Raw genomic sequence first — 57,671 nt, 5'->3', positions numbered from 1 at the left:
GATTTCATTTGTCTGCCCCGGACGCTGGCGGGATTTCAGCTTGTTCTGCACAATGTCAAAGCTCATGCGGTCAATCAGCGGTTCATGCTGTCCCTCCACCACAATCCAGTCCTCCGACTTCTTTTCCCCAATCGTTCCGATTTTGAAACGGTAGTCTTTTTTCTGGGAAGCAATCGCCCCGGTGTAGACGGGATTCATCAAAAGATCTTTGATAACGGAGAAGTCCCACATATACCGCCCGTTTTCCGGGTCTTTCTTTTCCCATTTGGTGCGGGTATTGCGAAACCCCCGTTCCCGGTTCCACCATGTAGGGCAGGGGATTTTTTCTTCCTCCAGCCGTCTGCGGATATAGTTCGGACCATGACCGTTCAGGGCATATCCGAAAATCAGCCGCACAATCGGGGCTGTTTCCTCGTCAATGAGCAGATGGTTCTTGTCCTCCGGGTCTTTCCGATACCCAAACGGGGCAAGACACCCGGTAAACTGTCCTTTCTGCGCTTTCAGAAGATAAGATGAATGGACTTTCTTGGAAATATCCTTGCTGTACATCTCGTTCAGGATATTCTTGAACGGGGCAATATCGTTGTTATCCCGCAGAGTGTCGATACCGTCATTCATGGCGATATAGCGGACACCGTTTCTTGGGAAAAAGTCCTCAATCAAATGCCCGCTTTGCAGATAATTACGCCCCAGTCGGCTGAGGTCTTTCGTGATGACAAGGTTGATCTGTTTCCGCTCAATGGCTTTTAACATCCTCTGTAAGTCAGGACGCTCCATGTTAAGACCTGTAAAGCCATCGTCCTGATAGACTGCCACAACCTCCCATCCCTGCTTTTCGCAGTATTTTTCCAGCATATCACGCTGGTTTGCGATACTGGCACTTTCGCCTTGCAGGTCATCGTCCTTTGACAGCCTGCAATAGACCGCTGCACGATAGCCCCCGGCAAGTGCCTTTCCGATTGTTCTGTATTCCATTTCGTTCATCATAGCCATTTACCCACACAATCCAGACGGTATCTGGCTCTTTTGAACCTCATCTTCATTATAGCTTATATCTTTCTTTTTAGCAAGATATTCTTTTGTATTTGTCTTTCCGTATTTCTGGGAAATCAGGCTGACGAACACATCAGTGGCGTCCAGTTCCCCGTCAAACACCGTTGTAACATGAATCTCTGTTTTGTTTTTTGCCATAGGCAGTTATCCTCCATACATGAAAATAGCCAGACAGAGGATGTCGGCAACGAAGTCCGGCAACGGGCTTCAAAAGACCTTGCAAACAATCTCAATCTGGCGATGGTTACTATTTATACTTTTCTTTTATTTTTCTGTTGTTTTGGTTGTTATAAGGGAGAAAAGCCCGGAAATAAGGGGTTTTCCCCGGCAACCGGCTCGGCAACGGGATAGCAACAGGGGGTGCAACGGGCGGTCATTTTCAGAATGGAAGCTCCATCTGTTCTGTGACCTCCACAAAACCATCCATCGTTTTTTCAGACGGGTTGCCGGAGTCCGTTGCCGGGTTTTCACGCTCCCAGCCCTTTTGTCTGCCATATTCGGAAAACATTCTTGGGTTCGGGAAATACCGCCAGCCGGAAATGCACTGGTTCATTATCTCGTTGATTTCCCGGATTTCCCATTGCTTCGGCTCGTCAAAGGCATGGTTTAAGGCTTCTTTGTAGAGCTGCTTGGAGCAGACCATGCTCCCGGTGTACTTATCAAGATACGCCTGTATCATTCCGGCTTTGGTGTCCTCCGGCATAAAATCCCGCTGGTGTTCTTTGAGATACCGCTGCATGGCGGGGCTGAAAGCCAACTTGAACCTGCCGCTTCGGTAAATCTCCATCGCTTCCGCCCACATCTGTTCGATATAGGCTCTGGAAGCAGCTTCGTCCTCCAAAATGTGAACCTCGGCTTGCTCCGGGTACACCATGACGGGGATAAAGCGGCGGTTGCCGGAACGGTCAAGGGGCAGGAAGTCAAGGGCATTGGAAGTGCCGCCAAACACGCACTGACGGGGGCGGTCTGCCGGGTGGGTTTCATAGGGTATCTTGTAGACCTCTTTCTGCCGGCTTAAAAACGACTTGATTTCTTCGATGCTCTTGGCATTGGCGGTTGCCATCATTTCCGACATTTCGATAATCCAGTGACCTTGCAGCTTGCGGTACACATTGTCATCGTCCAACTTCCGCAAATCATCGGAGAACCACTCGTCCCGGACTGCCAGCAGGCGGAAGAAGGTGGACTTGCCAGCCCCCTGACCGCCTACCAGACAGAGCATGATTTCAAATTTGCACCCTGGCTGAAAGGCTCGTGAGATTGCACCCAACAGGAACAGCTTCAATGCTTCATAGGTGTAATCGTCTGCGTCAGCCCCCAGAAAGTGCCGCAGACAGAAACGGATTCGTTCTGTCCCGTCCCACACAAGGGCAATTAGGTAGTCCCGTATGGGATGGTACTTGTTTTCATTCGCCACAATCCCGATGGCGTTATCAATCTTTTTCTCATTGGTAAGCCCGTAGGTTTCTTCCAGATAGAGAAGCAGATACTTCATGTCCGTATCGTTCAGGGCGGTGCTTTCTCTGTGGAAGCCGATGGGCTTTATGATGTCCTTGCGGTCAGTCAGGATGTTGTATGCGATAGCCCCGGAAAGCAACGGGTCACGCTGAAATACGGTCAGGCAGTTCCGTATGCTCTGACGGACACCGCCTTTCTCGGTAGTTTCCAGCCCCGCCTTGATTTTCTCAATGCTCTGGGGCGGCTGCATGGCGTTCATAGTGTTTTTTAGTTCTTGCTGCGTCTGCGGCTGCAAGCTCTGCCATTCGCTGTTCAAGCTGTATCACATCCTTTCCGTAGTCCGTAATCAAAGCCGCTTTTTTCTCTGTCTCCCCGAACAGCAGCACATCCAGCAGATATTCCACTTGGTCTTGCTTCTGTAAGGCTTCCACAAACCGGGGATGAAAGGCTTCCTCCGGGGAGTGTGGGGCGTAGTCCGTTCTCCATGCCATCAGCAGATGGAGATAATCGGCAAGAATACGGAAACATCGGTTCTTTGCTTCCTGAAACTGTTCCTCCGGCGATTTCTGCCGGGGCTTGGACTTTTTCGCCTTTCCCGGCGGTTTCCAGTCCTCATAGGAAAGCCCGAAGTCCTGTGCCAGTTGTACGGCGGCTTCTTTCTTTCCCAGCCCATACAGGGCGGCGGCAAAATCAATCACATCCCCATCCGCACCGCAGCCGAAGCAGTGGTAACGCCGATCCAGCTTCATGCTTGGGGTTTTATCGTGATGAAACGGGCAGCAAGCCATCCCGTTCCGCCCTGCATGGATTCCATAATGCTCCGCAGCCTGTCTTGTTGTGACGGACTGCTTCACAGCTTCAAATACATTCAAATCTATCCCTCCTTGAAAATAAGAAAAGCACCTGACATTCTCTGATTGAAAATGGCAAGTGCCTGTTAAAGTTCCATATCCTGTTGTCTGTGTTTCGCCTGTGCCGGGGCGGTTCTTTGTGCTTTTTTCTCGTCTGCCTTATCCTGCAAGACTTCCTTGATGGGCTGCTTCTTGGGCGGCTCTTTGCTTTCCTCTGTGCCGGGTGTGGCTTTCCGTACCCAGTAGCGGATGTCCCGCAGCTTCTTCAAATCCTCCTGTACCTCGGTCAGCGGTACTTTCAGTTCTGCGATTTCGCTGAGAAGCGTTTCCTGCTCCTCTTGCAGCTCCTTTTGGGTACTGTCCTTATCGTCCGGGTGCTTGGCAAGGTAGGCGGCGGCTTTCGCATACCGGGCAACCTCCGTGTGTTCCTGTTTGAATTTCTCCTTTGTTTTCTTAAAAAATATCTTCTGGTACTTCTCATAGACAGCCTTACATTCTTTGCAGTCTGTCCGGCTGGCAAGAATCCCGTCAATCACTTTGCTGCGGGCTTCCTTTGGCTTCATCTGATTGCGGTAATCGGCGGCTGATTTCCCGGACGCTTCCAGAAACGCTTCTAAGTCCTCCACAGTGGAAAGTCCCTTTTGCCGGAGATAGGACAATGCTTCGCTGACTGCCTTTAAGTCCTGTGAAGTCCCCCGGTTCTGTCCAGCCCTTGTCCAGTCCTTCCGTTCTTCCTTTCGTATCTCCATATACTTCATCAGCAGATTGGGAAGAAGTGTCGCTTCCTCCGCCGCTTTTTGTGCAAGCAGCTCTTTCCGTTTTTCGCCCAGCTCGGTAATCCAGCCTTTGAGGTTTTGGATAAGCTGCCGGATGGACTTCATCAGGCGGTTGGCGGCTCTGATTTCCCGGTTCAGGTTGCCGATATTCGTCTGGATACCACGCTTTTCCATCTGGCGGACAGCAGCCCCCTCATGGACAGTGGGGACTATATCAAGCCCCTGTCTGGCATAGGAACGCAAGTCCACACGCTCCGGGCGGTCATTGGCTTCCAGATAACGGTTCTGGATGACCTCCCATTCATGCCGCCAGATTTCACAATACTTCTGGTCGTTCCAGTCCACCGTATCCTCCTTGTGGCTTTTCCACCTGCCGGATGGAAGTTTTATCCGTTCCCCGTTTTCGTCAAGGTCATAAACCTTGCGGCTCTTGGGAAGCCATTTTCCATGTTCGTCCATTGCCCTCATAGTGAGCATGATATGGGCGTGGGGATTGTGTCCCGGCGGATGGGGGTCATGGATTGCAAAATCAGCAATCATGCCTTTGGAAACAAACTGCTGCTCACAAAACTCCCGTACAAGGACAGCGTACTGGTCAGGCGGTATCTCTCTGGGGATGGTAAGCACCCACCGCCTTGCAAGCTGGGAGTTCCATTGCTTCTCCACCGCTTCGGCGGCGTTCCATAGGGTATTGCGGTCTGCATATTTCTGTGGGGCATTTGCCGGGAGCAGGATTTCATTGTGGACGATACCACGCTTTTCCGGATAGTGCTTCACTTGCTGGTCGTATTCACAGAACAGTTTTTCGCCACTCTGGTAAGCAGCGGCGGCAATCGCAGACTGCTGTTGGCTGCGCTGCACAATAGAAATTTCGTTGTGCGGACAGGGCATTTCGTGTCACTCCTTTCTGTGATTGGCGGATGGGGTGGCGTTTTGCCACCTCATTTTGGGCAGAAAAAAAGCAGGCAACCTTTTTCAGATTTCCTGCTTGGTGTGCCGCTTTGTGGGCGGCGGGTATTTAGTTGTAAGAGTTTGGGGTTACTTTTTGACTTCCTTTATGATTTCAGTTGTCTCTAACTGTACCCGATAAGTGCTTTCTTCTCCGTTCAAATTGGTTGTTTTCAATTCAAACCACAAATTATCAGTCAACTTATCAGCGTCACTATCTCTGAGAATGTCACCAGAAATTTGTCCAACATTTCCAGAAACATCTATTGTCTCACCTGTCTGATCATCAACACCATTAGAAAGCAGAGTTTCTTTTTCGCTTCCATTGATATAAATGGTCGTTGAGTATGTGGTAATATTAGCAAAATCGTCTGACATCACTTTCAAATCACCACCATAGCAAATTTCATCTTTGCCATCTAAAATAATTACACCATTCGACACAGAAATATATTCATTTTCTCCGCTAAATGAATATACCTTTAAGGACTGTTCTTCATTGCTTTCGGAGGAAGTGTTGCACCCTGCAAGCAGAACCGTACAAGCAAGCAACGATAGCATAACTGCCATTATCTTTTTCATAATATCACCATCCCATCAAATTTCAATTTTTCAGTTCTACAAGTTGGAAGTTGTCGCTATGAAATTTCTTTTTCATCATCTCTTGGTGATCGGACATAACATAACATTTCTTTTTCACAAGCACCAAATTTTGAGAAATTGAATTTCGCTTCTTTTAGTGTTATTCCATGATTAGAGTCGCTTGGTTCGTTATCAGAAGCAATAAACGGGTCATTCTCCCAAAAACAAACGGGGCAAATATACCCACAATCTTTATTTGCCGGAACATTATAGGTAAAATATCCGCAGCAAGGACATTGGTATTTTTTCATATAAACCTCCCGTTTAATCCTTGACCTCAAATTCCTGATTTATTGCTGACTTCATTATACTTTATTGCCTATCGAAAAGATAGCATATTTTATGAAACTTGTCGGCTGGGAACAGCTTGCAGCGCAAGGTGTCCCCAGATGGCAAGTCCACAAAAGGGTAGCTGGCGGCAGCCAGCGCAGGGGAAGCGTAGCGTCCCCTGTTTGATTTGGAGCAGACCATGACTGCGGAAAATCACAGCCCTCCGGCGAGGAGCCTTCGGAGAACGCAATGCACCAACTTCTGGGTGGTGTATAATTGCGCCCTTAGTAAACTAAGGGGGTTCCGGCATCTCCCGTTCCAGCAGTTTTTTCAATAGTTCCTGCGTGTCCTGTCTGTGAAAAATGAGTTTCAACAACAGCATGACATCATCATCTGTCAGGCGTTCCGGCTCTTGCAGAAAACTTTCCAGCATACCGCCACGGGTACAGAGCCGGTGCGTCCGTTCCTTTCGGGTAAGCTGTTTCAACTGGTGCTGCAATGCCTTTTCATCATTGATGGCTTTCCGCAGTTTCTTTTCGCTTTTTTCCAACTCCCGATTGAGTTTTTCCAGCTTTGAGGTATCAGGCAAGGGCAGCGTCCTCCTTTCCCGGTATCAGCACATAAATCCGGTTTGGTTCTCCAATGCCCTGACGCACCCGCATGATAAGTCCGGCAGTTTCCAGTTCATTCAGAGAACGCTTGACCGTCATGGAGCTGCGGGACAGGACTGCGGCAATGGCTGTGACAGGGAAGCAGACAAAGAGGATTCCGTTCTCGTCCTCCTGCCCTTTGGAGAGCATAGCGTCCAGCATCCGGCAGTACATGACCTTTGCGGTGCTGCTGACTGGAAATCCTGTCAACGCTCTGGGAAAAGGCATACAGGGCGGCAATGGTGTGTCTATCGTCATAAATTCAAAATTCATTCTGTGTGTTCCTCCTTTTTCTTTGCTCGTTTGGATAAATAACAGGGGCAGTCAATCACAACCGCCCGGAAGCTCTGCCTGCACCCATGCTGGCATTTCCGGCATAATTCGTTGTAAGTGACACGCCCCCGGTCATTGAGGTAAAAGGAAAGCTCATGCTTTCTCTTTTTGCTCATTCTCGGCATATTGCGCTTCCTCCCGTTTTAGTGTATGGTTTCGGGGCGATTTTCGGTAAAATTACAGCCATAGAGCCGCTTAAAATCTCCCGAAGTATCAGCGATAGGGTAGACTGTCCCCCTATCAGATTGTTGTGTTTCGGTATCATTTCGGTGTCAGTTCGCCAGTTCTCCCCGGTGTCGTTCCTCCCCTGAATCTCACAGCGGCGTATCGCTCCCTTTGGTACGCTCGTTTTGGTCAGGGTTCCTCCATATCCCTGCCAAAATTCATGGCGCTACATCGCCGGGGAAGCATATCCCACACAGGCTGGTCATTCGATTGGAATAATCCATCGATGAACTACCTGTATCATAGAACATTTTTGTGCCCTGTGCCGTATGTCCACAAAGTAGGAATTAAGGGTAAAAATCAGAAATTTCCACGATTACGGAAAGTGTGATATAATCCAGATAAGCGGCAGCAATGAAACCGTTGGAAAGGAGCGTGTGCCCATGAAAGGAGCAACAAGCATACAGGAACGCCTTTGGGAACTCCGCAAGGACAAAGGCTTAAATCTGGAAGAACTATCAAAACTAACGGGTATTTCTAAATCAGCCCTTGGCAGTTATGAAAAAGAAGATTTTAAGGAAATCAATCATGGCAACCTTATCACGCTGGCAGACTTCTATGGGGTTTCCGTCGATTATCTGCTGTGCCGGACAGAGAACAGGGAGCAGATCAACACGCCACTGACGGAGCTGCATTTGAACGATGAAATGGTTGCACTTCTGAAAAGCGGTCGGATCAACAACCGTCTGCTCTGCGAACTTGCCACCCATAAGGACTTTATCAAGTTTCTTGCGGACATTGAGATTTATGTGGATGGGATTGCCACCATGCAGATTCAAAACCTCAACACCCTTGTCGATACTGTCCGACATGAAATCATAGAACGGTATCGCCCTGGCGAAGATGACCCACATTTGAAAGTGCTGCAAGCCGCCCATATCAGTGATGATGAATATTTCAGCCACATGGTTCTGGATGACCTAAACCTGATTATCCGGGATATTCGGGAAACCCATAAAAAGGATAGTGAGAGTGCGCCCCAGACCACTGTTGCCAATGAACTGAAAGAAAATCTGGAAGCGGTCGAAAATTTCAAGGGCAGCCGTTTGGAAAAACTGGCAGTGCTTTACTGCAAGCAGCTCGGTATCAACTATAAAAATCTGTCAGATGAAGAATTTCGCTGGCTTATTCGGATTCTCCAAAAATCAAAGAAAACGGGAACGCCTATCAACCAGAGGAAAAAACGGTAAAGGAAAACCGCTGTTGCATGGTTTGTTGGATTCCATGTAGCAGCGGTTTGTGCTGTGGTTATTACTTCATTCGTTTTCTTAATATTCGGCGATAATTTGTTTCTCCCTTTGGTGCGTCCTGTATAATTTCCAACACACCATCTTCAAGCATTTTATCAATGCGATTGGAAATCCATACATCACTAATTCCAAGTTGATATTTTCCTAAAACATTACCTATGACAATAGCCATTTTGAATTGCTCTGGCTGTTCCGCAATTTCACGAAGAATGAAACTATCATATATATCTTCTGAAACGCTTTGCAATTTACCATTTAACATTGCACGCAAAGGTGCATTTTCATTTTGAAGTTGATTCCATTTCATAGCACAAGCTGAAAGAAATACAGGATTAGCTTTCTCTTGTAGAGTTATATAGTTTCCCCATTCGCCAGGAGAGACCTCGCCCCATGCTATTTTGGATGTCATAGTATTTTCTTTTCCATATTCCCATGTAGGTAACTTAACCAAATAAATTGTTGTCTGGCAGTTTAAGGGTTGAAGTTGTTTCATAAGCCAATACATACCACAAAGCTCATCTGGATTATAGCTATACCAAATGCGAATTTCTTCCCCAGCTACATATCGTTCAATCACTGAGGTCAATGTAGTTTTAATTTTCTGTATTTTTTCTTCAACCTGATAATCTAAATCCTCTACAAAGCAGACAGACAGCATTTTCTTGAAAACATTTTTCCGCTGTTCGCCAATTCCATTATCAGAAATATCTCCCACACTAAGAGCCATATCAAAACAATAAACATCACAGCTCTTGCCTCCCAATGGAATAGCATTCTCCCAAGCAATGCGTTCTTGTTCCTGTGCTTGAAGCTGTGCTTTTTTCATTTCATCTGAAGATGGAACACTCCCGTCTTCATGCCTCATAAATATTGAAACAGCACTTCCTCTATACTTTCCCTTGCCGTAAGTTTGGGCAATTTTCAAACTTCCACAGGCACTTTCACCAAATACAATTTCAATCATCTTATATACCTCCGATTTAATTGCTCCCGTTATGAATAAATCATCTCATGCAAAACAATTTCTTCTGCCCGGTTATGAATGTTATTGCAACGCTGCACCCATTCCATTTGGTGGGTACGCTTCAATTCCTCGGTTACGCCCTCGGCAGTTTTCATCTGCTCCATGATGGTGTCTAACCGTTCCTGTGCCTGTTCGTTCAGGTCTGCAAGATATGTCCACAATTCCCCGGTCAGTATCAATGTATTCAATCTGGCTGGGTGGACTTCCCTTAAATATTCCCGGTGCATCCGTCCGTACTTTCCGATAGGGCGGTGTTCCTCCGGCAGTTTCAAGTCCGGGATGTAATAATCTCCGACAAGGATATAATCAATTCCGTTTTCCGTTATTCTTGGTTTCAGTTCGCTCATGTTCCTTACCTCCTGTGGAAGCAGGCTCGTCTGGTACTAACTCAATCACATCGGTAATCTCACAATTCAGCGTTTCGCAGATACGGGCTAATGTATCCATGCTGATGTGCTTTCCCTCTTTGCTCATGTTGGCAATCATATTCGTTGTCATACCAGCAGCAAGCCTTAAATCTTCTTTTCTCATATCACGCTCTAACAGTGTATGCCAGAGTGGTTTATAGCTGATGTGCATATTGCTTTCCCGCCTTCCTATCCATACCACCGGGGCGGCTGCCCCGGCAGGAACTTTTCTCTTATTATAGCACCAATCTTGTGTAATCACAATTTATTCTTGTAGACTGCCGCTGATACCGTCTGGATTGTGCTTTTCCTTTCTTTTTGTTCCCTTTAATTAGCCATGAACTGCTTCATGCCCTGAGATTTTGCGCCAGATAGCGATAGGTAATCCTTTGATATAATCTCCAGATTTTCCCCCGCTCCACACCGTGCATGTAACTTTCACCGCACACGGCGTTCCATCGAATTCAACAGCCAGGGTTTTTCATATACGATTTACACACTTTGTAACAGCATAATTATCAAAGAATGATTACAGGCATTTCAGCCATGGTTCGATGTTTGCTAAGTTTTGCAAGTTTAGAATCATCTAATTGCAGTTAGTTCAGATGCTGAACGAGCTTCTATAAACCTCTATTGCCTTATCTACAAACAGGTATTCTTCAAAAATTTCAATTACCATCTCAAAGGTCATCATTTATGCTCAACCTCTTTATCACACTTATTTTTTCTGCCTCCATTATCCAGTATTACCACCAAGAAAACAATGATACCTCTAAAAAGAAAAAGCGGAGGAAGGTGCTCAAATTCTCTGTCCCGTATTGCTGTATCTTTTGATGGATCAGCTCCAGTTCTTCTGCGGACACCCAAAACAAAACCGGAATATCCCGCTTGCGCTTTGCCATGGTTATCGCTCCGGCTCCCGTTTCTTCGGAGCGGCAGGCTTATGGGCAGGCAGCTCCTGTTTGAGCTTATCCCGTACTAAGGGACGGGACGGTTCCAGTTTTTCTCTCTGGGGCACCCTTGACCGGCTAAGGCACTTCGCCCTTAACCCGAACGGAGTTTTTTCTTGCACCTTGCGTAAGGCTCTTCCTTTTCGATCCGACAAACTGGAATTTAACATTTTCTCGCTAATTGTAAATCAATAGTATCATGGATTTTTATTATACCACCATGGTTGTTAATTGCTTCTTTAATTTTAGCAAAGAACTCTGTTCTTATACTTTCTTCAATTGCAATATGGTTTGAATATGTTCCAAGAAGTTCAATATACTCATTTGCGGAAAATACTCGTTCTCGATAAAATAACTCATATCTAATATCTGAAAAACCATATTTGCTTGCAATCATTGCTATCGCTTTTGCCTGCTGTTCCGTATATTCAGATATTGTTTCACGTTCTTTATTGTAATACTTATTGTAATACAGGTCATAAATCTTATCTATTTCTTGTGAAAGCTCTATATTTTCTCTATCACGATACGGATGGTTCGCAAAACGTGCAAAAGCACCACCATTTTTCAGCATAGAAAATACTTTTTCATATCCGATTTTCTCTGGTACCCAATGAAAGGCCGTTGCAGAAAATACTAAATCAAACGTATTGTCCTCAAACACTGTATCTTCAAATTTACCTGTAACGACTGAAAATTTTTGATACTCATTAAATTTATCTTTTAACAATTCAGAGAATCGTTTTCCACATTCTACTGCTGTCAATTGACATCCAGTTGCTAAAATTGGAGCCGTTGCTTGGCCTCCACCACTTCCCACCTCAACCACATTGCTATTTTCGTTAATAGGAATATAGTCAAGCAATGTTTGATACAATTCTTTTACATAACCAGGACGTGACTTCTCATATGTAGACGAAACTGTATCAAACGTCCATTCTAATCCTTTCAAAGCTGGCATTGCAACACACCTCCAAATCCAGATTTATATCGCTGTTCTTACTATTTCTATCAGATATTACCTACAGATTCCATAGCTTCATAGCTCAAAACCGTTCATCCGCAAACTGTTTAGCTATGTAAAGTGACGGTCCTTCCTGATGCCGGAATCTTTTCCCACCATGACAAAAATCACCCTCAAAAATACCCCCGAAATTGCTCTCTGGTTGTCCTATTTTTTAACCACTAAGGCCGTTTTTTGACCCCATTTTTGCCGGTTGTCCTATATTTAACCACTAAAACTCCAGTGAAAATGGCTCTCGTTTGGTCAAATGAGGTCAAACTATATCAGCCCGTTTAGGTATAAGAAAACCCCGGAAAACCTTGATTTTCCGGGGTTTTGTAAACCTTTTGATATAGTCTGAGCAGTCGATTATCTCTTGCTGAACTGCGGAGCGCGACGAGCTGCTTTGAGACCGTATTTCTTTCTTTCTTTCATACGCGGATCTCTTGTTAAGAAACCAGCTTTCTTTAATACCGGACGGTACTCGATGTCTGCGTGAAGCAGAGCTCTGGAGATACCATGACGGATAGCGCCTGCCTGTCCGGAAACTCCGCCGCCGCGAACATTAACGATAACGTCGAACTTATCAGCTGTCTCTGTTGCTGCTAACGGCTGACGAACGATGAGCTTTAATGTCTCAAGACCAAGATACTCATCGATATCTCTCTTGTTGATTGTGATCTTACCTGTTCCCGGTACAAGATATACTCTTGCGATAGATTTTTTTCTTCTGCCTGTTCCGTAATATTTTGTGCTAGCCATTATGAATTTCCTCCTTTCAGACCTCTAATTAAAATTTGATTTCTAAAACTTCCGGCTTCTGTGCTGCCTGCTCGTGATCCGGGCCAGCGTAAACGTGAAGTTTTGTGATCATGCTTCTTCCTAAAGGTCCCTTCGGGAGCATTCCCTTAACTGCTAACTCGATAACCTTCTCCGGCTTCTTCTCGAGCATTTCTCTTAAAGTTGTCTCTTTCATTCCGCCTACATAGTCGGAGTGGCTGTAGTAGATCTTCTGGTCTAACTTCTTACCTGTAACTTTGATCTTGGAAGCGTTTGTTACGATCACGTAATCGCCGCAGTCGATGTGCGGAGTGTAGATCGGTTTGTTCTTTCCTCTTAAGATCTTTGCTACTTCTGATGTCAGACGACCTAATGTATATCCTGTAGCGTCAACTACGTACCATTTTCTCTCAATTGTTGCTGGACTAGCCATAAAGCTCTTCATGGGTTGACCTCCTGTTTGTACTAAATCAATCAATGTTCCTTTATCGTAAAATACTGTCTCCGGGGCTTTGGCTACAGCATTTTCAACCGATGTCACAGTTATACATTATATTATACATGGTCGGGTGTGTCAACCATTTTTCTTCAAAATTTCGATTAAATTTTGCCGAAAAACCTATATTTTATCGTGGTTTTGGCATGGTCCGCTTAATCGTTCCCCGATACACGATCTCAGCCACAACTGCTGCCGCAAACTCCGTGATCCAGAACGCGTTCCAGACCGCGCCGCCGCCGAACAGATGACAGAGAATAAAGGCGGACGGAAGGATGACTACGATATAGCGGAGCAGGGAGATCACAAGGGACTGGACACCCATGCCGATTCCCTCCAGGGCACCAGACGCTGTTACGGAGACCGTTGAGACGATGAATCCGGCGCTGATGATCCGGAGGGCCGCGCCGCCTGCTGCGATGGTCTCCGCGTTGTCGGTAAAGGCACCGATCAGCGTGTTGGAGATCGTAAGGCAGAGCACCGTTCCTGCTGCCATGATTACGCCGGCCATAGCTAATGTTATCTTATAGATCTTCCCGACTCTCTCACGCTCTCCGGCGCCGAAATTGTAACCGATCACCGGCCGCATCCCCTGGATGATGCCGCTGGCCGGGAAATAGAGGAAGGTCTGCAGTTTATAGTAGATTCCAAGAATAACCACATAGCTTCTGGAATACTGCGCCAGCAGACCGTTTAACACAAAGATCATGACGGAGGGCAGCGCCAGATTGAGGATCGCCGGGATCCCGATCCCGTAGAGCTTCTTCATCGTATTTCCACCGGGAATCTTATACCTTGCTTCCAGCTTTACCGGAACCGGACCTCGGAAATAAAAGGCAAGGTAGACTGCGAGCGAGATAAGCTGCCCCACACCTGTGGCAATTGCCGCGCCGGAGATTCCCATTTTGGGAAAGAATGCCAGTCCAAAGATTAAAATCGGATCCAGGATAATGTTTGTGATGCAGCCGCCAAGCAGGGCAATCATGGACACCTTCATCCGCCCCACTGCCTGAAAGATCTTTTCGAAAGCCAGTCCTGCCATGATGATCGGTGAAAACAGGAATGCGACGGATGCGTAGCGCACACCGTACCGGATGACCTCCTGATCGCCTGTGAACCTCCCAAGGAATCCTGGCATGATGACGATGCAGATCACAGAGAGGATGATCCCGTGGATCACAGACAGGACAACACCCTGAGTCGCTGCCCGGCGCGCTTCATTCTCTTTTCCGGCACCTCTCGCTGTGGCGATCAGAACGTTGATCCCCACTCCGAAACCGATGGCCATGGCATTGATGAAATTCTGGATCGGAAATACCAGAGACAGCGCTTCCATGGCATTCTCGCTGATCCGGGCAACAAAATAACTGTCTACTATATTATAGAGGGAATTCACCAGCATGGACAGGACCATGGGCATTCCCATTCCGAGGAGAAGAGGAAAGATCGGCTTCTCCTTCATGAAAGTTTCATTCATGATTCTAATCTCCCATATAATTTTTAAAGTAACGGTTCCATATGTAAAACTTCGTTGATATAAGCAATAAAAAGAATGTACCTCGACACATCATTGGCACGTAGTTCCTTTTTGTTTAGCGGGAAGTTCTATCGGAATTTTCTGTTAAACAAAAAACGCCACACAACCACCCATAAAGCTTTTAGGTGATTGTGTGGCGAAAAAAGTTCTTCTCTAAAAATCCACACGAGTTTTAACGTCTGGTAGAATAACATAGATTTCGGATTCTGTCAACTATCCGGAGCCCGAAGACTCGGTGACCCGAACCTCTCACTCTCTAAGGCCCGAACATCTCACTTCCGCATCTGTCCGGCAAAATCTGCCATGTCCGATGCTGGCAGCTGATCACACATCTGCGATGCTGCGATTTCTTCTGTTTCACAGCGATTTCGTACCTTGCTTCTTTTTCTCCAGATAATCATTTAACTCCGCGTTCTTCACATTTGTGATAAACATATGACCCGGGGCATGGGTGATGACGATCGGCGGCTTCGCCCGCTCGATGGCTGCCTGTGGGGTCACGCCGCAGGCCCAGAATACCGGGATCTCGCCCTCGCGGATCTCCACTGGATCTCCATAGTCCGGATGGTCGATATCCTTGATGCCGATTTTTTCCGGATCGCCCATGTGGACAGGACCACCGTGAACATTCGGGAACTTTTCTGTGATCTCCGCCGCTTTCTTTGCGTTCTCCGGCGTCATCGGGCGCATGCTGCATACCAACGGCCCCTCGAAGACTCCTGCTTTTTCGCACTCGATATTCGTCTTGTACATCGGCACGTTTCTTCCCATGGAGATATGACGCACATCAATTCCTGCCTGTAAGAGCGCCTCCTCGAAGGAAAAGCTGCAGCCGATAAGAAAACCAACGAAATCATCCTGCCAATATCCAGAAGCATCTGTCACTTCATCGACCTTCACGCCGTTTTTATAGATAAAGTACCGCGGAATATCGGTAACGATATTCGCTCCCTCGCCCATATCATGAACCAGCGGGGAGCCGTCCATGATCTCAAGGATCGGACACGGTTTCGGGTTGCGCTCCGCGAACTTTTTAAAATCCTCCGCATATTTTTTCGGCAGAATCACAAGGTTTGCCTGTGCGTATCCCCCGCACATTCCGGCTGTCGGTTCTGTGATCTCACCGTCACGGATCTTTTTCCAGATCTCTTCCGGTCTTGTCGTTCTGTAATCTCCCATTTTTCACTACCCCTTTCTCCTATGCCGTTCTTTTCGTTTCCGGCATCTTAAGGTCCCTGTTCCCCACGACCCATTCTGCTGAAACGCTTCGCCGATCAGGTCATTTTCCGGTCTGCATCCCCATATTTTTTTACCGGAATCTCACAACCTCTTTTTCAAGCTCCACAAGAAACTCTTTTCCATTTACGGAGATCTTATAGGTTCCCGCCTTTACCCATGCGGTCTTGTTCGCCTCGGATGCCGCTGCGATCGCCACCGCCTGCTCATCATCCGCCGGTTCCACCGGGGTATTCAGTCTCTTCGCAAGCGCGTCAAACTCTTCTTTTTCCTTACAATAGAGAGCCTGCGCCTCATCCACCGTGACTTTCTCAAAATGGATCTTCATTCCCGGCATGCACTGGGCAAGCACCGGAAGGTCCACAGAGATCACATTGGCGATCTTTGTGTAGCCGCCTGTGGTCTGATGGTCCGCCATCATGACGATAGGATTTCCGTGGGACGGAACCTGGACAGCGCCGAAGCTGATGCCGTCAGTGATGATGTCGCCGCCGTTTTTATGCTCGATCACATCGCCTTCCATGCGGCAGCCCATGCGGTCATACTCGTTGGAGATCGTGTAGGTGCTGTTTAAGAAGGTGTTGATTCCCTTATCTGTAAAACAGTCGTCCTGCGGGCCCATAACGACTCTGAGGGTCCATTCCTTTGCACCGTAAGACGGAAGTCCGTATACACGCTCGGCCATATGCGGGAGCCAGGATGCAGGAGCGCGGAAAGCGATCTCATCGCCGGTTCCTAATTTTCTTCCCTCGTATCCGCCGACTTTTGATTTCAGGTTCGTGGATCTGCTTCCCATAACAACCGGGATATCAAGTCCGCCCGCAAAAGCGATATACGCACGGCTTCCGCCGTACATGCCCATGAAGCTCAACGTCTGGCCCGCTTTTACCAGGACCGCACGGTATCTCTCCACCGGTTTTCCGTCGATCTTTGCCCCGAGGTCGCCGCCTGTCACCGCGATGATCTCATCTTCTGTAAATTTCATGGTCGGGCCCATCATCGTGATCTCGATGACCGCCTCGTTCGTATCATTTCCAACAAGGATATTGGCGAGTGACGCTGCCCTGGTATCCATGACACCAGATACGGACATTCCAGTCTCCTGATATCCGTAACGTCCCATATCCTGAATCGTTGTCAGGAATCCGCCGTTTATGATCTGAATGCCCATCACTCCGCCTCCTTATCATATACTACATACTGATATGTATCGTTCTCCACCTGTTTTTCGATGGCTTTGTACTCTTCTTCCGTCACCGGGCGGAATTTGATATACTGTCCGGACTCCAGGAGTACCGGTTTTTCCCGCTCGGAATCATACAGCTTTAACGGAGTTCTTCCGATGAGCTGCCAGCCGCCCGGGGATGCCACCGGATAGATTCCAGTCTGCTCTCCGGCGATTCCCACGGAGCCGCCCTCGATCTTTACGCGCGGACTCTTCAAACGCGGAGTCGCGATACGCTTGTCCATGCCGCCGAGGTACGGGAATCCTGCGATAAATCCCAGCATGTAGATCAGGTACTCTTCGGAGGAGTGGATCTTTACGACTTCCTCTTCCGTAAGTCCGTTATGCTCTGCCACATTCGCAAGGTCCGGTCCCATCTCCCCGCCGTAAAGCACCGGGATCTCGATCACCGTTGGCGGCGGGATCTGGATGCTGCCCATGGAGGACAGAACCTGCTCAAATTTTTCTGTCAGTGCCGAGAACCGGATCACTTCCGGCTTGTATACAACAAGAAGGGAACGGTAGGTCGGTACGGTCTCGACGATTCCCTCAATCTGTTCTTTCTCTAACGCGATCTTGAATGCGCGGATCTTCCGGTTGATCTCCGGACTGATCTCATTTCCAAATTCCACGGTGACTGCACAGTCGCCGGAAACCAGATATCTTACATTTCCCACAGCGAGTCTCCTCTCTATACATTTGCGGCTGTTTGACATTTGTAAGATGTCAAACAGCTGCACTCTTTTTCCTATAAACTTAAATTTTTGATCTCGACGCCTTCCGCGATCAGTGTCTCACGGATATTCTTTACGAACTCCAATGCCTTTGGGTTATCTCCGTGAACGCAGATAGAGTCTGCCTTGATCGCGATATCGTTTCCGTTGATGGACTCAACTTTTCCTTCTTTTACCATACGGATCACACGTTTGATCGCAAGGTCTTTGTCCTTGATCACTGCACCCGGAAGCTTTCTTGATACGAGAGTTCCGTCATCGTTGTAAGCGCGGTCAGCGAAGACCTCACTTGCAGCGCGGAGACCGACTTTTTCTGCTGCCGTGATCATCTTAGAACCTGCAAGTCCCATGAAGATGATGTCCTTATCTACCTCATAAACTGCCTCACACATCGCGATAGCTAACTTCTCGTCAACAGCTGCCATATTGTAAAGAGCGCCGTGCGGTTTTACATGCTGGATCTTTACGCCATGGGCGGTACAGAACGCCATGAGAGCGCCCAGCTGGTAGCGAACATAAGCTTTCGCTTCATCCGGCGTCACTGCCATATTGCGGCGTCCAAATCCCACAAGGTCCGGGAATCCCGGGTGTGCGCCGACGGCTGTTCCGAACTCTTTCGCCAGAGCAACGGTCTTTTCCATCACCATCGCGTCACCTGCGTGCCAGCCACATGCCACGTTTGCGGAGGAGACGTATTTTAAGATCTCCTCATCCATTCCGATCGTATAATTTCCAAAGCTTTCTCCAAGGTCACTGTTTAAGTCTACACGGTACATAAAATTTCCTCCTTGCTTTCCCTGCCGGTATTTTCTAAATTTCCTATCTACTATTTTAAACGACTTGCATCACAATCTCAATACATAATTAACCGAACATCTTTAAGATTCCCGGAAGAGCTTTGATTCCGGAGAATCCTGTGAGCAATACCACGCATACACCTAAAACGATGAGGATCGTCGGGTGCTTGTAATCCTCGCCGACGATCTTCTTGTTTCTGCTCGCGAGAAGGATCGTTAAGAGGGTCAGCGGAAGGATCAGTCCGTTTAAAGCGCCCGCAAGTACGAGAAGTGCTGCCGGCTTTCCGAGGATCGCCATGATCAGTGTGGAGGCTGTGATAAATCCGATCACGAACCACTTTTCATTCTTCATGATAAACGGATGAAGAGTCTTTAAAAATGAAACCGATGTATAAGCCGCGCCGATGACGGATGTTGTAGCGGCGAAGAAAAGAACAAGACCAAAGATCTTATATCCGATCACGCCAGCTCCGAGACGGAACGCGTCTGCTGCCGGATTTGAAGCGTCGAGTGTCACATCCGGGTTTGCTGTCACGACACCGAGAACCGCAAGGAACAGCAGGATCCTCATGATTCCGGAAACGCTGACACCCATTAAAACGGACTGGCGTACATGCGGAAGATCTTTCTTTCCGGAATATCCGGCGTCAAGAAGACGGTGCGCACCGGAGAATGTGATATATCCGCCGCAGCTTCCTCCGAGAAGCGTGATGAGCGGAAGGACAAGGGCACCCACATCGCCCGGGTGGAAAATACTGCTCACAGCGTCCCCTACCGGAGGTTTGGATTTGATCGCCACATAGAGAACTACGATGATCATGATACTTCCAAGGTATTTTGTCAGCTTATCCATGCTGGCCTTCGCGTCCTTGGAGAGGAAGATCAGGATTCCGATGATTCCCGCGATAAAGGTTCCAACCGTCGTCGGTATTCCGAACAATACGTTGAGTCCCAGGGCTCCGCCTCCGACATTTCCGATGTTGAATGCCAGACCGCCGAGGGCAACCATGAACGCGATAAAGTATCCGAGCCCCGGAAGGACTTTATTTGCAATATCCTGTCCGCGCATGCCGGACACACCGATCACCGACCAGATATTTAACTGTGTCGTCACATCCAGCAGGATCGTACAGATGATCACCAGCGCGAAAATGCTTTTATACTGAGCCGTAAATGTGGAAGTCTGTGTCAGGAAGCCCGGTCCGATCGCGGATGTCGCCATCAGGAACGCAGCTCCCATCAAGGTCGTCATGTTGCTGTGTTTTTTCTTTTCCCCCATAAATGAGTACCCCTTTCGTATCTTTTCTACAACTGATGCCTTTATTTTATCTGACTTTTTAGTGATATTCAACTATATTTTTCGGTTTCGGAAAATCTTTTTGAAATTTTCAAAAAAATCGTGCGAATCCGCTCATTTTCAGCGAGCGATTTCGCACGATGTGAATTTTTGCACGTTTTCAATTGTTCAGCAGATCTGCGCCCTTCCGCGAGGGCCGTAAGATTTCAGTCTTCCTTATCAAGTCTTCTCTTCATGGAGAATCTTGTGATCCCCAAAAGGGCCGCCGCTTTTGTCACGTTGTTTCCGCAGAGCTTCAGCGCCTGGTCCATGTAGATCTGTTCCAGCATGGAAACCTCCTGATCGAGACTGATCGGTCCTTTCCGAAGATCCTTTAGCGCAAACGGCTCTCCTGTCCGGGTATCATCTTTCCAGTCCACCCGTTTTAATTCCACATGTTTTTCAAGCACGTCCCCCTGACAGAATAAGAAGCAGCGCTCAAAAATATTTTTCAGTTCCCGAACATTCCCTTTCCAGTCATACAAAAGCAGCTCCCGCATAAAATCAGGATCCACATGGGTGATATTCTTTCCAAACATGCCGTTATAATATTTCAGGTAATAATCGCAGAGTGCCGGAATGTCCTCTCTCCGGTCCCGTAACGGCGGGATCACAAGTTCCATGACATTGATCCGGTAGAAAAGGTCTTCCCGGAATTCCCCCTGCTTTACGGCGTGTTCCAGATTCCGGTTTGTCGCCGCGATCACCCGGGCATCCACTTCGATGTCCTCCAGACCACCCACACGCTTGAACTTCTTATGGTCCAGGAACGTGAGGATCTTTGTCTGCATGGACAGTGGAAGTTCCCCGATCTCATCTAAGAACACGGTTCCGCCTGCTGCCAGCTCGATCAGGCCCTTCTTCGTCTTCATAGCACCCGCAAAGGCCCCCCGCTCATAGCCAAAAAGCTCGCTCTCCATCAGATGTTCCGGAATTGCGCTGCAGTTGATGCGGACCATCAGGTGGTCCCTCCGATCGCTGCAGGCATGGATCAGGGACGCCGCAACCTCTTTTCCCGTTCCGGTCTCGCCCCGGATCAGAACATTCACCGTGGAATTCTTTCCGAGAAGTTCGATGTGGCGCCGGATCCGCATCGCGGCGTCGCTGACTCCGATAAATTCCTGCGTTTTTCCCTTTAGAAACTCCAGGGATTCCCGATCCTGCATCTGACCAATGCAGCGGCTGGCGATCCGGTCGATCTCGTCAATATCAAAGGGCTTTAAAATATAGTCGTAAGCGCCGCGCTTCGTCGCCTCCACCGCCTGGGCGACAGAGCCGTACGCCGTCATCAGGATCACCTGGACCTCCTCATCGGCGGAACGGAACGTGGAGATCTCGTCGATCCCGAGGCTGTCCTGCAGGCGGTTATCCAGGAGGATCACCTGCGGATGGAACGTTTTCATCTTCTCGAGAGCGTCCTTCACCGTTTCCGCCGACTGGGTCTCGTATCCCCGGTCCTTCAGTCCTTCCTCCAGCGTAAACCGGATCAGAAATTCGTCATCAACGATCAGTACCTTTTTCATGTTCATCCCTGCTTTCAAAAATCAGGCGCACCGTTGTTCCGCAGCCCGGAGCGCTTTCCATTTCCATTTTGCCGTGGTTCTGCTCGATCAGCCGGTTTACGATCGCCAGACCGAGGCCAACGCCGTTAATGCTCTTCGTGTAGAACGGCTCTCTTGCGCGTTTCAGTTCCTCTTCATTCATTCCTTTTCCGTTGTCGGAGACGCAGAATGTAGTCATACCGCCGTCGGAAGACACTGAGAGACAGATCTTCCCCGTTCCGTCCCGGCTGACCGCCCGCATGCTGTTTGTCAGAAGATTGTACAGCATCTGGCGCATTTCATTCTCATCGGCAAACACCTCACATGCCGTGCAGTCTGTCTCGAACGTGACATTCTGCTGCTCGCACTCCTTCGCGTAGATGGATGCCACCTCCCGCAGCACCGCATCCGCCGGAAAGACATGTCTGTGGTTTTCCTTCTTTACCGACAGCGTAAACAGGTCATTGATCAGCCCAGTCACCCGGTCGATCTCATGGAGCATGCTGTCGCAGAGAAGCTTTTCATTCTCCTTCACCGCCCGTCCGCCCAGGACCTGGATCCCGGAACGAATCCCGGCCAGCGGATTCTTAATCTCGTGGGCCAGCGCCGATGACATCCGGCTCGTATACTCCATTTTTGTGTAATTATCAAGGTTTTTCAGAAGATCCTCAAAAGTTCTCGCCAGCTGGCCGATCTCGTCCTTTCTCGCTGTCTCCGGAAAGCTGTACTCCCGGAACCCGTCCTTGTTCTCATCGAGCTTTTTACACGCCGCGCCCATGCTGCGGATCGGTTTTGTGAGACTCCAGGCGAGGAACACGCTGACCTGGACGATGACCAGGAGACTGGCCACAGCGCCCACAATGACGTAATTCTGTTCTTCCAGGATCGCGTTCTCGAATGACTTTTTATCCATCCAGTATTCCAGACGCCACCCCAGGGAATTTCCACTGTCCGCGTACAGGAGTTCCATGTTCCCGTCCGGGATCTCCTCGTCACCCGTGATGACCGTACCGTCGGCAGCCATGATCCGCACCGCCGGATCATAATAGAAATTATACTTCTGCCGGATCTCATCCTCACTCAGTTTTCCCTGCAGATAGTAAATATCCGCCTCCATGCCGCGGATCGTGGTCCTCGCGTACTCTTTTCTGTCCTTAAGCTTTTCCGTATATCCATTATACACCGAAATAGCACAGAATGCACAGACCACCAGAATTCCCACCGTGACGAACGGCAGCATGATCTCATGCTCGATCCTGCAGAACCATGATCGAAACAGTTGTTTTTTCTTTCCGCTCATTCTTCTGCCCCTCTCTTCTTCTCAAACATCGGGATCACAACATAGACCGCCGCTGCGCACAGTGTTGCCGGAAATGCCCAGTATATCTGGAGATCCATTTTCCAGAACAGGACAGAGCAGATAAGTCCTGTAAAGAACGCTCCCACCGCCCCGGCTTTCGTTCTCCGTTTCCAGTACAGTCCACCGTAGATCAGAGGGGCAAGCGCCGCCGAGAATAATCCCCAGATGTCCGCTCCGAAGGACAGCATGTCCTCCGGCGGATTTACGGATAAGATCAGTGCAGCCGTGCCACCTATGAAGATAAATACCCGCGCCAGGATGAGGATCTGCTCCTCCGACATCTTCCTTTTTGTGATCTGGGCAGCCACATCGTAGGACAGCATGCAGCCGATCAGGTGAAGCTGGGAGTTCGCCGTTGAGACACAGGCGCCGATCACGCTGATCAGAAAGAAACCGCTGAACGGTGTGTTCATGAGATTGACCACTGCATAGATAAATACGTCATCCGCGGAGCAGTAATTTTTCAGCTGCGGAAAGAGGATCCGCAGTCCAAGACCGATCTGGGTCAGTGCAAAGTACAGCACGCACAGGAATATCAGTGCATGCAGGATCATATGTTTTGCGGTTTTTTTATCCCTCGCCGCCAGGATCCTGACCATATACTGGGGATTCGACGCCAGTCCCATTCCCCATCCGAAGAACATGGAGATATATACGAAGATTCCAATCTCTTCTGTCTGATTTTCGAAGACCCCCTTGCTCTTTATGAGTTCATGCACAGTCTGATCCGTCAAAAACCAGTGTCCCGGAACATTTTTTACGATAACCAGATACAGAACCCCGATGCTCACAGAGAGCATAATCAGATTGAGGCAGTCCGACTTCGTGACGGAGTTAAAGCCGCCGAAGCTCGAATAGAGGATAAAAAGATAGACAAGAAAGACAGCCACCTTGTAATTGATATTCAGCAGGCTGGACACCGCGATGCCAAATCCCTTGATCTGGATCATCAGATAGAAAATATAGCCGCAGATCATAAAAATGGCCGATGCTGTCTGCAGAAATTTTGAATCATGCTTTTTTCCAATCAGCTGTGGGATCGACAGGACATCATTCTCGTATAGCCGGTCCGTCATCAGATACAGGAGACCCGCGCCGATAAACCACGGGATAACCGACGACGCGATGACAGAGAGTCCGCTGTGGTATACGTTTCCCGTAAATCCCAGAATCGTCGCCGCGGAGACCCAGGTTCCGACAAATGTGAAAAACAGGCGTTTTTCGTCATTTTTTCTCTCACCGACGAAAAACTTGGAGAGAGAATCGCTTTCCGAAAAGGAGAGCTTTCCGATGACCAGGAACACAACGGAATAGATCACAAAATAGATCAGCTGGATCAGTACCTGGTTCATAGCGCCCTCCCCGTATATTCCGTTCCGTAGCTGCCGTCATCCAGCCTGCGGAGTCGGTAATATCCATAGCTTTCCGTCTCCGACACCTCATATCCATCCGGAATCGTCACAAACACTTCCTTCGCCCCATTCCGGTATGCCTGATGCAACATGCGGCGGATCAGGCGGGGGAGTTCTTCGGGTTCGGAGAACCTGATCCGCACGTGGGAAACTCCGTCGGATTCCAAGCTGGTCTGGTCCAGAACAGCGTCCCAATGTTCATTTCTCCCAATAATCTCCTTTGGGATCTCCCTCTCATACTCGATTCCCACAAGTGTCAGCCCCTTCGCCGGAGCAGTCTGTCCCGCCTCTTTGCGGTTTCTTGCCTCCAGTACCTCTTTCACATGTTCCGGCTCCCACTCACCGGTTCCGACTTTTAACAGGGTTCCCGCGATGATCCGCACCATGTTGTAGAGGAATCCGCTGCCGCAAAGGCGGATCGTTACGATGTCCTCATCATTCTTTTTCACCTCGGCCCCGTAGATCGTCCGGACCGTCTCCTCCGCCTGATGGTTTGCGGCGCAGAAGCTGATGAAATCATGTTCCCCGATGAGATATTTTGCCGCCTCATTCATCTTTTCCACGTTTAACGGGTAATAGCAGAAATGGGCGTAGAGGCGTCTTGTCGGGATCTCGATCTTACAGTTTAAGATCTGATATTCGTAGGTCTTTACGCAGTTCTGCTTTCTCGGATGCCAGTCCAAGGGAACCTCCTCGGATCCCACCACACGGATATCCTCCGGAAGTCCGCGGTTTACCGCGTAACAGAATTTATCTCCCGGGATCCGGCTCTCCGTGTCGAAGACCGCCACGTTTCCTCTTGCATGGACGCCGGAGTCAGTCCGGCTTGCCCCAATGACGCAGACAGGCTCTTTCAGAAGATCCGAAAGAGCCTTATTTAACATCTCCTCTATGGTAACGCCGTTGGGCTGGAGCTGCCAGCCCTTGTATGCGGTGCCGTCATAGGCTACCGTCAATTTGATTCGTCTCATAGCTTTATTGTTTTCCCTCTGCTGCCCGTGGATTCCCGGGCAAATTTACTTTTATACAAATCCAGCAGCTAATTTGCAGCCGAATCCAATTCTGCCCGGTTTTCCGGATAGAATCAGATATCAAATTACCTTTTCCCAGCTGAAATCGCTCATTTCTTGTAACTATTCAGTACCTTCATAGTTACGTGCAAAAATCCATTCCAGATCAGCTTCGCTGATGGGATTTTTGCCTTCCAGCCTATGTTTCCTTACGGTCAGCGCAGCAAGTGCGCAGACCTACTGAACAGTTACCATTTCTTTACAAAACGACCTTAAGCAAAATTGCCACCACAAAATACACCAGATACGCCCCATAAACCATATGGTCTCTCTTCGCGTACTTGAGCGGTTTCATCTTCGTTCTTCCCTCGCCTCCGCGGTAGCATCTCGCCTCCATGGCCATCGCGAGGTCCGTGGCACGGCGGAATGCGGATACAAAAAGCGGTACAAGAAGCGGTACCATGGATTTCGCCTTCTGGATCAGATTTCCGCTCTCGAAGTCAGCGCCTCTTGCCATCTGTGCTTTCATGATCTTATCCGTCTCCTCAATTAAAATCGGGATAAACCGGAGTGCGATGGACATCATCATGGATACCTCATGGACCGGAACACCGACCTTCTTTAAAAATCCAAGGCTCTTTTCCAGACCGTCTGTCAGCTGGTTCGGTGTCGTTGTGAGTGTAAGGATCGTGGATCCCATAACAAGGTATACCAAGCGGATCGCCATAAATGCCGCAAACCGGAGACCTTCCCAGGTCATCTGCAAGAAACCGATCTTAAAGATCGGAGTACCCGGCGTCAGGAACAGGTTAAAGCTGACGCTGAGGAGAAGCAGGAACATGATGGATTTTAAGCCGCGCACCATGAATTTTACCGGGACATTGGAGAGCTTGATGGCAGTGATCAGAAAGATCGTCGCCGCAAGGTATGCCCAGAGGTTGTCCGCGATAAATAAGGTTACGATGTATACAAGAGTTCCAAATAATTTTGTTCTCGGATCCAGCCTGTGAAGCAGGGAATCAACCGGGTAGTACTGTCCAAGTGTGATATCTCTTAACATGTCTTTTCCTCCCCGGCTGTCTTTTCTGTGATGTCGGCCTTCCCAGAGGCTGTTCCGGCAGCGTTCCCATGACCTGCGTTCTCGGAATCGGCTCCAGCTGCGCTTACCTGAGCTGCATTTCCGGAACTTTTTCCATTCTTTTCACGCCAGATCTTGAGGATCGCATCTCTCGCCTCTTCCACCGTTGTGATATCCGGATCCAGCGGGATTCCCTTGTCGATCAGTTTATGAACCACATAGGTGATCTGCGGCGCCGCGAGGCCGATGGCTTCCAGCTCTTTATAGTGGCGGAATACTTCCTTCGGGGTTCCGTCGAAGACCTTCTCGCCGTGGTTCATGACTACAAGACGTGACACATACCGCGCCACATCCTCCATGCTGTGGGAGACGAGAATGATCGTCAGCCCCTGCTCGTTATGGAGCTTTTGTACGAGTCCTAAAATGTCGTCGCGTCCTTTCGGGTCGAGACCGGCTGTCGGCTCATCTAAGATCAGGACCTCCGGTTTCATCGCCAGAACGCCTGCGATGGCCACTCGGCGTTTCTGACCTCCGGAAAGGTCGAAGGGAGACTGCTTATAAAAGCTCTCATCGAGTCCCACCATGTCCAGCGCCTCTTTCGCGCGTTTCTCGATCTCCTCCTTCGGGAGTCCCAGATTCTTCGGTCCAAAGCAGACATCTGAGAATACATCCACCTCAAACAGCTGATGCTCCGGATACTGGAATACCAGCCCCACATGGCTGCGGAGCTCTTTCATGGAATATCCCTCTTTATAAATACTCTCTCCGTTATAGAGGATATCTCCGCTCGTTGCCTTTAAAAGTCCGTTTAAATGCTGGGTCAGGGTTGATTTTCCGGATCCGGTATGTCCGATGAGACCGATAAACTCGCCGTCATGGATCGTAAGATTTACATCCTTTAAGGCATACTGCTCAAAGATCGTTCCCTGCCCGTATATATGATTCAAGTGTTTAATTTCGATTGCCATATTTCCACCATTTCTCCACTATTTTAAGAGCGGAACAAGTTCGTCCACAAGCTCGTCGATGGAAAGAATTCCATAAGGAAGATCCATTCCGGCTTCCTTTAATTCATCTGCCAGTTCCGTTACCTGCGGCACATCGAGGCTGTATTTTTTCAGTTCCTTGACTCTGGAAAAAACCTCTTTCGGGGTTCCGTCCATCACGACATGTCCACCGTCGATAACGACTACGCGGTCCGCGTCGATGACCTCTTCCATATAGTGGGTGATCAGAACTACCGTGATCCCTTCCTGACGGTTCAGTTCATGAACCGTTTTAATGACCTCGCGGCGTCCGTTCGGGTCTAACATTGCTGTCGGCTCGTCCAGAACGATACACCGGGGCTTCATCGCCATAACGCCAGCGATGGCCACGCGCTGTTTCTGTCCACCGGAAAGCTTATTCGGAGACTGAAGTCTGTAGGCCGTCATTCCGACCGCCTCAAGGCTCTTGTCGACCCGCGCCCAGATTTCCTCCGTCGGAACTCCCATGTTCTCCGGTCCGAATCCAACGTCCTCTTCCACCACGTTTCCGATGATCTGGTTATCCGGGTTCTGGAATACCATTCCCGCCGTCTTTCGTACATCCCAGAGATGCTCCTCGTCGTCCGTCCTCATTTTAGAAATATAGACTGTTCCATCCGTTGGAAGCAGGATTCCGTTCATCAGCTTCGCGAATGTGGATTTTCCGGATCCGTTGTGTCCTAAAATCGCTACGAAATCGCCTTCCTTGATGTCCAGAGAGACGCCCTTTAACGCATGGCTGACCTCATCCTTGTCTTCCTCTTCATCGTGCCTGATATAGTCAAAGATCAGGTTCACTGCTTTAATGATTCCCATAGAAATCCTTTCTCGTTTTTCATAAACTTCAAGTGACTGCGGCGCCGCATACACCTTCAGGCTGCCGCGACAAATGTTTACACGTTTCTAAATTTTAGTTGATATCTCATAGTAAGTCAAGTGTTTTCGCGTGGTTCCAGGAGCTTACATTTTCAGATATGTGAAAACGGCATGCCACAGGATTTCTCCCATGACATGCCGCCCATCATTCCTTTCTAACTTACCCAGAGCCCCGATGCATCCAACGTATATCCGTCGATCACAGTGGACGCTGCCATCGCTCCGTTCGCGTTCAGGTAATACCACTGTCCCGGTGCTGTCTGGCGCCAGCCGGTAGCCATCGCGCCGTCGGCATCCATGTAGTACCAGACACCGCCGATCTGCTTCCAGCCGGTTACCATCTTTCCATCATTTCCGAGGTAATACCATTTATTATTTACCATTCTCCAGCCTGTTACCATATATCCGTTTTCATCGAAATAATACCAGGTTCCGAGGATCCGGTCCCACTGGGAGGTCACGATCTGGCCATTCTCGTCCACATACTTCTTTCCGTCCGCGTAATTCTTCCAGCTGCCCTCCGTGTCACCCAGGTCATCCAGGTAGCGGTCGGAGGAGACGATATACTCGCTGCTCTTGCGGTACTTCGCATCGTTCTTTGTCTTTCCCACCGCGCGGATCTCGTAATAGTAGTTTCCCTCTCTTCCCATATACTCGGAGAGGTCCTTGCTGGTTCCCGTCGCATCGATGGTCCGGAGATAATAGTCATCCCGGTACAGGCGGATCTGATATCCCGTCGCATAATCGACTTTCTTCCATACCGCTTTCATATGGTTCGAAGCGCTCCAGCCGGCTTCATCCGGGGACTCCAGCCATACCACCGGGTAGTAAGTGACTGTGACCTTCAAGTCATCATCCACTTTCACTGCCTTACTCAACGTCGCACCGGAGATCTGGCAGGACTTTGAACCGTAGCTGGAGGAGAACTCTCTTCCGCTGGAGGAAAGAATCAGCGTTGCCGTCACTTTCGTTCCAGGATTCCATTTTTCTACATCCTTGCTCCACTCCACGGATGTGATCTCGATCCCGTAGCTGCTGCAGCTGATCTCCGGCTCCTCGATCACGCCGGGATCTTCATACTTGTCTTTAAAGGTGATCCTTATAGAATTCACCGTCGGCGCAGCCAGTGCAGGAAGAACCATCCATATCGTCATCACGATCAGAATTCCTGCTGCCGCAAGCCATTTTCCAAAAGTTTTCTGTCTCATAAGGTGCTCCTTTCCTGTATTTTCAGTCTGCTGGAAAATATTCCGACGATTTTCACCGCATAACCGCATGCCCTGCAGGTTCAGATCTTTACTGCGGTTTTCTCCAGATACCGTCCTGATCTAAATAGAAGGTATCGATCACTTCATTGACCGCCTTATGTCCATCCGGATACAGGTAGTAGATCTGTCCGTCGATGTTCTGCCATCCTGTGAGCATTCCGCCGTCGCCGCCGAGGTAATAAGCCTTATCACCCAGCGTGATCCAGCCGGTCACCATAACTCCGCTCTCGGAGAGATAATACCAGGTATTGTTGTAGAGAAGCCAGCCCGTCTGCATCTTTCCGTCACCGTTCATGTAGTAATAAACGCCGTTCTTCATCTGCCAGCCGGTGAGCATCATTCCGTTTGCGTCAAATAAATACCAGATATTTCCGATAAATCCCCAGCCGTTCTTTAAATAAGTTCCGTCCGGGTAACGATAATACCAGCGGTTTCCGTCGAGGATCCAACCGACCGCATTCCCATTTGACGGGGCCTGCTGGGAATTTCCGGAATTATTTGTGCTGCTGTTGTTGCCGCTTGACGGCTTTTTCTTTGCCGCTCTCGCCGCGTCATTCTCATCGATATAGACCTCATCGGATATGGTCCAGTCGCTCTTTGACGCGTACTTGGATACCTCATCGTTTGACGGGAGCGCGCGCACCTTAAAGGTGTAGGTTCCCTTGGAGCTCATATACGGAAAGAGATCACAGCTGCTGGTGTGGATCTCGCCGCTCTTGTAGACGTTCTTGCTGCCGCGGTAGAGGTACACCTCGTAGGACGCGTCCTCAACGGCCTCCCACTTCGCGAGTCCGAGATCGGAGCTTCCGGACTTTGTGGTCTGCCAGTATGCCTCGCCCGGCGCGTCAAGATCGCCCTTTGCCGGTTTTGTCTTTACGGTAACCACCAGACGGTCGGAAGATGTTCTCGAAGCGCTGACAAAAGTTCCGTTCTTTACCTTTACCTTTGAGGAAGTGTAGGAGCTGCTGCTGAACCTATAGTCATTTAAAGTCTTTAAAGTAACTTTCATGGTGTAGGTTCCGCCGATCTTCACGTCGTTCTTTGTGGAAGACCACTTTGCGGATACGATATCATATTTATCGTTGTTCGGGATCGATACCTCGCAGTTATCAGAATTGTATCCCACATCGAGATCCGGCAGGGATTCCCCCACCGTCGGTGTCACATCCAGCGTGATGCTGACACTGTTCACATAACTGGTCGCCGCAAACGCTGTCTGCGCCCCAGATACCGCAAACACGACCGCCATGACCCATGCGGCCATCCATGTACTTATTTTTTTCCATTTTCTTTCTGCCATAGGATTGCCTCCCCTCAAGTATCTTTCTTTAACTATATTATAAGGTTGGACAATATCTCCCGTCAACTTACGATATTCTGTCTTTTATCGGCAAATCCGTGGCAAATCAAGACTTTAATCCGTTCTCAGAGCATCAATCGGGTTCAGCTTCGCCGCACGGCTCGCCGGCATGTATCCGAAGATGAGTCCGATGGCAACCGAAACAGTAAATGAGATCACAACTGCCGTCATGGTCGGCGGCGCGTCGATTCCCATGAGGGCGCCGATTCCCGTACTTGCTAAGGCTCCGATCATGATTCCGATGATTCCGCCGATGGAGCTTGTGACCAGGGCCTCGATGACGAACTGCTGCATGATCACGCTCTTCTTTGCGCCGAGGGCCTTCCTGATGCCGATTTCCCTGGTTCTCTCTGTCACGGACACCAGCATGATGTTCATGACACCGACGCCTGCAACTAACAAGGAGATACCCGCGATACCGCCCAGCATCATGCTCATCATGGCAATCTGCTCATTTAAGGAATCGAGAAGGGAGCTCATTGCTGTCACCGTGTAGAGGTTTTCGCTCTTCATCTTTTCATAGAGAAAATTTTTAAGTTCTGTCGTGCATGTTTCCGTGTCGTTGATGTCCCGCGATGTGAAGATATAGTTGTTGATCACAGCATTTCTCGCCATCTTCACAGCTCTGGAATACGGGATCCACACAAAGTCATCCATACATCCGTCATCAAACTCAGAGCTGCTCTCCGTCTGTCGTTCCACAACGCCTACGATGGTGTAGCTGTCACCGTTTAACTTGACCGTCTCGCCCACGGCGTTCTGGGAGCCGCCGTAGAGTTCCTCCGCCACGTAGGCGCCGATGACCGCGACTTTTCGTCTCGCCTCCATGTCGGAGTACTGGAGATTTCTTCCATACTCGATCTCGTAGTCCTTGATTGCGAGATAATCCTCACTGTAGCCGCCGACACTGGTGGAATCCATGGTGTCAGAGTCATGTTTTACCGTGACGCTGACGGACACGTTCGGGGACATGTTCTCGTAGAGGTCTGAATGTTTCTCGTAGAACTCATAAAATTCGTTCACATCAATACTTCTGGATGCCACCGCCTTGTACTGGACCGTGATCTGATTGACACCCATAGAAGAAAAGCTCTCCACCATGTAGGACATATAGCCGTTGACGATACTGACCAGAATGATCACCGACGCGACACCAATGATGATTCCAAGCATCGTGAGAAAGGATCTCATTTTGTTGCCCCAGATACTTTTTAACGCCATTTTAAATGATTGCAGCATACTTTTTCACATCCCCGTCGAAATTGATCTTTCCGTCATGGATCCGCACCACCCGCTTCGCCTCCAGGGCGATGGAGCTGTCGTGGGTGATCATGACGATCGTGTTTCCTTCTTCATTGAGTTTCTTTAAAAAATCAAGCACTTCCCGGCCTGTCCTGGAGTCCAGGGCACCCGTGGGCTCATCCGCCAGGATTAAGGACGGATCTCCTGCGAGAGCCCGCGCGATGGAGACTCGCTGCTGCTGGCCGCCGGAGAGCTGGTTCGGAAGATTCTTCCATTTTTCTTCAAGTCCGACCCTTTTCAGGGAATTCATAGCCCGCTCCCGACGTTCCTTTTTGTCATAACCGGCGTAGAGAAGCGGAAGTTCCACGTTTTCTAAGAGATTTAACTTTGGAAGCAGGTTGTACTGCTGGAAGATAAAGCCGATCATGCGGTTTCTGATCTCCGCCAGCTCGTTGTCGGACATATCCGCCACGTCCTCGCCGCCGAGGAAATATTCGCCCTCCGTCGGGACATCCAGGGCGCCGATGATGTTCATCAGGGTTGATTTTCCGCTTCCAGATTTGCCGACGATGGCGACGAACTCGCCTTTGTTGATGGAAAGGCTAATGCCGTCGTTGGCGTGGACTTCCTCGTCGCCCATGTAGTAGATCTTGTAGATATTGCGCAGCTCTATCAGGGGTTCCTGCTTTTCCAACTCCTCATGAACTTTTGAAACTGCCTCTTCCTGTTTCATCGGCTCTTCAGACATTTTTTTCTGCTCTGCGGTATCTATTTGTATTGAGAATTCAGTCTTTTCCATACAATTTATCTCCTATGCACTACTGAGATCTTCGTCCGCTGCCGTTGCCGCCGCCATTTCCGCCGTTTCCTCCAGGACCGCCCGGTACGCCTCCGCCCATATCACCGCCAGGACCGCCCATGCCGCCCATCTGCATCTGATCGGTCTGCGTCGAGCTTCCGGAATCGGAGGAAATGTAGACCTCGTCCCCCTCAGAGAGGCCGGAAAGGATCTCCACATAATCGTCGTTGATGATTCCAGTTGTCACCTGGACCGCCTCGAAGCCGTCCGGGACGTTGCTGCTGCCGGATTTTCCGGAGCCGGTGCTCTTCTTCACATACACTCTGTTTCCACGCATCAGCGCACTCGCCGGGATCACCAGAGCATTCTCAGAGCTGTCGAGAATGATCTTAGCATCCACGTTCATGCCAGGAAGAAGACTTCCCGTATCGTCCAGTGTCACTGTCACCGGATAGTTTGTGACACCGTTGGAGTAGCTGCTCTGCAGACTCACATTTGTGACGGTTCCTGTGAATGTCTCACCTTCCACCGCGTCTGCCGTGATCTCCACAGATTGTCCGACCTTGATGCTTGAGACATCGAGTTCATCCACGGACATCTCCAGTGTCATGGTGGACAAGTCATAGATCACCGCCATGGTGGTCGTTCCGCTGGAGCTCTTGGAGATCTTATCCCCAACCTTCGCGTTTTTCGTGATCACTGTCCCCGAGATCGGCGCTGTGATCGTATAGTCATCCACACTGTCCTGAGTGTTGCTCAGCTTGTTCTCCGCGTTTTCCAGGTTGTCATCTGCGCTCTCCACTGCATCCTTGAATTCCTTTAAATACTCTTCCGCCGTCTTCGCGGTCACCTGGAACAGCTCGGAGTTTTTCTCCACATAAGAACCTTCATGAATCAGAAGGTTCTCGATCTCAAGGCTCTTGTTTCCGGAGATTTCCACGCTCAGGGTCGTCTCCGTCTTCGCGGCGAATGTTCCCTCGGCGCTGCAGACAAATCCATCGACTTTTACGGATGCCGCCGTATCTGTCGTAAGTCCGCCAGGATTGGATACCTCAACGGTCACGTTCTTCACGAGGCGTCCGCCGGAAAGTGTTTCCTCCATGCTGCTGACAACCGTGACGGTTCCGGAGATCTGCTCGCCGGTGTCCTCCAATATCACTGCCGCCTCATCACCCACGTTGATCTCCGCCGCCTCGCCTGAGAGGAACGGGACTGTGATCTTCATAACAGAGTCATCATAGAGATCCGCGATCTTCGTTCCATTATTTACCTTATCGCCCTCTTTGATATAGAGAGTCTTGATATATCCGGACGCTGTGGAGCGGTATGTATTTCCGGCGATCCGCGCTGTCTCCTCGGCGTAATTGGACTGTGCCGTCTGGGCACTTTCCTTCGCGCGCTGGAGACTTGTCTCTGCAGAGCTCAGATCAGAGTCCATGGAAGTCGCGTCGATCCGGTATAGGATCTGGCCTTTTTCCACAACATCGCCCTCCTCAAAGTTTGCCTCGATGACCTCGCCTTCCACCAGTGATGTCACCTCGTAGGTGTCCTTCGGAGACAGGGCGCTGGACGCCGTGAGCTCTGAACTGATGTCCGTCCGCTTCACTGTCGCCGTTGACACAGACTGGTCACCCTGACGTTTCTGGCTCGTGGTCTTTTTCTTATAGAGGAAAAATCCGCCAAGCAGCACTGCCAGAACCACTATAAGCACGATCACGATCCTCCCGCTTTTTCCTTTCCGTTTTTTCCGTTTCTTATCTACGGCCACCTTTTCGTTCTCCATACTCATTCCTTTCCTGTCTATTGAAATCTTCCGCTTCTCTTAACTATGTTCCAGATCTGAATTTCCTTGCCTTAATTTTCTCTACCCGCATTCCTTCTGCGGTATTTCTATTTCATGTATTATATGTATATTCGTAACTAATCAATAATCTCCGACAACATCTACAACCGTATAAGTCGCATTTTCGTCGCTTCCGCTCTTCTCCCACACGATGGCAACCTTGTCATCCACCTCAAACTCTCCGTAGACGGAGAACAGATACTGGAGCTCCGACCCGCTGATCTGGAACTCATCGCCCTCGCCGCCGTTGTCCTGGTAATCGGTGTTTAAGACCACCTTCACCGGTGTGAACGGGTCGCTGGAATCGTAGTAGATCGCCTTGATCCGGCCCTCCGTGGCGCCTTTGTTCTCACCGCCGTTGGAATAGGCGAAGATCATCTTTGTCTCCTCGTGGTAATAGATCACGGTGGCGTAATCGTTGATCTCGCTCTCATCGGACACCTCGCCGTTTAAAAACATGGTAGCGTCTTTCAGGGAAAACGGAACAAGACTCTTTAAGTTCCGGCTGTCATTGTCTAAGATCTTCGGTCCCTTTAAACTGTTATCCAGGATCGAGGATGTATTGATCTCGCCGTCGGAATTGTAGGTCAGGTCAAATATCTTACTGCCGTACTGGTTTCCTTCTTTTGTCTTCGCCTTCATCAGGTTATAGAACAGGTTGATGCAGTCTTCCCTCGTGAGGACCTCGTCAAGATCACGATAGATCCCAGAATCCAGGGACAGGGACTTGAACTTCGCAAGGCGGCTCTCCTGAAGACTTCCGGAGAAATCCTCGTTTGTGTATCCTAAGACTCCCAAAACTGCCTTGATGGCATCCCGCATCGTGATCCCCTCGTCCGGCTTAAAGTTTCCTCCGAGATAACCGGACATCCAGGAATTTGTCGCCGCGGTGCGAATCGCTGAGGAGTATTGGGATTTCGCGGAAACATCTGCGAACACGGACACGGTTCCCGTGGAGTTCGCTGTCTCACGGTAATTGGACGCCTTTACGAGAAGCTCCGCAAACTCACCTCTCGATACGTTTGTCTGATAGTTGCTCGTACTCAAAATTCCAAGCAGTCTCACTGTCTTCTTTCTCATCTCAAATGTGGTGCTGGCCGCATAGGCGTTTACCGTCATCCCCGCGCCCACCGCGCAGACCGTCAGTACCGCCGCTATCATCTTTCCTCTTCTCATTCCCATTCTCCTTTCATCCACCTTGATCGCCAGATCAACATCTCCATGTATTTTTTTCTAATAGTCTCACAGACCCGGTTTCTGTACTTTTAAAGTACATACAGTCAGAACTCCTTGCATTTTTCTTACTGTTTATTTCAATTTCCGTAATAACTCTACCGGAAATTTGTGATTCATCTGTGTTTGACCTGTGTTCAAACTGTGAAAGAAGGCACGCAAAACCGGGCATTTCTGCGTCAAAACTGTGGCGAACGGATTTGCGAGCAGCCGCCTGCCCGTCCCTGGCCGCTACAAGCCTACGCTTATATGCAAAGAAGACCCGGCGCAGATACCACTTTCGGTACCCACTCCAGGTCTTCTCCCTATTCTCACACCCCCGGCAGCCGCCCGATCACATCGATCCCGGCGAATACCAGAAGTCCGTTTTTTATGATAAAATTTAAGATCACGATCCCCGCCGCTGCGTAAGCGATCCGGTCATCCAACTCCGGTCGGAATCTCCTGTTTCCCGTGGCAAAATACAGGATCCAGGAAACCGCAGCCCACACAGCTACCGATGCCATATACGGCACCACCGGATGGTACAGAAAACTTAGTACCGGATGCCCTGAAAGGAGTGCCCGGACGGCTCTCGTTCCCCCGCATCCCGGACAGTAAAGCCCGGTCATCCTCTGAAACAGGCATGGCATCTGGAACCATGTCGGGATCATAATCTGGCTGCGATCTTCTGGCGCAGTCCACCGACCTTTGCTGCTGCCGCGTCGAACTCTTCCCCTGTCATCTCACCGGTCAGAACCGCGAACTCATCTTTTCCTTCCAGTGTCACAAATTTCACGTCACCGAAAGCTGCCGCAACGGCCTCTTTCTTTGCTCTCTCAGAACCCTCAAACCGTGCAAAGTACTTTCTGGAAAGCTCAGCCGCCGGATGTACCTCAAGCTTCTCGCTGCTCCAGCCGATCTTCTCCGGCTCATCGCCGAAGCGGACTGCGGAGATCATATCCCCGACAACGGCGCTGGCTGTCGGCAGTTTTCCTGCTCCGCTTCCATAGAACATGGACGCACCCAGCATATTTCCCACAACGAGGATTCCGTTGAACACATCTGTCACCGCATACAGCGGGTCTTTCGCATCCACGAGGACCGGCGCGACCTCCAGATAGATCTTTCCATCTTTATTCACGCTGGTTCCGAAGAGCTTGATCGCCGCACCCATATGTGCCGCGTAGCTGGAATCCATGGAAGTGATTTTTGTGATTCCCTGGGTCGGGATCTCCTCGTAGTTTACTTCTTTTCCTGTTGCGACCGCAGTCAGGATCGCGATCTTTCTGCAGGTGTCATATCCTTCAATATCTGCCTCCGGGTTGCGCTCCGCGTAGCCCAATTCCTGGGCGCGCTTTAACGCCTCCTCGAAGCTCCATCCCTCTTCATTCATCTTTGTGAGGATGTAGTTTGTCGTTCCGTTTAAGATACCGGAGATTTCTAAAATCTCCTCGCCGCCGAGGCTCTCCACAAGCGGGCGGATGATCGGAATACCGCCGCCGACACTTGCCTCAAACAAGAAGCTGATGTTCTTTTCCGCGGCGATCCGGATCAGCTCTGTCCCATGGGCCGCAACCAGTGCCTTATTGGAAGTCACCACATGCTTTCCCGCGAGCAGGCAGCGCTTTACAAACTCGTAGGCCGGTTTTGTTCCGCCCATGGTCTCCACAACGATCCCGATCTCCGGGTCATTTACGATCTGTTCCACATCATGGATCACAAGCTTCTCCACAGGACTTCCCGGAAACTCCCTGAGATCCAGGATATATTTTACTTCGATCGGCTCTCCAGCCTTTTTCTCTACGCTTTTGCAGTTCTTGTCAAGAACCTCATACACGCCAGAACCGATGGTTCCGTATCCCATAATTGCCGCTTTCATCCGTCTATTTCTCCACTCCTAAAATTTTTACGTTCTGCACGCCCTTTAAGTGCTCGATCTCCTCAACCATACCGGCAACATTTCCCGTATCTGAGAGAACTTCCACGCTGAGCGTTACCGTCGCGGATCCGTTTACCGGGATCGTCTGGTGGATCGTAAGGATATTCGCGCGGTAATCCGCAACGATGTGGAGCAGGTCAGACAGAAGCCCCGGCTCGTCCATCATCTGGGTCACAAGTGTCACTGTCTTTCCTCTCGTGTTGTCGGAAAACGGAAGAATATCATCCTTATACTTATAGAAGGAACTGCGGCTTAAACCGACCTGTTCCGCCGCCTCCTGCACCGTCATGTTTTTGTCCGCCTCGAGGAGACGTTTCACCTCAACGACTTTCTGAAGGACTTCCGGCAGCGCTTTGTCACGAACCACATAATACTTGTTTTTTTTCTCCATATATCAGACCTCGCAAGCTAAAAATTTCTTTTTTATTACCGAAATCATACTTTTCGTCCATTGCTCTGGCACGTTACCATATGTGCGTCCCAGAAAAACATGTGTACGCAAGAATCTTAGCATATTTTGGATGCTTATGCAAGCAGATGTTTGTGTGTTTGCCCCTGCCGCTTGACATTTCTCCTTTGCAGGACTTACACTTAATTCATATTAAACCTAAGGAGGTTTCCATATGTCATCCATGACCATCGCCCAGCTTCAGACCCACGTATTTTCCGATAAAATGCAGAACATCGAGGCTCTGCGCCCTCTGATCCAGAAAGCAAAAAATTCCGGCGCAGATCTCGTCTGCCTTCCGGAAATGTTCAACTGCCCCTATGAAACACCGAATTTCCCTGTTTATGCAGAAAAAGCAGGCGGACCGGTCTGGCAGGCGCTCTCTGACCTTGCAAAGGAATTCGGGATCTACTTTTCCGCCGGATCCGTCCCGGAATGTGACCAGGACGGACATGTTTTCAATACCGCCTATGTCTTTGACCGAAGTGGAAAGCAGATTGCCCGCCACAGAAAAGTCCACCTCTTCGACATTGATGTAAAAGGCGGACAGTATTTTAAAGAATCTGATACTCTGACTCCCGGAGACTCCGCTACCGTATTCGACACGGAATTTGGAAAAATCGGTCTCTGCATCTGTTTCGATATACGCTTTCCGGAGATCTTCCGACGGATGGTGCTGGAAGGTGCTGATATCGTCCTTGTTCCGGCAGCCTTCAATATGACTACCGGACCGGCACACTGGGAGCTTACCTTCCGTGCCCGCGCTCTGGACAACCAGATTTTTGTCTTCGGAACTTCTCCGGCGAGAGATCTCTCCGCCTCCTATCAGGCCTTCGGTCACTCTATCGCTGTCTCCCCATGGGGCAGAGTCTTAAATCAGATGGATGAGCACGAGGGAATGCAGATCACTACCATTGATCTTGACGAGATCACGTCCGTCCGGGAGCAGCTTCCACTTCTGAAAACACGAATGGAGAATCTGTAAATCAGGTTCTCCATTCGTTTAAGTTTCCTTTTTATGCTTACAGATGCTCTTCCATCTCACTATTGCGATGAACACCGGTGATCGCGTACTCCGCCCACTCCGCAATATTTGTTGCATGGTCACCGATCCGCTCCAGATATTTGGCGATCATCAAGACATCAAGAATCTGTTCCTGAGTTGCCTCACCGTTTAAGATACCATCGGCAAGTTCTTTTTTGACCTCATTAAAAAGGTTATCGATCACATCATCGTATTCAATAACTTCTTTTGTCTTTTTGAGATCTCCGTTTGCAAAGCTCTCGATGCTCTCACGAACCATAGATGCAACGGCTTTTGCCATCTCGCCAAGTCTTGTGGCCTTTACCGGAGCGGAAAGATCGGTCGTCTTTACGATCTCAGCGATATCGCCTGCCTGATCACCGATCCGCTCCAGATCCGTGATCATTTTTAAGGTGGAGGAAATCGTTCTGAGATCACTTGCCACTGGCTGCTGCTCTAACAGGAGCTTCAAGCATTTGCTCTCGATGTCCCTCTCCTTTAAATCGACATTCGCGTCCGCTGCCAGAATCTTCGCTGCCTGTTCCCGATCCATGTTCATCAGTGCCTCGTACGCTCCGTCGATCATGCTCTCGCAAAGATTTCCCATCTCCGCGAGCATCTTATGCAGCTCTTCCAACTGTTTTAAAAATGCATCTCTCATAATCAGCCAAACCTCCCTGTGATGTAACTCTCTGTGCGCTCATCTCTCGGGTTCGCGAACAGATCGCCTGTATTATTGTACTCGACGACCTCACCTAACAGGAAGAACGCGGTCTTATCAGAAATACGCGCTGCCTGCTGCATGTTGTGGGTGACGATCACGATCGTGTACTTATCCTTTAACTCCATCGCCAGATCTTCAATTTTTGATGTGGAGATCGGATCCAGAGCAGAGGTCGGCTCATCCATCAGGATAACCTCCGGCTCTACTGCCAGAGTTCTTGCGATGCAGAGTCTCTGCTGCTGTCCGCCGGAGAGTCCCAGGGCACTCTTATTTAAGCGGTCCTTAAGCTCATCCCAGATCGCCGCCTGACGCAGGCTTTTCTCAACGATCTCGTCGAGATCCGCCTTTCTCGTGATCCCGAAGATCCTCGGGCCATAGGCGATGTTGTCGTAAATACTCTTCGGGAACGGGTTTGGCTGCTGGAATACCATGCCGACCTTGTGGCGCAGTGTGATGGCGTCCATATCCTTAAAGATGTTCTGTCCGTCAAGCTCCACTTTTCCGTCGATCTTTACATTCTCCACAAGATCGTTCATCCGGTTCAATGTCTTTAAAAATGTAGATTTTCCGCAGCCGGACGGTCCGATGAACGCGGTGATCTCATGGGCGCTGATCTGCATGTTGATGTCCTTAAGCGCATGGAACGAGCCGTAATGCAGATTCAGCTTTTCGATATCAAATTTCGGTTTCATATCAGTCATATATGTTTTCCTCTCTAAAACTCTCATATGCCATCCTCAAAGTTTCATTACTTCTCCCTCAAGAATCTGTCATTGAGGTCCTTTTCCGAATGTTTCTTACGCTGCCTCGCCGGAGCTCTTTTTCTTCAGATGATGGCTCCACACATTCGCACCGATGCTGAATGCCAGAACCAGGATCATAAGGACCGCGGAGGCGGTGTTCGCCAGTGCCTTATCCTGACCGTTTACCTGAAGGTTCCAGATCTGGATCGACAATGTCTCTGCCGGGCGGAACGGGTTGAACGGGCAGGTCGGGGCTGCCAGGTTCCAGTTGCCCCAGCGCAGGTCACTTCCGGATCCTGTGGTGTAGAGGAGCGCTGCCGCCTCACCGAATCCACGTCCCGCCGCCAGGATGACGCCTGTCATGATGCGCGGGAGACATGCCGGGAGAAGTACATGGAAGATGGACTGCCATTTTGTCGCTCCAAGACCTAAACTCGCCTGAAAATATCCCGCCGGGAGTCCCTTGATGGCATCCTCGGTGGTCGTCGTGATAAGCGGAAGTGTCAGGATCGATACGGAGAGGGCACCCGCCATCAGGCTCTTTCCCATTCCGAAGAATACGAGGAATACCAGGTATCCGAACAGGCCCACAACGATGGACGGAAGGGAAGAAAGTGTCTCGATACACATTCTCAGAAACTTTGTCATTTTTCCCTGTTTCGCGTACATGGCCAGATAAATTCCGGCGCAGACACCGAGGGGGATGGATACCAGCAGGGAGATAAATACGAGATAGATCGTGTTGAACAACTGGTTTCCGATGCTTCCTTTTCTCGCGAAGCGGAACATCTCCGGCTTTGCCCCCATGAGACCGCCGATGATGACCTTGCCCGCAAAGCCGATCAGAAGAGCGAAGAAGAAGATCGCAACCAGGTAGAAAATGACTGTCATAACGCGGTCCACACCGCGTGAACGTCTGATCTTACTTTCCATGGTCTAATTTTCCCCCTTTGCTGCGAACTGCTTTACCGGCACTGCCGTCGTGCTGGTTTTCACAGAAGTGCTTGTTTTTTCTTCTTTCTCCGGCTTTACCGCTGTCACATGATGGATCAGGAAGATGAAGAACAGGGAGATTGCAAATAACAACAGTGCCATGGTCCAGAGGGCGGATTTCATCTCGCCGCCCTCCATGGCGTTGCCCATCTGGGCCGCGATCTCGGTGGTCAGAGTCTTTGTCGTTGAAAAAATGCTTGTGGGAAGCGCTGTTGTCTGACCGATGACCATGGCAACCGCCAGGGCCTCACCGAAGGCTCTCGCGAGACCTAAGATCACACCGGAAATGATTCCAGGCGCTGCCGCCGGAACTACGATCCGGTATATGGTCTGCCAGCGGGTAGAGCCGAGTCCGTACGCCGCCATTCTGCATTCCTTCGGTACGGAGTGAAGGGCATCCGCCGCAACACTTGTGATCGTCGGGAAGATCATGACCGCTAAGACCAGACCTGCTGCCAAGATGGAATGTCCCACCTGACGGTCAAACAAGATCTTGATCGCCGGTACAAGCACCGTAAGTCCCACCCAGCCATAGACAACAGACGGGATCCCGGCGAAGATCTCGACTACCGGGCGGTAGAATTTCTCGCCAAACTCCGGGGAGATCTCCGTGATGAAGATCGCTGATCCCAGGGAAAACGGAGTCGCGATGAGAAGCGCCAGGCCGCAGGTGCAGAGCGACCCAGCGATGAAGATCAGCGCACCGATGCTGCCGCCGCCTGCCATATTGTCCTCCGGTGCCCAGTCTGCAGATCCTAAGAATTCCAGGAAGGAATGTCTGTAAACCAGGAATGTGGATGATCCCTTGTATACAAGGAACGCGCCGATCACGATCGTCAGAAGAATTACGAACAGTCCACAGACGGTCATCAGATCCCGCCACAGATATTCTCTGACGAACATGCTTTTTTCTTTACCATTCTTCATAAGTCCTCCTGCTTCCTATATTCGAAGCAAATTCTATCATAAATCATATCGGGGCGGGCCAGATTCGTCTGCCCCGCCCTTGTTTCGCAGTTCTCTTGTCCATGTCCTCTTTTTCTTTCATACGGTCGGATCATGGCTCACTGCCCGGTCTTAAGTTTTGTCTTAATGCTCGGTATTTGTCATCTTGGAAGATACGCCGTATCCTAAGGATTCCATCTTTGCGCCGTACTCATCGGACATGATGTAGTCAAGGAATGCGCTTACAACTTCGTCCGGCTCACCCTTTGTGTACATATGCTCAAATGTCCATACCGGATATTTTCCAGCGTATGTATTTTCAAGTGTCGGCTCTGCGCCATCGATCGCTACGGTTGCAACTCCCGCATCACCTGTCAGATAAGAAAGTGCTACATATCCGATCGCACCCTTCGTATCTTTTACATTCTGAAGAAGAACACCGGAATCATCTGTTTCCATGGAAGTGTTGGAAGCTTCCTCGTTTCCGTCAAGCGCGTATTTCTGGAAGGTTGCTCTTGTACCGGAAGATGTCGGTCTTGTTACAAGGACAATGCTCTCATCCGGTCCGCCAACCTCTTTCCAGTTTGTTGTCTTTCCTGTGAATATGTCGATGAGCTGCTGTTTTGTAAGATCCTCAACGCCGCCTTCTTTTACATCGTTATTTACGATTGGAGCCATTGTGACTACGCATACCTGATGATCAACAAGCTCTTTTGCCTGTGCTTCGTCAAGCTTTGCGGATGCCTCAACATCGGAGTTACCAATATTTACGGTTCCCTCGGAAACCTGCTTTAAGCCCTCTCCGGATCCGCCTGCATCGATCGTGATGGAAACGTCCGGGTATTTCTCGATAAACATGTCTGCCGCATCATCAACCAGCGGTTTTAATGCGGAAGAACCTGCCGCTGTAATTGATCCTGTAAGATCTGCAGTTTTCTCTGCTGCTGTCGCTGCTTCTTTTGTTGTCTCTGCTGCTGCCGCTGTTGTCGCTGCTGCTGTTGTGGATGCTGTACTGCTGCTTCCGCATCCTGTCATCATGCTGACTGCTAAAACTCCTGCACCTGCAAGTGCCATTACTTTTCCTGTTTTCATAATCTTCTCCTCCTCAAAGGTCTTTGTTTTTGTTTTTTCTTTCTCTGTACAGTAATATTTTTATCACGAAACAAAAAATGCAAAAACCATGATTCGGTAACTAGTTTGTATAATCTATGTAAATTGTAAATTCAAAATTTCGTTTAAAAATATAGCCGGGTAAAACCAGTTCTCTCAAACAAGTGAAAACACGCTTCGCGAGTTTCCCCTTGTTATCCCGACAGTCGCCAAGGTCTCGCGCAAGCGCGGACTTTGGCTCGTTGTTCGCGTAAATACAGAAAAAAACGCACCGCCTGACCGCCCGGAATTTTCACTCCGGACTCATCAGACGATGCGTCTTTTCTCTTTATGATCCTGAACTTTTTACATTCTCGGTCCGCCATAGCAGCTTCCCGCAGCCATTCGATCACCATGATCCTACAGGAGCGGCTTTCCGGCCCTCCTGCGCTCCTTATACTCCTGCTGCCGGACCTTCCGGTGCGACTGCACCGCCTGGAACCGTCACGGAGCTCTGTGCTTCTGACTGGGATGCCGGACCGGCGCTCGTTGTCGCCTCCGGTACTGCCGCGGTGGAATGCTCATATCCCGGTCCGACCGGAACTTCCGCTGTTGTCTCCTGCGGATTTGATGGATGGAATGCCTCTGTGGAGGTCTCTGCTTCATCCGTCGGGCTCGCCGCATGACTCTCCGTCGGTTTCACATAGATATTTCCATGCTCATCCGTCTCATAAGCCGCGTTGCTGCTCTCATGACTTCCGGAAGAAGTCTCGATCGGCTTTCCATCTGGTCCCGTCTCAGTCTCCTTTGTGCTCTCCGATTCTTTTCTCGACTCATTGAGCATGGATTCCATCTGGGACTCTTCCTGACTCTCCTTCTTGCTCTCTTCCTCGGCAGAAAGTGTCGTAGACTCTGTCGCTCCCTTCGGGATATAGCCCTGATCAGTCGCTACATGGTCGATCTCCTTGCCTGCCTTGCTGAGTCCTGTAGCCGAGGCGATCTTGCTGCTGATCGTCTGAACAGTGCTCGACGGTGTGTAGTTCTCCTCCGCATAGAGGAAGTTATGGAGACTTGTCACGTTGCTGACAAGCGTCTGCGGGATAACGCAGGCCGCGTTGTTTTTTCCGATCTTGATCTTCTTCTCTCCGCGTGCTGCCGGGAATCCCATGCTGTCGCCGAGATGATACTTTGTGATATTCTTCACCATCGGAAGAAGATCATTGACATTGATGTTTGTTGCACACATTGCGGACATATTTCCCACAAGGCTGTTTAAGGTCGCGAAATCTGCTTTCTTTGCCTTCTCAAATGCCTTCTGGATGACAAGTCTCTGACGCTCGGTACGCGCGTAGTCACTGTCCATCAGACGGAGACGTCCGTAAGCAACGGCCTGGACACCGTCTAAGTGGTTCACACCGGCGCTCTTCAACTGAACAGATCCGATTCCGGTACCTTTTACAGTCTCTGTGATAAATGCGTTAATATAATAAAACTCAGATTTACTGATATCGATATCAACACCGCCAAGGATATTGATTGCAGTCGCGACTGCTTTCCAGTTGAATGCAACATAGTGTGTGATATTGAGATCCAGGTTTTTATTCAGTGCCTTGACCGCCTGTTCCGGACCGCCAAGAGCGTATGCCGCGTTGATCTTATTATATGTGTTTTTGTCACTCACATTCAGGTAAGTATCACGGAATACGGATGCCAGTTTGATCTCACCTGTCTCACGATTTAAGTTTGCGATCATGATAACGTCGGACTGGCTTCCCTTTCCGGTCGATCCGTCACGGGAATCCAGACCAAACACGGCGATGGTCCAGTATCCTTTTTCCATCTTATCCCTCATTTCCAGAGAGATATTCTCATTCAGAACATCTTTCAGATCGAACTCATTCTGTCCGTTCATTTTTCCGAAGTTGTGCTGGATATATGCGTAGACAGCTCCGGAGAACCCAAGCACCAGAACGATCAGTGCGATCAGAACACCGATGATGATCTTTTTCTTTTTGTTTCCGTTTTTGCGTCTCTTGTGGTTATGGGAACCTGCGCCATGGCTCTTCGCTGCTGCGCGCCCTGCCCGGCTTCCCGGATCCGCACTCATGGAATACAGATTTTCTGTCTCGTGGGAATGATGCTTTGCAGCTGTCTCTCTTTCGCTCTCACGCCGTCTGCTTTTTCTTGCGCGCGAACGGTCTAATTCGTCTTCATAATTCATGTCATTTGTCCTCGTATTAGTAAGCGTTTTTATTGATGAATCCCTTGAAAACTGTTAAGAACATGATCTTGAAATCAAGACCAAGCGTCCAGTTCTCGATATAGTAGAGATCGTGCTCGATCCGCTTAATGATCGAGGTATCTCCACGATAACCATTCACCTGTGCCCAACCGGTAAGACCGGGACGGACTTGATGTTTGATCATATATCTCGGGATTTCTTCCTTAAATTTTTCAACGAAAAACGGCCGTTCCGGTCTCGGTCCCACAAGACTCATATCCCCCATGAGAATATTGAAAAACTGTGGAACCTCATCGATGCTTGTACGGCGGATGATTTTTCCGATGAGAGTTACACGGGCATCTCCCTTTGTCGTCCAGCGGCTCTTTTCCTTACTTGGATCCTGGACCGTCATGGAACGGAACTTATACATCTTAAACGGGCGGTTGTGAAGTCCGACCCGTTCCTGACAGAAAATGATCGGTCCCGGAGATGTCAGTTTGATGAGCAGTGCCACGATCAGCATGATCGGGGAGAATAAAACGATCCCCACGATCGCACCCACGATATCCACAGCTCTCTTGATCGCTGCATTCACCGGATCATTTAGCGGAACACGGCGGATATGGATCACCGGTAGTCCCTGGAGATCCTCCATATAGGGGATCGTCGGGATAATATTCCCATAATCCGGGATAAATTTCGTGTGTACGCCGGATTTTTCACAGAGCGCAACAATATGGCGGAGCTTTTCATATTCGCCAAGGCTCAGTGTAACGGCGATCTCATCGAGACTGTTCTGCTCTAAAATATAATCAAGGTCCTCGACACAGCCGATGACCTTAACTCCCTTATACTCACTTCCGCGTTCCTTCGTATCATCAATGATCCCGCGGATCCTGTATCCCCATTCCGGATTCTTATTCACCCGGTCGATAAAACCTTCTGCCGCGGAGGAATATCCCACCAAAAGGATATGTTTCTGATTGTATCCTTTCGAGCGCATGGACCGGAGCACGATCCGGATCCCGTTCCGCTCGATCGTCATAAATGCCACGTTCAGAACGTAGAAATATACAACCAGCCTCTGGGAGAAGTTGTAGAGGTGCGGCTCTTTTCTTCCCAGGTACAGGACAAGACCGAAAATTAAAAATCCGATCGAGTTTGCCTTAAAGATCTTTCCGAATTCGTTTCTGCGCCCAAGCACACGCTTTGGGCTGTACAGTCCAAATAAGGAGTACAAAAGCAGATACGCCGGAATAATAACGAGCAGCGCGCCAAAATAAAATCCGACCTCAAGTGTCCGTTTTCCAAGCTGGTTCGCCCATCCGCTTCCGATCACGATAAACCATGCGAGCAGATAAGAGAACGCGGTCACGCAGGCATCAAGCACCACATGAAAACGGTTGAGGCTCTTTTGATTGTCTTTGATCATATGATTTCACCCTGTTTTCCAAGGAAAATGCTGCCGGTTTTATTGTTCCGCAGCATTGTAATGGTGACAGCCCGGTCAGAGCATAGTACCGCCATCGTAAAATTATGCATACATAGTATACATAAATTTTTCCTGTTTGCAAATAAACGTTTTCTTAAGAAAATCTGAGATTTCCGTAAAATATCGGTTACAGTACGCGGACATTCCCTGTCCGCGCACTGCAGCAACCGTTGAATTGCAATTCAGGCTTTGACTTTCAGCTTTGCTGCCTGTCTCCTGGAAAACTCATAAATATAAACTGCGGTGCCGGCGATCAGCTCGATCTGGATCCCGATCTCCCGCTTTAATCTTCCCTTAAAGGAAGGAACACGCTTACAGTTTTTCAGTGTTCTGATCCCCTCAAGGAACCCGGCCACATAATCTTTTCCGAATCCCATCTTCTTAAAGAACAGGAATTTCACAAAAGTACCGGCCAGAAGACACGGGGAATTCAAGAGCAGCTGCCACCCCCGCATATTCTTATAATTTAAATAGACATTGTTTCTCGCCGCAAGTTTTACCTTGAAGGAGTTATATTTGGAACCGCTGGTCCCGCTTCCCACATGGTACACCACCGCTTCCGGACAGAACACATTGTCATATCCGTAAAGCTTCGCACGATATCCCACATCGATATCCTCAAGGTACGCGAAGTGCATCTCATCGAAGTATCCGATCGTCTCAAACACTTCCCTGCGGTAGATCGCCGCGCCGGCACAGGCCGTAAACACGCGGCAGCTTTTTTTATAAAGACCTTCCGGACGTCCAACGCCTCGCTGGAATGCCCAGCCGAGAACGCTGTACATATCTCCGGCATCGTCCATGAGATCCGGATGATACATCTGGATCATCTTGCTGCTGACGGAAAAGATCTTCTCCGACCGGTCCATGGCCCGCTCCAACGCTTCCACATAGTGCGGAGCCACTTTCGTATCGTTATTTAAGAGGATCACATACGGAGTATCCGCCGCCTTGATCCCGACATTGACCGCACCGGAAAAGCCGGTGTTCTCCGGAAGAAAGATCGACGGGATCTGTTTCTCCTTCAGCCACTCCACACTTCCGTCCGTGGATCCGTTGTCCACCACAAGGATCTTAAAATCCTTTGTCGTCTGTCTATCCAGAGCCTCAAAGCACGGTTCCATAAACGAGAGTCCGTTATAATTCGGGATTATGATCGTTGTCTTCATTCGTCTAACGGTACCTCCAGTTTATATGGTTCCCCGATCTTCTCCTTTTTCAGGTCCCGCAGAGCAAAATTTGATTTCCGCAGCGTCAGGTTCGGGTTGTAATAAGGATCTCCGTTCTTTAAGATATCCGGCCAGCGCTTCGCGAAGGTTGCGATCTCGCGGTTGAATCTCGCCACTTTCTCCGGAGTATCCTCAAGACCGCGGGACTTCGATTCGTAATGATGCAGCACCGCATACGGAGCATAGACCACGAGTTTTCCGAGCTTTCTGACCTTCATGCAGTAGTCGATATCATTGAATGCGACGGCAAGTTCCTCCGTAAATCCGCCCACGGCGTCAAATACGGAGCGCTTGCTCATCATGCAGGCCGCTGTGACGGCGCTGTAATCCTGGGCGCACATTGCCCGGTTGAAGTAGCTGTTCTCAGATTTGTGGAGACCGATAAACGTGTGTCCCGCGATGCCGCCGAATCCGATGACAACGCCGGCGTGCTGGATCGTATCATCCTCATAGAGAAGTCTTGCGCCGACAATTCCGACGTCCTCTCTCTGGGCAAAGCCGAGCATCTCCTCGACAAAGTTCTTTGCGATCAGCTCGATATCGTTGTTCATGAACAGAAGGTATTCGCCCTTTGCATGCTGTACGCCGAAGTTGTTGATCGCGGAGTAGTTGAACTCCCGCTCCCAGCGGACAACGTGTACATTCGGGAATTCCTTCTGGATCTTCTCATAGTAAGTCCATGTCGCCTGTTCCGTGCTGTTGTTCTCCACGATGACAAACTCGAGGTTCTTGTACGTCCCTTCCGTCAGCATCGGGCGGATACAGTTGTCGAGATCGACGGTGTGGTCCTTGTTCGGGATGATCACGGAGACAAGCGGATCTCCCTTGATCTTAAATGTCGTGTGATAAATGCCGTAGTCCACGCCTTTTTCCACTTTCTCCGCCTCGATCCCCACTCTCTTATAGTGGTCCATGATCGCGCGGGAACCGGCTGTGAAGGCGTAAAGCTTGCTCTCCGGGTTGCTCGCCGTGGAATTCGGATGGCAGCGCCAGTGGTATAAGACCTTCGGGATATGGCAGATCTTCTCTGCATTCTCCGTACAGCGGAAGATAAAGTCATAATCCTGGGCTCCGTCATACTCCGCCCGGAAACCGCCGACTTTATCAAGCAGTTCTTTCTTCACCACGAACAGATGGCAGATATAGTTGACGCTCGTCAGAAGGTCTGGATTGAAATCCGGCTTAAAATGCGGGTCAAACAGTTCATCTCCATCCATATCCAGCTTGTCCTCATCGGAATAGAGGACATCACATGATCTGTTTTCATTCAGTTTTTTCGCGCACTCGAAGAGCGCATTCGGTGTCAGACGGTCATCATGGTCCGCAAGGACAACAAAATCGCCCTCCGCCATCTCGAGAGCCGCGTTGGTATTACCGGAAATTCCGAGATTTTCGCCCAGAACCTTATACCGGATCCTGGAATCCTTCTCCGCATATTTCTTTAATACATTCTCAACGCTCTCTCCGGCCGGACTGCCGTCCGCGATGCAGAGTTCCCAGTTTGCGTAGGTCTGCTCCACGATGGAATCCAGCATTTCCTTTAAAAACTTCTCCGGAGTCTTATAGACTGGGATCACGATGGAGAACTTCGGCATATACTCAAAGGTCTCTTTTTTCTGCGCTTCCAGCTCTTCCTCCGACGGTTTTGTGAGATTCCACCACTCTGCGTAGTCGTAATCGTCATCGATTCCCTGGATCTTATGCTTTGATTTTAAGATCAGGGCCTTCAGACCATTCTCTTTCAGGAAATCCCAGGCAACATGAACCGTCTCCATATTCATCAGGTTCATGAGTTTCTGGACTTTGCGGTTCGCCGCTCCTGTCTTTTTGCGGATCATCATATCGCTGTATTTCACGCGAGTCGTCTTCTTCTCCCCGCAGATTACAAGATAGTAGATCTTTCCATGTTCATACGGGAAACGGATATCAAACCCGAGATCGCGGTCGATGATCTTTTTGTAGTAGATCTGGCTCACGTCGTCCCGCCTTGTCGGAACGATCTTCGCATCCACCGGATTCCCCGCTTCGTCCTCGATCCGGTATGTGATCACGGAATCCGGGTCATTTTCCACAGCCCAGCCATTTAACTGGATCGTCTGCTCACGGACTCTCATCACTTCAACACTGTATTTCATACTTCCTCCTGCGCAGCCGGCGTGTCAAAATTGATCCGCTCCTCCTCGACAACAAGCGGACGGTGCATCACACGGGTATTGATGCTCATGATATACTCGCCGAGCAGTCCGATAAAGAAGATCTGGACCGAACCAAGGAAACACATTCCGATCAGAAGCGGCGCCATACCTGCCGCAAAGCGGTCCCAGTAGAGGAGCTTCATGATCAGATATACCATTCCGACAAGAAAACTGATCCCGCCGCAAAATGCGCCAAAGAATGTCGCAAGGCGCAGTCCCGCTTTCGTGTAGGAGGTGAAGCTTAACATCGCCGCATCGTATAATTTATAGAAGTCATTGTGAGTCTTCCCCGCGCGGCGCTTCGGCTGTTCATACGGGATCTCTTTTCTCTTAAATCCAAGCTCCGCGACAATTCCGCGAAGGAACGGAGTCGGATCATTCAAATTTCTTAACACTTCGATAAACTGTCTGTCATAGAGACCGGATCCCGTGAAATGTTCGATCTGCTCTACATCAGACAATTTACGGATCAGTTTGTAATAGCAGCTTCTGAGCCAGTACATGACCGGATTTTCTTTGCTGCTCGTCTTGATCCCGATAACGATCTTATAGCCATTCTCCCATTCATGGACATACTTCGGGATCAATTCCACCGGATCCTGGAAATCTGCGACCATGGAGATCACGCAGTCACCGGTTACCTGAAGGATTCCATAATATGGGGAGTTGAACTGTCCAAAGTTTCTCGCATTGAAGATCGCCTTGATCTTCGGGTTCTTTGCACAGAGCATCCTGAGCAGTTCTCTCGTCTTATCCGTGGAGTCATTGTCGATAAAGACCAGCTCGTAGTCGTACTGCGGCAGCTCTTTTGTGATGATGCCGATGACCGCTTCACTGATCGGAACGACATTCTCCTCCTCGTTATAGCATGGAATCAAAACGCTGATTTTTTTCATGTTATATTTTCTTCTTCCTTAAATAATTGTTACCTGATCTTTAACTTTTATCATTGTAACCATTTTTTCTGTTTTGTCAATACCGGGCAGTGTTCACGGCATTTTTTGTCGATCCGGATCCGCTATGCACCACCGTAGCCGGTCCTGCCCGAGTTTCCCCGTTTTTCCTCTCTATACGGTCCTTTTCCTGAGTGCGATCATCCGGGTAATGCCGGTCTTAAAGTCGACTTCCGGCTTCCATCCCGTCACCGCCTTTAATTTCTCAATGGACGGCATCAGGTTGATCAGACCTTCCGCATTTTCCCCGCGGGTATTGTATCGGGTTTCGCCCTTTCCGCCGCAGCGTGTATGGATCTCCTCCACGAAATCCTTTAATACCTTTGTCTCCGCGCCTCCGAAGTTAAAGACAGGATTTGAGATCCCCTCAAATGCCGTTTCCTCCGCCTCGCAGAGCGCCGCCATTCCTCTCGCCAGATCATCGATATAGAGGAAATTCCAGTTCTGCGTGCAGGCGCCGAGGGACATCTCCCTGTTGTTCAAAAATGCGTCCAGACAGGATTCGACTAACGTCCACGGGTGGTCTCCCGGTCCGTAGGCGCTGAAGATCCGCGCATGAATGTAACGCAGGCCGAGCTCCCCGCAGAGCGTTTCGCCCTTTTCGCGCATCGCGAGCTTCGCTTCGCCGTAGAGGGATTTCGGCTCGCAGGCCGTCTCCTCCGTGATCAGATCCCGGTGCATTCCGTATTCTGCCTGGGATCCGGAGAACAGGAACTTTTTACATCCCAGTGCCTTCGCAGTCCGGATCGTCTCCAGGGAGATCTCCAGATTTTTTTCCTGAAGCGCCCGGTCTGTTCTCGACGCACTTCCGGAACCGCCCCAGCCGAAGTGGCAGAAGACATCCTGCGGCTTTGTCACTTTTTCCAGAAGCTGTTCCGGCTCGGAGAGATCGTTTTCAGTCACGAGAAGCCGCCCGGATAAAAGCGCCTCCTCGTTTCCGTCAAGGATCATGCCGAGTTTTGAGGACGCGGGGCGCGCGATGGCAGTCACCGTATGTCCTCTCCGCAAGAGTTCCCGAACTGTCGCCGCGCCGACAAAACTCGTCGCGCCTGTCATGATGATATTCATATTATGCTGCCCCTTTCCTCTGGCAAACGCAACTGTTCAGTACCTTCACAGCTACGAGCAAAAATCCATTCCAAATCGGCTGCGCCGATGGGATTTTTGCCTTCATTCCTATCCTTTATTAAGGTCAGCGCAGCAAGTGCGCAGACCTGCGTCACTGACAAACCTACTTATTTTCCACCAGCGGGATATACATATTCTCCTTGAGTTCCTCCTCCGGAAGGAACGGCGCAAGATCCTCAAGCGGTACAGATACCATCGTTCCGTCCGGCAGCATCTTCGCAGATGCCTTTGGCTCAAATCCCTGCTTCATATCAACAAAGATCTCACAGATCACCGGACCTTCCGTCGCAAGTGTCTTCTCCACAGCAGCACCAAGCTCGCTGTTGTGATGCGCCGCCACATACGGATAGCCGTAAGCCCAGGCAAGTTTCTCCATACTCGGGAAGCTTAAGTCATGGCTGTCCACGCCGATTCCGATGAGCGGCTCATGGAAATGGGTCCTCTGGGTCTGACGGATGGAGTGGTAGCCGCCGTTGTTGATCAGGAAGATCTTGATCCCCATGTGGTGATGGATGATCGTCTGGAGTTCCTGAAGGTTCATCTGGATGCTTCCGTCACCGGTCACAAGGATAATATCCTTTGTATGGTCCGCCACCCATGCACCGATCGCCGCCGGGAGGTCGTAACCCATGGAAGCGATCGCAGAGTTGCTGATAAACCGCTGTCCTTTCTTCATCTCATAGGCATGTCCGCCTACCACGCACGCGGAGCCGTTGCCCACAACCGTGATCACATCCTCCTCCACACGTTTGCTGATCTCCTTGATCGCCGCGTAGACGTTTGCCGGCTCATCATCTCCGGCCTCATAATGTTTCGGCAGAACGACCGGATATTTTTCTTTCCAGGTCTGGCACTGACGGATCCAGCTGTCCACTGCCTCTTTGTCCTTTGCACCGCCGTTCGGATCAAATTCTTCCTCATCGAGAACGAGTTCCAGCTTCTCGAGAAGATCCTTTACGTCCGCATGGACCGGCATATCAACGTGGACCGTCGGTTTCTTTAACTCTTCCGCGTCGATGTCATTGTAGATCACATACGCTGCTCTCGCCCATGTCGGGTAATTGTAGCCAACCTGGCGGATGGAAAGACGGCTTCCCAGCGATAATAAGAGGTCACTGTTCTGAACCGCAAAGTTTCCGGCGCGGTCGCCCATATGTCCGGCACGTCCCACATAGAGCGGATCTGTATCGTACATGCAGTCGATGCTGTTCCAGCAGGTAACAACCGGGATCCCGAGCTTTTTCACGACTCTTGTAAATACATCAAACGCTTTTCCGATCCGGATCCCGTTTCCGGCATTGATCACCGGACGTTTTGCCTCGCGGACCTTCTTTAAGATCTCTCTCGCCTGTTCTACTGTCACAGGATCCGGAAGTTTCACGCGCTTTTCTCCCTGTCCGCTCACATCGGACGGGATCATAGCCGGTTTTCCTTCAATTTTATTCATCATGCAGATCGTGCATCCGGAACATCCGGTTCCATGTCCGGACCAGCCGGTGCCGCCCGCCTCGTAATCATCTTTGTCGAATCCCAGTAAGGATTCCGTCTCGATATACGCGCCCTGGACATTTAACGGGATGTCCAGCCAGCACGGACCAGGTCTTCCTGTCTGTGCCAGATAAAGGGCCTTTTCCAGGCAGAAGCGGATCCGCATCGGATCCAGCACCATCTCGCTGTACTTTGTCATACAGTCGATTGCCTTTGTGATCTCAAATTCCTGATCTCCCATCGCGCGGATCCCCAGACCTGTGCTGTGGGCCGTCGTGTCGTAGCGGACCTGTCCGGATAAAACGAGCATCGGGATCGAGTCGAGCCAGCCGCCGACAACGCCCGTGATCGCGTTTGTTCCGCCAGGGCCTGTCGTCACGCAGAGCGCGGCGATCTTGTTGTGGATTCTCGCATACGCCTCCGCAGCGATGGCGCATGCCTGTTCATGGTGGTTAAAATAGCAGTGAAGTCCCGGCTGATGTCCGAGTCCGTCATCCAGGTGCATCGCACCGCCTCCGGTCACCATAAATGCATCGGTGATCCCCTCGTCTACCAGCTTCTGGGCAATATAATCAGAAACTTTCATTCTCATAAGTGAAACCTTCTCCTCTCTCAAACTGTCAGATTCCAGCCATATTGACCTTCCTTTTCCCCCAGACACATGGCTGAGTCTGCGCCGGGTATACCTTCTTCGATTATACCATGCGGACCGCATACAGTCCAGTAAATCATGTTTTTAACGGGATTTTCAGGGGATCCCCGGGGCATTTTTTCCCCTTTGTTTTCCGTTTTTTCCACCCGGTGAAATCCTTTCCACGGTGTTCCAGATATGCCAGGAACCCACACTGGAATTCCGTCATCACAGACTGTTATAATCAGCTGGTAAACAAAAACAACTGTACGGCATGATCTCAGGAGCTGCTGCCGATCCGTCCTGTCCACAAGCTTCTGACCTGCCGGACAAGAGCATGATTTCATATCAAAAAGGAGAGAAGGATATTATGAAAAAACAGACAAGGATCGCCGCTGTCTTATCCGCAGCAGCATTCATGACAATGGTCTCCGGGCTGCCGGCTTACGCTGCATCCCACGGATGGGTGACAGAAGGAGATGCAAAGGTCTATTACGATGAAGACGGGTACCTCACCACCGATGCATGGAGAAAGCGCGGGGAAGACTGGTACTATCTTGGTGAGAACGGTCAGATCGTGACCGATGCGAAGATCGACGAATATTATGTGGACAGCGAAGGAAAAATGGTGACAAGTGCATGGGTAGAATTAAAGAATGAGGAAGATCCGGACTCCCCGGAGACTCCCGATACCTTCTGGTACTACTTTGAAAAGGATGGAAAGTCCGCTGTCTCCAAATGGGTAAAATTTGACTCTAAATGGTACTATTTTGACGAGTCCGGCCATATGGCGACAGGAAAGACGGAGATCGACGGAGCTACTTACTATCTTGGAACAGAAAAAGACGGGGCGATGAAGACCGGATGGATCCGCCTGGAGGAAAACAGTCATGTGCCGGGATCTTCTGAGAGCTGGTACTACTTTAACTCCGACGGAAAGATGGTGACTACCCAGTATGACAAGAAGATCGACGGAAATTACTACACCTTCATCGACGGAAAAATGCAGACAGGCTGGGTCCTGATGCCGTCCGGGAGCGATGCGGACGCGACCGGCAGCAATGCAGCTGTCCCGAACGTCACAGATTATCAGTACTACGGACCGTCCGGGGACGGAAAACGCGCCGAAGGTTTTCACTCCATTGAGGGGATTTCCGGGATCCACGAAGCCGACGAGGTGTACACCTTCTGCTTTAAAGCAGGAAAACCATACGTTTCCACGAAAAAGGGGAATTCTCTCTTCACGATCAACGCAAAAAAATACGCCTTCAGTGATCTCGGCATCATGCAGACCGGAAGACAGATCGTGAATGTGGCGAACGATGAGATCGCGAACTTCTGCTTCGGCGAGGACGGCATCATGAAGACAGGAAAACAGACGATCTTCAATGAGGAGACGGGTGAGACCGAGAACTGGTTCTTCCACACCGACGGCGACAAGAAAGGTCAGGGATACCATGGACTCCGCGACGGCATCCTCTATGTATACGGAAAGAGACAGGACGCCACTGCCGATCAGAGATATGCACCGGCGGACTTAAACGGCACCATCTACCTTGTCGGAACAGCCGGAAATGTACAGAAAGCGTCCGCTTCCTCCACTTCCACAGCGAAACCGGAGCTTGGACGTGGATATAAAGATATCAAAGATGCGAACGGAACGATCTGGACTGTAAATACGGCCGGTGTCGTCCAGTAAACAGGACATTGAATTCCTGCGAAATAACCGCGGACCTGCTGCCTTTCGCAGCCATCCGCGGTTATTTCTATCCACGGCTGCCCGATCAGTTCTGTGCAGCCGCATTCTCCTATTTACTTTCTGTAATATACGCTTTTACCAGGCGGTTCAGTGTACCTTTCATCTGTACCACAATGTCCATCAGCCTGTCGTTCTCTTCGCGAAGCCTTTGGTTTTCTTCTTCCAGAGCACTTTTGTAATGTCGTTCCATGCTCATTGTTTTCGTCCCCCTTACGCCTCGTCCGCAGCCGCCCTTTCCCGCGTCTGCTTCCTTTTTCTTAAATATATAATACATTTTTCCAGAATTGAAAAGTAGTTTTTGAACGCAAGTTTCGACAGCTTTCGAAAACGCAAAGCGACAGTCCCACTCAAAAGCAGAACTGCCGCAAAACTCATCTTTTATATAATATGAAGTTTTTCAAATGCCCATGCGATCCCGTCGTCCTCCACGTCCTTCGTGATAAAGGTCGCGTAAGGTTCTAGGCCTTTCGCGTGTTTTTCCATGATGATACTGTTTCCGGCATAGCGGATCATCGCCAGGTCATTCATACTATCACCGAAGGCGTAGGAATCTTCTCTCGCGACCCCATAGTGTTTCAGGATCACTTCCATCGCCGTCGCCTTATCATAGCCTGTCGGCACACACTCATAGAGTCCGTGTCCCCGGTCGATCGCAGT

At 49.8% G+C, this 57,671-nt stretch carries 58 protein-coding genes (2 of these 58 cut by a window edge); 4 read left to right on the top strand and 54 right to left on the bottom strand.

All coding sequences use genetic code 11. From position 1 onward, the window contains the following. Positions 1–993, bottom strand: the 5' portion of a protein-coding gene (locus V2546_RS06195; protein WP_329751833.1) for a recombinase family protein. Its footprint begins 678 nt before the window's first position; the window shows 993 of its 1,671 coding nt (coding positions 1–993); its start codon is at positions 991–993; its stop codon lies beyond the left edge, outside the window. Continuing rightward, the gene (locus V2546_RS06190) at positions 994–1,191 is read right to left on the bottom strand and encodes a hypothetical protein (protein ID WP_002304371.1); all 198 of its coding nucleotides are present in this window, start codon (positions 1,189–1,191) and stop codon (positions 994–996) included. Here V2546_RS06190 and V2546_RS06185 point away from each other — a divergent pair. Beyond that, the gene (locus tag V2546_RS06185; RefSeq protein WP_329751832.1) at positions 1,165–1,404 is read left to right on the top strand and encodes a tweety protein; all 240 of its coding nucleotides are present in this window, start codon (positions 1,165–1,167) and stop codon (positions 1,402–1,404) included. The genes V2546_RS06190 and V2546_RS06185 overlap by 27 nt on opposite strands. Before the next feature lie 28 nt (positions 1,405–1,432). Here V2546_RS06185 and V2546_RS06180 read toward each other — a convergent pair whose 3' ends face one another. The 8 genes from V2546_RS06180 to V2546_RS06145 form a co-directional block, all read right to left on the bottom strand. After that, complete coding sequence (locus tag V2546_RS06180) at positions 1,433–2,770, bottom strand: virulence-associated E family protein (RefSeq protein WP_329751831.1); 1,338 nt, start codon at positions 2,768–2,770, stop codon at positions 1,433–1,435. Continuing rightward, entirely contained in the window at positions 2,739–3,383 is a 645-nt protein-coding gene (locus tag V2546_RS06175) for a CHC2 zinc finger domain-containing protein (RefSeq protein ID WP_329751830.1), read from the bottom strand. Before V2546_RS06175 ends, V2546_RS06180 begins: the two co-directional genes overlap by 32 nt. 65 nt (positions 3,384–3,448) lie before the next feature. Next, positions 3,449–5,029 (bottom strand): MobQ family relaxase, encoded by a 1,581-nt coding sequence (gene mobQ / locus V2546_RS06170; RefSeq protein ID WP_329751829.1) that lies wholly within the window; start codon positions 5,027–5,029, stop codon positions 3,449–3,451. A 147-nt stretch (positions 5,030–5,176) separates the two neighbouring features. Beyond that, entirely contained in the window at positions 5,177–5,668 is a 492-nt protein-coding gene (locus tag V2546_RS06165; protein ID WP_329751828.1) for a hypothetical protein, read from the bottom strand. A 56-nt stretch (positions 5,669–5,724) separates the two neighbouring features. After that, complete coding sequence (locus V2546_RS06160) at positions 5,725–5,979, bottom strand: CPCC family cysteine-rich protein (protein WP_002304358.1); 255 nt, start codon at positions 5,977–5,979, stop codon at positions 5,725–5,727. A 311-nt stretch (positions 5,980–6,290) separates the two neighbouring features. After that, positions 6,291–6,587, bottom strand: coding sequence for a DUF3847 domain-containing protein (locus V2546_RS06155; RefSeq protein ID WP_005927679.1), 297 nt, complete (start codon positions 6,585–6,587; stop codon positions 6,291–6,293). Continuing rightward, positions 6,580–6,921 (bottom strand): DeoR family transcriptional regulator, encoded by a 342-nt coding sequence (locus tag V2546_RS06150; protein WP_005927681.1) that lies wholly within the window; start codon positions 6,919–6,921, stop codon positions 6,580–6,582. Before V2546_RS06150 ends, V2546_RS06155 begins: the two co-directional genes overlap by 8 nt. Beyond that, a complete protein-coding gene (locus V2546_RS06145) occupies positions 6,918–7,106 on the bottom strand; it encodes a hypothetical protein (protein WP_329751827.1) in 189 nt (62 codons plus the stop codon). The genes V2546_RS06150 and V2546_RS06145 overlap by 4 nt, the downstream gene beginning before the upstream one ends. Before the next feature lie 483 nt (positions 7,107–7,589). Here V2546_RS06145 and V2546_RS06140 point away from each other — a divergent pair, with 483 nt between their 5' ends. After that, positions 7,590–8,396 (top strand): helix-turn-helix domain-containing protein, encoded by an 807-nt coding sequence (locus V2546_RS06140; protein WP_005924756.1) that lies wholly within the window; start codon positions 7,590–7,592, stop codon positions 8,394–8,396. A 61-nt stretch (positions 8,397–8,457) separates the two neighbouring features. On the opposite strand, the gene V2546_RS06135 is transcribed toward V2546_RS06140, so the two are convergent. From V2546_RS06135 to V2546_RS05995, 29 genes are all read right to left on the bottom strand, one after another. Next, positions 8,458–9,420, bottom strand: coding sequence for a DUF3658 domain-containing protein (locus V2546_RS06135; RefSeq protein WP_005927687.1), 963 nt, complete (start codon positions 9,418–9,420; stop codon positions 8,458–8,460). 29 nt (positions 9,421–9,449) lie between these two features. Further along, complete coding sequence (locus tag V2546_RS06130; RefSeq protein ID WP_005927690.1) at positions 9,450–9,827, bottom strand: TnpV protein; 378 nt, start codon at positions 9,825–9,827, stop codon at positions 9,450–9,452. Then, positions 9,787–10,149, bottom strand: a complete 363-nt coding sequence (locus V2546_RS06125) for a helix-turn-helix domain-containing protein (protein ID WP_308454606.1) — start codon at positions 10,147–10,149, stop codon at positions 9,787–9,789. Before V2546_RS06125 ends, V2546_RS06130 begins: the two co-directional genes overlap by 41 nt. 484 nt (positions 10,150–10,633) lie before the next feature. Continuing rightward, the gene (locus V2546_RS06120; protein ID WP_436973271.1) at positions 10,634–10,789 is read right to left on the bottom strand and encodes a hypothetical protein; all 156 of its coding nucleotides are present in this window, start codon (positions 10,787–10,789) and stop codon (positions 10,634–10,636) included. 211 nt (positions 10,790–11,000) lie between these two features. Beyond that, positions 11,001–11,798 (bottom strand): class I SAM-dependent methyltransferase, encoded by a 798-nt coding sequence (locus V2546_RS06115; RefSeq protein WP_329751825.1) that lies wholly within the window; start codon positions 11,796–11,798, stop codon positions 11,001–11,003. 411 nt (positions 11,799–12,209) lie between these two features. Next, the gene (rpsI, locus tag V2546_RS06110) at positions 12,210–12,602 is read right to left on the bottom strand and encodes a 30S ribosomal protein S9 (RefSeq protein WP_021905542.1); all 393 of its coding nucleotides are present in this window, start codon (positions 12,600–12,602) and stop codon (positions 12,210–12,212) included. A 28-nt stretch (positions 12,603–12,630) separates the two neighbouring features. Beyond that, entirely contained in the window at positions 12,631–13,065 is a 435-nt protein-coding gene (gene rplM / locus V2546_RS06105) for a 50S ribosomal protein L13 (RefSeq protein ID WP_015553390.1), read from the bottom strand. A 181-nt stretch (positions 13,066–13,246) separates the two neighbouring features. Continuing rightward, complete coding sequence (locus tag V2546_RS06100; protein ID WP_329751824.1) at positions 13,247–14,593, bottom strand: MATE family efflux transporter; 1,347 nt, start codon at positions 14,591–14,593, stop codon at positions 13,247–13,249. 417 nt (positions 14,594–15,010) lie between these two features. Then, positions 15,011–15,832 carry a putative hydro-lyase gene (locus tag V2546_RS06095; RefSeq protein WP_215704649.1) on the bottom strand — a complete coding sequence of 274 codons (822 nt, stop codon included), beginning with the start codon at positions 15,830–15,832 and terminating at the stop codon, positions 15,011–15,013. A gap of 130 nt (positions 15,833–15,962) precedes the next feature. Then, entirely contained in the window at positions 15,963–17,060 is a 1,098-nt protein-coding gene (locus V2546_RS06090; RefSeq protein ID WP_215704648.1) for a 5-oxoprolinase subunit C family protein, read from the bottom strand. Beyond that, positions 17,060–17,791: a 5-oxoprolinase subunit PxpB gene (pxpB, locus tag V2546_RS06085; RefSeq protein ID WP_118529972.1), complete on the bottom strand. Its 732-nt coding sequence runs from the start codon at positions 17,789–17,791 to the stop codon at positions 17,060–17,062. Before pxpB ends, V2546_RS06090 begins: the two co-directional genes overlap by 1 nt. A gap of 71 nt (positions 17,792–17,862) precedes the next feature. Continuing rightward, positions 17,863–18,624, bottom strand: a complete 762-nt coding sequence (locus V2546_RS06080; RefSeq protein ID WP_015553386.1) for a LamB/YcsF family protein — start codon at positions 18,622–18,624, stop codon at positions 17,863–17,865. An 88-nt stretch (positions 18,625–18,712) separates the two neighbouring features. Next, positions 18,713–19,924: an NRAMP family divalent metal transporter gene (locus tag V2546_RS06075; protein WP_015553385.1), complete on the bottom strand. Its 1,212-nt coding sequence runs from the start codon at positions 19,922–19,924 to the stop codon at positions 18,713–18,715. 224 nt (positions 19,925–20,148) lie between these two features. Beyond that, complete coding sequence (locus V2546_RS06070) at positions 20,149–21,504, bottom strand: sigma-54-dependent transcriptional regulator (protein WP_117469275.1); 1,356 nt, start codon at positions 21,502–21,504, stop codon at positions 20,149–20,151. Further along, a complete protein-coding gene (locus V2546_RS06065; RefSeq protein WP_329751823.1) occupies positions 21,482–22,822 on the bottom strand; it encodes a HAMP domain-containing sensor histidine kinase in 1,341 nt (446 codons plus the stop codon). Before V2546_RS06065 ends, V2546_RS06070 begins: the two co-directional genes overlap by 23 nt. Next, a complete protein-coding gene (locus V2546_RS06060) occupies positions 22,819–24,234 on the bottom strand; it encodes a sodium:solute symporter family protein (RefSeq protein ID WP_329751821.1) in 1,416 nt (471 codons plus the stop codon). The genes V2546_RS06065 and V2546_RS06060 overlap by 4 nt, the downstream gene beginning before the upstream one ends. Then, positions 24,231–25,265 (bottom strand): tRNA pseudouridine(38-40) synthase TruA, encoded by a 1,035-nt coding sequence (truA, locus tag V2546_RS06055; protein WP_329751820.1) that lies wholly within the window; start codon positions 25,263–25,265, stop codon positions 24,231–24,233. Before truA ends, V2546_RS06060 begins: the two co-directional genes overlap by 4 nt. A 298-nt stretch (positions 25,266–25,563) precedes the next feature. Continuing rightward, positions 25,564–26,364 carry an energy-coupling factor transporter transmembrane component T family protein gene (locus tag V2546_RS06050; RefSeq protein ID WP_215704642.1) on the bottom strand — a complete coding sequence of 267 codons (801 nt, stop codon included), beginning with the start codon at positions 26,362–26,364 and terminating at the stop codon, positions 25,564–25,566. Further along, positions 26,358–27,350 (bottom strand): energy-coupling factor transporter ATPase, encoded by a 993-nt coding sequence (locus tag V2546_RS06045; RefSeq protein ID WP_329751819.1) that lies wholly within the window; start codon positions 27,348–27,350, stop codon positions 26,358–26,360. Before V2546_RS06045 ends, V2546_RS06050 begins: the two co-directional genes overlap by 7 nt. 18 nt (positions 27,351–27,368) lie before the next feature. Further along, a complete protein-coding gene (locus V2546_RS06040; protein ID WP_015553378.1) occupies positions 27,369–28,223 on the bottom strand; it encodes an energy-coupling factor transporter ATPase in 855 nt (284 codons plus the stop codon). A 215-nt stretch (positions 28,224–28,438) separates the two neighbouring features. Then, entirely contained in the window at positions 28,439–29,491 is a 1,053-nt protein-coding gene (locus tag V2546_RS06035) for an N-acetylmuramoyl-L-alanine amidase family protein (RefSeq protein WP_329751818.1), read from the bottom strand. A gap of 88 nt (positions 29,492–29,579) precedes the next feature. Next, positions 29,580–30,851: a PspC-like choline-binding domain-containing protein gene (locus tag V2546_RS06030; protein WP_118529989.1), complete on the bottom strand. Its 1,272-nt coding sequence runs from the start codon at positions 30,849–30,851 to the stop codon at positions 29,580–29,582. 114 nt (positions 30,852–30,965) lie between these two features. Beyond that, entirely contained in the window at positions 30,966–32,150 is a 1,185-nt protein-coding gene (locus V2546_RS06025; protein ID WP_329751817.1) for an ABC transporter permease, read from the bottom strand. Beyond that, a complete protein-coding gene (locus V2546_RS06020; RefSeq protein ID WP_329751878.1) occupies positions 32,134–32,886 on the bottom strand; it encodes an ABC transporter ATP-binding protein in 753 nt (250 codons plus the stop codon). Before V2546_RS06020 ends, V2546_RS06025 begins: the two co-directional genes overlap by 17 nt. An 85-nt stretch (positions 32,887–32,971) precedes the next feature. Then, entirely contained in the window at positions 32,972–34,735 is a 1,764-nt protein-coding gene (locus tag V2546_RS06015) for an efflux RND transporter periplasmic adaptor subunit (RefSeq protein WP_118529993.1), read from the bottom strand. Between the two features lie 141 nt (positions 34,736–34,876). Continuing rightward, positions 34,877–35,971, bottom strand: a complete 1,095-nt coding sequence (locus V2546_RS06010) for an S-layer homology domain-containing protein (RefSeq protein WP_329751816.1) — start codon at positions 35,969–35,971, stop codon at positions 34,877–34,879. Positions 35,972–36,339: 368 nt separating this feature from the next. Continuing rightward, positions 36,340–36,681 (bottom strand): DUF2752 domain-containing protein, encoded by a 342-nt coding sequence (locus tag V2546_RS06005; RefSeq protein WP_118529997.1) that lies wholly within the window; start codon positions 36,679–36,681, stop codon positions 36,340–36,342. Then, positions 36,678–37,889 carry a homoserine dehydrogenase gene (locus V2546_RS06000; protein ID WP_118529999.1) on the bottom strand — a complete coding sequence of 404 codons (1,212 nt, stop codon included), beginning with the start codon at positions 37,887–37,889 and terminating at the stop codon, positions 36,678–36,680. The genes V2546_RS06005 and V2546_RS06000 overlap by 4 nt, the downstream gene beginning before the upstream one ends. Before the next feature lie 4 nt (positions 37,890–37,893). Then, a complete protein-coding gene (locus V2546_RS05995; protein WP_021905563.1) occupies positions 37,894–38,340 on the bottom strand; it encodes an ACT domain-containing protein in 447 nt (148 codons plus the stop codon). Positions 38,341–38,572: 232 nt separating this feature from the next. On the opposite strand from V2546_RS05995, the gene V2546_RS05990 reads away from it, so the two are divergent. Continuing rightward, positions 38,573–39,382 (top strand): carbon-nitrogen hydrolase family protein, encoded by an 810-nt coding sequence (locus V2546_RS05990; RefSeq protein ID WP_215702081.1) that lies wholly within the window; start codon positions 38,573–38,575, stop codon positions 39,380–39,382. A 37-nt stretch (positions 39,383–39,419) separates the two neighbouring features. On the opposite strand, the gene phoU is transcribed toward V2546_RS05990, so the two are convergent. The 13 genes from phoU to V2546_RS05925 all read right to left on the bottom strand — a co-directional run bounded on the left by phoU (position 39,420) and on the right by V2546_RS05925 (position 55,566). Continuing rightward, entirely contained in the window at positions 39,420–40,082 is a 663-nt protein-coding gene (gene phoU / locus V2546_RS05985; RefSeq protein WP_118530003.1) for a phosphate signaling complex protein PhoU, read from the bottom strand. Positions 40,083–40,084: 2 nt separating this feature from the next. Next, positions 40,085–40,846 carry a phosphate ABC transporter ATP-binding protein PstB gene (gene pstB / locus V2546_RS05980; RefSeq protein WP_329751815.1) on the bottom strand — a complete coding sequence of 254 codons (762 nt, stop codon included), beginning with the start codon at positions 40,844–40,846 and terminating at the stop codon, positions 40,085–40,087. Between the two features lie 96 nt (positions 40,847–40,942). Continuing rightward, complete coding sequence (gene pstA / locus V2546_RS05975) at positions 40,943–41,821, bottom strand: phosphate ABC transporter permease PstA (RefSeq protein WP_021905566.1); 879 nt, start codon at positions 41,819–41,821, stop codon at positions 40,943–40,945. 3 nt (positions 41,822–41,824) lie between these two features. Then, positions 41,825–42,808: a phosphate ABC transporter permease subunit PstC gene (pstC, locus tag V2546_RS05970; protein ID WP_118530007.1), complete on the bottom strand. Its 984-nt coding sequence runs from the start codon at positions 42,806–42,808 to the stop codon at positions 41,825–41,827. 162 nt (positions 42,809–42,970) lie between these two features. Continuing rightward, positions 42,971–43,918: a phosphate ABC transporter substrate-binding protein gene (locus V2546_RS05965; RefSeq protein WP_215702085.1), complete on the bottom strand. Its 948-nt coding sequence runs from the start codon at positions 43,916–43,918 to the stop codon at positions 42,971–42,973. Between the two features lie 451 nt (positions 43,919–44,369). Then, positions 44,370–46,136 carry an LCP family glycopolymer transferase gene (locus V2546_RS05960; protein ID WP_329751813.1) on the bottom strand — a complete coding sequence of 589 codons (1,767 nt, stop codon included), beginning with the start codon at positions 46,134–46,136 and terminating at the stop codon, positions 44,370–44,372. A 16-nt stretch (positions 46,137–46,152) separates the two neighbouring features. Continuing rightward, positions 46,153–47,571, bottom strand: a complete 1,419-nt coding sequence (locus V2546_RS05955; protein WP_329751812.1) for an undecaprenyl-phosphate glucose phosphotransferase — start codon at positions 47,569–47,571, stop codon at positions 46,153–46,155. A gap of 242 nt (positions 47,572–47,813) precedes the next feature. Beyond that, the gene (locus V2546_RS05950; RefSeq protein WP_118530011.1) at positions 47,814–48,800 is read right to left on the bottom strand and encodes a glycosyltransferase family 2 protein; all 987 of its coding nucleotides are present in this window, start codon (positions 48,798–48,800) and stop codon (positions 47,814–47,816) included. Continuing rightward, positions 48,797–50,995 carry a glycosyltransferase family 2 protein gene (locus V2546_RS05945; RefSeq protein ID WP_142411835.1) on the bottom strand — a complete coding sequence of 733 codons (2,199 nt, stop codon included), beginning with the start codon at positions 50,993–50,995 and terminating at the stop codon, positions 48,797–48,799. The genes V2546_RS05950 and V2546_RS05945 overlap by 4 nt, the downstream gene beginning before the upstream one ends. Then, positions 50,992–51,951, bottom strand: coding sequence for a glycosyltransferase family 2 protein (locus tag V2546_RS05940; RefSeq protein ID WP_118530015.1), 960 nt, complete (start codon positions 51,949–51,951; stop codon positions 50,992–50,994). Before V2546_RS05940 ends, V2546_RS05945 begins: the two co-directional genes overlap by 4 nt. A 171-nt stretch (positions 51,952–52,122) precedes the next feature. Then, positions 52,123–53,076, bottom strand: a complete 954-nt coding sequence (locus tag V2546_RS05935) for an NAD-dependent epimerase/dehydratase family protein (protein WP_118530017.1) — start codon at positions 53,074–53,076, stop codon at positions 52,123–52,125. Positions 53,077–53,239: 163 nt separating this feature from the next. After that, positions 53,240–55,216, bottom strand: coding sequence for a thiamine pyrophosphate-binding protein (locus tag V2546_RS05930; protein ID WP_329751811.1), 1,977 nt, complete (start codon positions 55,214–55,216; stop codon positions 53,240–53,242). Positions 55,217–55,236: 20 nt separating this feature from the next. After that, positions 55,237–55,566, bottom strand: a complete 330-nt coding sequence (locus V2546_RS05925; RefSeq protein WP_329751810.1) for a hypothetical protein — start codon at positions 55,564–55,566, stop codon at positions 55,237–55,239. Positions 55,567–55,625: 59 nt separating this feature from the next. Between V2546_RS05925 and V2546_RS05920 the strand changes: the two genes are divergently transcribed. After that, positions 55,626–56,954 (top strand): cell wall-binding protein, encoded by a 1,329-nt coding sequence (locus tag V2546_RS05920; RefSeq protein WP_329751809.1) that lies wholly within the window; start codon positions 55,626–55,628, stop codon positions 56,952–56,954. A 109-nt stretch (positions 56,955–57,063) separates the two neighbouring features. Here V2546_RS05920 and V2546_RS05915 read toward each other — a convergent pair whose 3' ends face one another. After that, positions 57,064–57,210, bottom strand: a complete 147-nt coding sequence (locus tag V2546_RS05915; RefSeq protein WP_182426457.1) for a hypothetical protein — start codon at positions 57,208–57,210, stop codon at positions 57,064–57,066. A gap of 182 nt (positions 57,211–57,392) precedes the next feature. After that, positions 57,393–57,671, bottom strand: partial view of an HAD-IIB family hydrolase gene (locus V2546_RS05910; RefSeq protein ID WP_329751808.1) — the 3' end only. Its footprint extends 513 nt past the window's final position; 279 of the gene's 792 nt are visible here — the last part of the coding sequence; the start codon falls outside the window, past its right edge; its stop codon occupies positions 57,393–57,395.

The organism is Clostridium sp. CM74B_53 (assembly GCF_036318045.1).
Classification (GTDB): Bacteria; Bacillota; Clostridia; order Lachnospirales; family Lachnospiraceae; genus Pilosibacter.
This window is presented reverse-complemented; position numbering and strand designations above follow the sequence as displayed.

What these genes read in the sequence shown, in the direction of transcription:
- V2546_RS06185 (WP_329751832.1), top strand. Translation starts at nt 1,165, where the DNA reads ATGAATCTCTGTTTTGTTTTTTGCCATAGGCAGTTATCCTCCATACAT.
- V2546_RS06190 (WP_002304371.1), bottom strand. Translation starts at nt 1,191, where the DNA reads ATGGCAAAAAACAAAACAGAGATTCATGTTACAACGGTGTTTGACGGG.
- V2546_RS06180 (WP_329751831.1), bottom strand. Translation starts at nt 2,770, where the DNA reads ATGAACGCCATGCAGCCGCCCCAGAGCATTGAGAAAATCAAGGCGGGG.
- mobQ (WP_329751829.1), bottom strand. Translation starts at nt 5,029, where the DNA reads ATGCCCTGTCCGCACAACGAAATTTCTATTGTGCAGCGCAGCCAACAG.
- V2546_RS06165 (WP_329751828.1), bottom strand. Translation starts at nt 5,668, where the DNA reads ATGAAAAAGATAATGGCAGTTATGCTATCGTTGCTTGCTTGTACGGTT.
- V2546_RS06160 (WP_002304358.1), bottom strand. Translation starts at nt 5,979, where the DNA reads ATGAAAAAATACCAATGTCCTTGCTGCGGATATTTTACCTATAATGTT.
- V2546_RS06150 (WP_005927681.1), bottom strand. Translation starts at nt 6,921, where the DNA reads ATGAATTTTGAATTTATGACGATAGACACACCATTGCCGCCCTGTATG.
- V2546_RS06145 (WP_329751827.1), bottom strand. Translation starts at nt 7,106, where the DNA reads ATGCCGAGAATGAGCAAAAAGAGAAAGCATGAGCTTTCCTTTTACCTC.
- V2546_RS06140 (WP_005924756.1), top strand. Translation starts at nt 7,590, where the DNA reads ATGAAAGGAGCAACAAGCATACAGGAACGCCTTTGGGAACTCCGCAAG.
- V2546_RS06135 (WP_005927687.1), bottom strand. Translation starts at nt 9,420, where the DNA reads ATGATTGAAATTGTATTTGGTGAAAGTGCCTGTGGAAGTTTGAAAATT.
- V2546_RS06130 (WP_005927690.1), bottom strand. Translation starts at nt 9,827, where the DNA reads ATGAGCGAACTGAAACCAAGAATAACGGAAAACGGAATTGATTATATC.
- V2546_RS06120 (WP_436973271.1), bottom strand. Translation starts at nt 10,789, where the DNA reads ATGGCAAAGCGCAAGCGGGATATTCCGGTTTTGTTTTGGGTGTCCGCA.
- V2546_RS06115 (WP_329751825.1), bottom strand. Translation starts at nt 11,798, where the DNA reads ATGCCAGCTTTGAAAGGATTAGAATGGACGTTTGATACAGTTTCGTCT.
- rpsI (WP_021905542.1), bottom strand. Translation starts at nt 12,602, where the DNA reads ATGGCTAGCACAAAATATTACGGAACAGGCAGAAGAAAAAAATCTATC.
- rplM (WP_015553390.1), bottom strand. Translation starts at nt 13,065, where the DNA reads ATGAAGAGCTTTATGGCTAGTCCAGCAACAATTGAGAGAAAATGGTAC.
- V2546_RS06100 (WP_329751824.1), bottom strand. Translation starts at nt 14,593, where the DNA reads ATGAATGAAACTTTCATGAAGGAGAAGCCGATCTTTCCTCTTCTCCTC.
- V2546_RS06095 (WP_215704649.1), bottom strand. Translation starts at nt 15,832, where the DNA reads ATGGGAGATTACAGAACGACAAGACCGGAAGAGATCTGGAAAAAGATC.
- V2546_RS06090 (WP_215704648.1), bottom strand. Translation starts at nt 17,060, where the DNA reads ATGGGCATTCAGATCATAAACGGCGGATTCCTGACAACGATTCAGGAT.
- V2546_RS06080 (WP_015553386.1), bottom strand. Translation starts at nt 18,624, where the DNA reads ATGTACCGTGTAGACTTAAACAGTGACCTTGGAGAAAGCTTTGGAAAT.
- V2546_RS06075 (WP_015553385.1), bottom strand. Translation starts at nt 19,924, where the DNA reads ATGGGGGAAAAGAAAAAACACAGCAACATGACGACCTTGATGGGAGCT.
- V2546_RS06070 (WP_117469275.1), bottom strand. Translation starts at nt 21,504, where the DNA reads ATGAAAAAGGTACTGATCGTTGATGACGAATTTCTGATCCGGTTTACG.
- V2546_RS06065 (WP_329751823.1), bottom strand. Translation starts at nt 22,822, where the DNA reads ATGAGCGGAAAGAAAAAACAACTGTTTCGATCATGGTTCTGCAGGATC.
- V2546_RS06060 (WP_329751821.1), bottom strand. Translation starts at nt 24,234, where the DNA reads ATGAACCAGGTACTGATCCAGCTGATCTATTTTGTGATCTATTCCGTT.
- truA (WP_329751820.1), bottom strand. Translation starts at nt 25,265, where the DNA reads ATGAGACGAATCAAATTGACGGTAGCCTATGACGGCACCGCATACAAG.
- V2546_RS06050 (WP_215704642.1), bottom strand. Translation starts at nt 26,364, where the DNA reads ATGTTAAGAGATATCACACTTGGACAGTACTACCCGGTTGATTCCCTG.
- V2546_RS06045 (WP_329751819.1), bottom strand. Translation starts at nt 27,350, where the DNA reads ATGGCAATCGAAATTAAACACTTGAATCATATATACGGGCAGGGAACG.
- V2546_RS06040 (WP_015553378.1), bottom strand. Translation starts at nt 28,223, where the DNA reads ATGGGAATCATTAAAGCAGTGAACCTGATCTTTGACTATATCAGGCAC.
- V2546_RS06035 (WP_329751818.1), bottom strand. Translation starts at nt 29,491, where the DNA reads ATGAGACAGAAAACTTTTGGAAAATGGCTTGCGGCAGCAGGAATTCTG.
- V2546_RS06030 (WP_118529989.1), bottom strand. Translation starts at nt 30,851, where the DNA reads ATGGCAGAAAGAAAATGGAAAAAAATAAGTACATGGATGGCCGCATGG.
- V2546_RS06025 (WP_329751817.1), bottom strand. Translation starts at nt 32,150, where the DNA reads ATGCTGCAATCATTTAAAATGGCGTTAAAAAGTATCTGGGGCAACAAA.
- V2546_RS06020 (WP_329751878.1), bottom strand. Translation starts at nt 32,886, where the DNA reads ATGAAACAGGAAGAGGCAGTTTCAAAAGTTCATGAGGAGTTGGAAAAG.
- V2546_RS06015 (WP_118529993.1), bottom strand. Translation starts at nt 34,735, where the DNA reads ATGGAGAACGAAAAGGTGGCCGTAGATAAGAAACGGAAAAAACGGAAA.
- V2546_RS06010 (WP_329751816.1), bottom strand. Translation starts at nt 35,971, where the DNA reads ATGAGAAGAGGAAAGATGATAGCGGCGGTACTGACGGTCTGCGCGGTG.
- V2546_RS06005 (WP_118529997.1), bottom strand. Translation starts at nt 36,681, where the DNA reads ATGATCCCGACATGGTTCCAGATGCCATGCCTGTTTCAGAGGATGACC.
- V2546_RS06000 (WP_118529999.1), bottom strand. Translation starts at nt 37,889, where the DNA reads ATGAAAGCGGCAATTATGGGATACGGAACCATCGGTTCTGGCGTGTAT.
- V2546_RS05995 (WP_021905563.1), bottom strand. Translation starts at nt 38,340, where the DNA reads ATGGAGAAAAAAAACAAGTATTATGTGGTTCGTGACAAAGCGCTGCCG.
- V2546_RS05990 (WP_215702081.1), top strand. Translation starts at nt 38,573, where the DNA reads ATGTCATCCATGACCATCGCCCAGCTTCAGACCCACGTATTTTCCGAT.
- phoU (WP_118530003.1), bottom strand. Translation starts at nt 40,082, where the DNA reads ATGAGAGATGCATTTTTAAAACAGTTGGAAGAGCTGCATAAGATGCTC.
- pstB (WP_329751815.1), bottom strand. Translation starts at nt 40,846, where the DNA reads ATGACTGATATGAAACCGAAATTTGATATCGAAAAGCTGAATCTGCAT.
- pstA (WP_021905566.1), bottom strand. Translation starts at nt 41,821, where the DNA reads ATGGAAAGTAAGATCAGACGTTCACGCGGTGTGGACCGCGTTATGACA.
- pstC (WP_118530007.1), bottom strand. Translation starts at nt 42,808, where the DNA reads ATGAAGAATGGTAAAGAAAAAAGCATGTTCGTCAGAGAATATCTGTGG.
- V2546_RS05965 (WP_215702085.1), bottom strand. Translation starts at nt 43,918, where the DNA reads ATGAAAACAGGAAAAGTAATGGCACTTGCAGGTGCAGGAGTTTTAGCA.
- V2546_RS05960 (WP_329751813.1), bottom strand. Translation starts at nt 46,136, where the DNA reads ATGAATTATGAAGACGAATTAGACCGTTCGCGCGCAAGAAAAAGCAGA.
- V2546_RS05955 (WP_329751812.1), bottom strand. Translation starts at nt 47,571, where the DNA reads ATGATCAAAGACAATCAAAAGAGCCTCAACCGTTTTCATGTGGTGCTT.
- V2546_RS05950 (WP_118530011.1), bottom strand. Translation starts at nt 48,800, where the DNA reads ATGAAGACAACGATCATAATCCCGAATTATAACGGACTCTCGTTTATG.
- V2546_RS05945 (WP_142411835.1), bottom strand. Translation starts at nt 50,995, where the DNA reads ATGAAATACAGTGTTGAAGTGATGAGAGTCCGTGAGCAGACGATCCAG.
- V2546_RS05940 (WP_118530015.1), bottom strand. Translation starts at nt 51,951, where the DNA reads ATGAAAAAAATCAGCGTTTTGATTCCATGCTATAACGAGGAGGAGAAT.
- V2546_RS05935 (WP_118530017.1), bottom strand. Translation starts at nt 53,076, where the DNA reads ATGAATATCATCATGACAGGCGCGACGAGTTTTGTCGGCGCGGCGACA.
- V2546_RS05930 (WP_329751811.1), bottom strand. Translation starts at nt 55,216, where the DNA reads ATGAGAATGAAAGTTTCTGATTATATTGCCCAGAAGCTGGTAGACGAG.
- V2546_RS05920 (WP_329751809.1), top strand. Translation starts at nt 55,626, where the DNA reads ATGAAAAAACAGACAAGGATCGCCGCTGTCTTATCCGCAGCAGCATTC.
- V2546_RS05915 (WP_182426457.1), bottom strand. Translation starts at nt 57,210, where the DNA reads ATGAGCATGGAACGACATTACAAAAGTGCTCTGGAAGAAGAAAACCAA.